The 54,463-nt window shown below is 63.4% G+C and carries 58 protein-coding genes and 1 other RNA gene (1 of these 59 cut by a window edge); 36 read left to right on the top strand and 23 right to left on the bottom strand.

The window, feature by feature from the left end:
* On the bottom strand, nt 1–682 hold the beginning of the coding sequence (locus AC2VNO_RS05990) for a methyl-accepting chemotaxis protein (RefSeq protein WP_486933278.1). 1,022 nt of this gene lie to the left of the window's left edge; 682 of the gene's 1,704 nt are visible here — the first part of the coding sequence; the start codon lies at nt 680–682; its stop codon lies off the left edge, out of view.
* A 240-nt stretch (nt 683–922) separates the two neighbouring features.
* On the opposite strand from AC2VNO_RS05990, the gene AC2VNO_RS05985 reads away from it, so the two are divergent.
* Nucleotides 923–1,093 (top strand): DUF6435 family protein, encoded by a 171-nt coding sequence (locus AC2VNO_RS05985; protein WP_486933277.1) that lies wholly within the window; start codon nt 923–925, stop codon nt 1,091–1,093.
* Nucleotide 1,094: 1 nt separating this feature from the next.
* On the opposite strand, the gene AC2VNO_RS05980 is transcribed toward AC2VNO_RS05985, so the two are convergent.
* From AC2VNO_RS05980 to gatC, 4 genes are all read right to left on the bottom strand, one after another.
* On the bottom strand, nt 1,095–1,646 hold the full coding sequence (locus tag AC2VNO_RS05980) for a cupin domain-containing protein (protein ID WP_486933276.1): 552 nt from the start codon (nt 1,644–1,646) through the stop codon (nt 1,095–1,097).
* Between the two features lie 58 nt (nt 1,647–1,704).
* Nucleotides 1,705–3,159 (bottom strand): Asp-tRNA(Asn)/Glu-tRNA(Gln) amidotransferase subunit GatB, encoded by a 1,455-nt coding sequence (gatB, locus tag AC2VNO_RS05975; protein ID WP_486933275.1) that lies wholly within the window; start codon nt 3,157–3,159, stop codon nt 1,705–1,707.
* Nucleotides 3,159–4,619, bottom strand: coding sequence for an Asp-tRNA(Asn)/Glu-tRNA(Gln) amidotransferase subunit GatA (gene gatA / locus AC2VNO_RS05970; RefSeq protein ID WP_486933274.1), 1,461 nt, complete (start codon nt 4,617–4,619; stop codon nt 3,159–3,161). The genes gatB and gatA overlap by 1 nt, the downstream gene beginning before the upstream one ends.
* Before the next feature lie 84 nt (nt 4,620–4,703).
* On the bottom strand, nt 4,704–4,991 hold the full coding sequence (gene gatC / locus AC2VNO_RS05965; RefSeq protein ID WP_486933273.1) for an Asp-tRNA(Asn)/Glu-tRNA(Gln) amidotransferase subunit GatC: 288 nt from the start codon (nt 4,989–4,991) through the stop codon (nt 4,704–4,706).
* Nucleotides 4,992–5,168: 177 nt separating this feature from the next.
* On the opposite strand from gatC, the gene AC2VNO_RS05960 reads away from it, so the two are divergent.
* From AC2VNO_RS05960 to tldD, 7 genes are all read left to right on the top strand, one after another.
* Nucleotides 5,169–6,206, top strand: a complete 1,038-nt coding sequence (locus AC2VNO_RS05960; protein ID WP_104201758.1) for a rod shape-determining protein — start codon at nt 5,169–5,171, stop codon at nt 6,204–6,206.
* Between the two features lie 128 nt (nt 6,207–6,334).
* Entirely contained in the window at nt 6,335–7,210 is an 876-nt protein-coding gene (gene mreC, locus AC2VNO_RS05955; RefSeq protein WP_486933272.1) for a rod shape-determining protein MreC, read from the top strand.
* Entirely contained in the window at nt 7,210–7,701 is a 492-nt protein-coding gene (mreD, locus tag AC2VNO_RS05950; protein ID WP_486933271.1) for a rod shape-determining protein MreD, read from the top strand. The genes mreC and mreD overlap by 1 nt, the downstream gene beginning before the upstream one ends.
* A 10-nt stretch (nt 7,702–7,711) precedes the next feature.
* On the top strand, nt 7,712–8,308 hold the full coding sequence (locus AC2VNO_RS05945; RefSeq protein ID WP_486933270.1) for a Maf family protein: 597 nt from the start codon (nt 7,712–7,714) through the stop codon (nt 8,306–8,308).
* 53 nt (nt 8,309–8,361) lie between these two features.
* Complete coding sequence (gene rng, locus AC2VNO_RS05940; RefSeq protein WP_486933269.1) at nt 8,362–9,825, top strand: ribonuclease G; 1,464 nt, start codon at nt 8,362–8,364, stop codon at nt 9,823–9,825.
* A 7-nt stretch (nt 9,826–9,832) separates the two neighbouring features.
* A complete protein-coding gene (locus AC2VNO_RS05935) occupies nt 9,833–13,660 on the top strand; it encodes a YhdP family phospholipid transporter (RefSeq protein ID WP_486933268.1) in 3,828 nt (1,275 codons plus the stop codon).
* On the top strand, nt 13,657–15,111 hold the full coding sequence (gene tldD / locus AC2VNO_RS05930) for a metalloprotease TldD (protein WP_486933267.1): 1,455 nt from the start codon (nt 13,657–13,659) through the stop codon (nt 15,109–15,111). The genes AC2VNO_RS05935 and tldD overlap by 4 nt, the downstream gene beginning before the upstream one ends.
* 128 nt (nt 15,112–15,239) lie before the next feature.
* Here tldD and yjgA read toward each other — a convergent pair whose 3' ends face one another.
* A complete protein-coding gene (gene yjgA / locus AC2VNO_RS05925) occupies nt 15,240–15,746 on the bottom strand; it encodes a ribosome biogenesis factor YjgA (protein ID WP_486933266.1) in 507 nt (168 codons plus the stop codon).
* A 146-nt stretch (nt 15,747–15,892) separates the two neighbouring features.
* On the opposite strand from yjgA, the gene pmbA reads away from it, so the two are divergent.
* Entirely contained in the window at nt 15,893–17,233 is a 1,341-nt protein-coding gene (pmbA, locus tag AC2VNO_RS05920) for a metalloprotease PmbA (protein ID WP_486933265.1), read from the top strand.
* Between the two features lie 81 nt (nt 17,234–17,314).
* On the opposite strand, the gene AC2VNO_RS05915 is transcribed toward pmbA, so the two are convergent.
* From AC2VNO_RS05915 to AC2VNO_RS05865, 11 genes are all read right to left on the bottom strand, one after another.
* On the bottom strand, nt 17,315–17,584 hold the full coding sequence (locus AC2VNO_RS05915; protein WP_228578471.1) for an HPr family phosphocarrier protein: 270 nt from the start codon (nt 17,582–17,584) through the stop codon (nt 17,315–17,317).
* 2 nt (nt 17,585–17,586) lie between these two features.
* Nucleotides 17,587–18,507, bottom strand: a complete 921-nt coding sequence (gene rapZ / locus AC2VNO_RS05910) for an RNase adapter RapZ (RefSeq protein WP_486933264.1) — start codon at nt 18,505–18,507, stop codon at nt 17,587–17,589.
* A gap of 45 nt (nt 18,508–18,552) precedes the next feature.
* The gene (ptsN, locus tag AC2VNO_RS05905) at nt 18,553–19,023 is read right to left on the bottom strand and encodes a PTS IIA-like nitrogen regulatory protein PtsN (RefSeq protein WP_486933263.1); all 471 of its coding nucleotides are present in this window, start codon (nt 19,021–19,023) and stop codon (nt 18,553–18,555) included.
* Nucleotides 19,024–19,029: 6 nt separating this feature from the next.
* Complete coding sequence (gene hpf, locus AC2VNO_RS05900; RefSeq protein ID WP_486933262.1) at nt 19,030–19,338, bottom strand: ribosome hibernation-promoting factor, HPF/YfiA family; 309 nt, start codon at nt 19,336–19,338, stop codon at nt 19,030–19,032.
* A gap of 109 nt (nt 19,339–19,447) precedes the next feature.
* Nucleotides 19,448–20,869 carry an RNA polymerase factor sigma-54 gene (locus tag AC2VNO_RS05895; protein WP_486933261.1) on the bottom strand — a complete coding sequence of 474 codons (1,422 nt, stop codon included), beginning with the start codon at nt 20,867–20,869 and terminating at the stop codon, nt 19,448–19,450.
* A 157-nt stretch (nt 20,870–21,026) separates the two neighbouring features.
* The gene (gene lptB, locus AC2VNO_RS05890) at nt 21,027–21,752 is read right to left on the bottom strand and encodes an LPS export ABC transporter ATP-binding protein (RefSeq protein WP_486933428.1); all 726 of its coding nucleotides are present in this window, start codon (nt 21,750–21,752) and stop codon (nt 21,027–21,029) included.
* A 7-nt stretch (nt 21,753–21,759) separates the two neighbouring features.
* Entirely contained in the window at nt 21,760–22,287 is a 528-nt protein-coding gene (lptA, locus tag AC2VNO_RS05885) for a lipopolysaccharide transport periplasmic protein LptA (RefSeq protein ID WP_486933260.1), read from the bottom strand.
* The gene (gene lptC, locus AC2VNO_RS05880) at nt 22,284–22,904 is read right to left on the bottom strand and encodes an LPS export ABC transporter periplasmic protein LptC (protein ID WP_486933259.1); all 621 of its coding nucleotides are present in this window, start codon (nt 22,902–22,904) and stop codon (nt 22,284–22,286) included. Before lptC ends, lptA begins: the two co-directional genes overlap by 4 nt.
* A gap of 11 nt (nt 22,905–22,915) precedes the next feature.
* Nucleotides 22,916–23,473: a KdsC family phosphatase gene (locus AC2VNO_RS05875; protein ID WP_486933258.1), complete on the bottom strand. Its 558-nt coding sequence runs from the start codon at nt 23,471–23,473 to the stop codon at nt 22,916–22,918.
* A 23-nt stretch (nt 23,474–23,496) separates the two neighbouring features.
* A complete protein-coding gene (locus AC2VNO_RS05870) occupies nt 23,497–24,513 on the bottom strand; it encodes a KpsF/GutQ family sugar-phosphate isomerase (protein ID WP_486933257.1) in 1,017 nt (338 codons plus the stop codon).
* A gap of 32 nt (nt 24,514–24,545) precedes the next feature.
* Complete coding sequence (locus tag AC2VNO_RS05865; protein WP_486933256.1) at nt 24,546–25,529, bottom strand: calcium/sodium antiporter; 984 nt, start codon at nt 25,527–25,529, stop codon at nt 24,546–24,548.
* Between the two features lie 106 nt (nt 25,530–25,635).
* Here AC2VNO_RS05865 and AC2VNO_RS05860 point away from each other — a divergent pair, with 106 nt between their 5' ends.
* The 9 genes from AC2VNO_RS05860 to hisD all read left to right on the top strand — a co-directional run bounded on the left by AC2VNO_RS05860 (nt 25,636) and on the right by hisD (nt 32,530).
* Nucleotides 25,636–26,448 carry an ATP-binding cassette domain-containing protein gene (locus tag AC2VNO_RS05860; protein ID WP_486933255.1) on the top strand — a complete coding sequence of 271 codons (813 nt, stop codon included), beginning with the start codon at nt 25,636–25,638 and terminating at the stop codon, nt 26,446–26,448.
* Nucleotides 26,445–27,227, top strand: a complete 783-nt coding sequence (gene mlaE, locus AC2VNO_RS05855) for a lipid asymmetry maintenance ABC transporter permease subunit MlaE (protein ID WP_228578497.1) — start codon at nt 26,445–26,447, stop codon at nt 27,225–27,227. Before AC2VNO_RS05860 ends, mlaE begins: the two co-directional genes overlap by 4 nt.
* Nucleotides 27,228–27,264: 37 nt before the next feature.
* Nucleotides 27,265–27,729, top strand: coding sequence for an outer membrane lipid asymmetry maintenance protein MlaD (gene mlaD, locus AC2VNO_RS05850; protein ID WP_486933254.1), 465 nt, complete (start codon nt 27,265–27,267; stop codon nt 27,727–27,729).
* A 64-nt stretch (nt 27,730–27,793) separates the two neighbouring features.
* On the top strand, nt 27,794–28,456 hold the full coding sequence (locus AC2VNO_RS05845; protein WP_486933253.1) for an MlaC/ttg2D family ABC transporter substrate-binding protein: 663 nt from the start codon (nt 27,794–27,796) through the stop codon (nt 28,454–28,456).
* Nucleotides 28,453–28,791: an STAS domain-containing protein gene (locus AC2VNO_RS05840; protein WP_486933252.1), complete on the top strand. Its 339-nt coding sequence runs from the start codon at nt 28,453–28,455 to the stop codon at nt 28,789–28,791. The genes AC2VNO_RS05845 and AC2VNO_RS05840 overlap by 4 nt, the downstream gene beginning before the upstream one ends.
* A 122-nt stretch (nt 28,792–28,913) precedes the next feature.
* Nucleotides 28,914–29,183: a BolA family protein gene (locus AC2VNO_RS05835; protein WP_486933251.1), complete on the top strand. Its 270-nt coding sequence runs from the start codon at nt 28,914–28,916 to the stop codon at nt 29,181–29,183.
* 12 nt (nt 29,184–29,195) lie between these two features.
* On the top strand, nt 29,196–30,458 hold the full coding sequence (gene murA / locus AC2VNO_RS05830; protein ID WP_228578510.1) for a UDP-N-acetylglucosamine 1-carboxyvinyltransferase: 1,263 nt from the start codon (nt 29,196–29,198) through the stop codon (nt 30,456–30,458).
* A gap of 42 nt (nt 30,459–30,500) precedes the next feature.
* Nucleotides 30,501–31,163, top strand: coding sequence for an ATP phosphoribosyltransferase (gene hisG / locus AC2VNO_RS05825; protein WP_228578513.1), 663 nt, complete (start codon nt 30,501–30,503; stop codon nt 31,161–31,163).
* Nucleotides 31,164–31,207: 44 nt separating this feature from the next.
* Nucleotides 31,208–32,530 (top strand): histidinol dehydrogenase, encoded by a 1,323-nt coding sequence (gene hisD / locus AC2VNO_RS05820; protein ID WP_486933250.1) that lies wholly within the window; start codon nt 31,208–31,210, stop codon nt 32,528–32,530.
* Nucleotides 32,531–32,539: 9 nt separating this feature from the next.
* On the opposite strand, the gene AC2VNO_RS05815 is transcribed toward hisD, so the two are convergent.
* Nucleotides 32,540–33,745, bottom strand: coding sequence for a Do family serine endopeptidase (locus AC2VNO_RS05815; protein WP_486933249.1), 1,206 nt, complete (start codon nt 33,743–33,745; stop codon nt 32,540–32,542).
* A 99-nt stretch (nt 33,746–33,844) separates the two neighbouring features.
* On the opposite strand from AC2VNO_RS05815, the gene AC2VNO_RS05810 reads away from it, so the two are divergent.
* Nucleotides 33,845–34,606: a Nif3-like dinuclear metal center hexameric protein gene (locus tag AC2VNO_RS05810; protein WP_486933248.1), complete on the top strand. Its 762-nt coding sequence runs from the start codon at nt 33,845–33,847 to the stop codon at nt 34,604–34,606.
* Nucleotides 34,607–34,627: 21 nt separating this feature from the next.
* On the opposite strand, the gene AC2VNO_RS05805 is transcribed toward AC2VNO_RS05810, so the two are convergent.
* Nucleotides 34,628–35,080 carry a Z-ring associated ZapG family protein gene (locus tag AC2VNO_RS05805; RefSeq protein ID WP_486933247.1) on the bottom strand — a complete coding sequence of 151 codons (453 nt, stop codon included), beginning with the start codon at nt 35,078–35,080 and terminating at the stop codon, nt 34,628–34,630.
* Between the two features lie 201 nt (nt 35,081–35,281).
* Here AC2VNO_RS05805 and zapE point away from each other — a divergent pair, with 201 nt between their 5' ends.
* The 8 genes from zapE (at nt 35,282) to AC2VNO_RS05765 (ending at nt 41,599) form a co-directional block, all read left to right on the top strand.
* Complete coding sequence (gene zapE, locus AC2VNO_RS05800; protein WP_486933246.1) at nt 35,282–36,466, top strand: cell division protein ZapE; 1,185 nt, start codon at nt 35,282–35,284, stop codon at nt 36,464–36,466.
* 173 nt (nt 36,467–36,639) lie between these two features.
* Nucleotides 36,640–37,068, top strand: coding sequence for a 50S ribosomal protein L13 (gene rplM / locus AC2VNO_RS05795; protein ID WP_103968167.1), 429 nt, complete (start codon nt 36,640–36,642; stop codon nt 37,066–37,068).
* A gap of 13 nt (nt 37,069–37,081) precedes the next feature.
* A complete protein-coding gene (rpsI, locus tag AC2VNO_RS05790; protein WP_228578529.1) occupies nt 37,082–37,471 on the top strand; it encodes a 30S ribosomal protein S9 in 390 nt (129 codons plus the stop codon).
* Between the two features lie 213 nt (nt 37,472–37,684).
* Nucleotides 37,685–38,278: a ubiquinol-cytochrome c reductase iron-sulfur subunit gene (gene petA / locus AC2VNO_RS05785; protein WP_486933245.1), complete on the top strand. Its 594-nt coding sequence runs from the start codon at nt 37,685–37,687 to the stop codon at nt 38,276–38,278.
* Entirely contained in the window at nt 38,278–39,537 is a 1,260-nt protein-coding gene (locus tag AC2VNO_RS05780; protein WP_228578533.1) for a cytochrome b, read from the top strand. Before petA ends, AC2VNO_RS05780 begins: the two co-directional genes overlap by 1 nt.
* Complete coding sequence (locus tag AC2VNO_RS05775) at nt 39,537–40,304, top strand: cytochrome c1 (protein WP_228578537.1); 768 nt, start codon at nt 39,537–39,539, stop codon at nt 40,302–40,304. Before AC2VNO_RS05780 ends, AC2VNO_RS05775 begins: the two co-directional genes overlap by 1 nt.
* Nucleotides 40,305–40,458: 154 nt before the next feature.
* Nucleotides 40,459–41,085: a stringent starvation protein SspA gene (sspA, locus tag AC2VNO_RS05770; protein WP_228578539.1), complete on the top strand. Its 627-nt coding sequence runs from the start codon at nt 40,459–40,461 to the stop codon at nt 41,083–41,085.
* Between the two features lie 49 nt (nt 41,086–41,134).
* Complete coding sequence (locus AC2VNO_RS05765) at nt 41,135–41,599, top strand: ClpXP protease specificity-enhancing factor (protein WP_486933244.1); 465 nt, start codon at nt 41,135–41,137, stop codon at nt 41,597–41,599.
* 87 nt (nt 41,600–41,686) lie between these two features.
* Here AC2VNO_RS05765 and AC2VNO_RS05760 read toward each other — a convergent pair whose 3' ends face one another.
* From AC2VNO_RS05760 to AC2VNO_RS05745, 4 genes are read right to left on the bottom strand one after another with little or no spacing between them, the layout of a single operon-like run.
* The gene (locus AC2VNO_RS05760) at nt 41,687–42,265 is read right to left on the bottom strand and encodes a BON domain-containing protein (protein WP_486933243.1); all 579 of its coding nucleotides are present in this window, start codon (nt 42,263–42,265) and stop codon (nt 41,687–41,689) included.
* A gap of 4 nt (nt 42,266–42,269) precedes the next feature.
* Nucleotides 42,270–42,863: a phosphoheptose isomerase gene (locus tag AC2VNO_RS05755; RefSeq protein WP_228578546.1), complete on the bottom strand. Its 594-nt coding sequence runs from the start codon at nt 42,861–42,863 to the stop codon at nt 42,270–42,272.
* Nucleotides 42,864–42,898: 35 nt separating this feature from the next.
* Nucleotides 42,899–43,267: a YraN family protein gene (locus AC2VNO_RS05750; RefSeq protein ID WP_228578547.1), complete on the bottom strand. Its 369-nt coding sequence runs from the start codon at nt 43,265–43,267 to the stop codon at nt 42,899–42,901.
* Nucleotides 43,251–45,005, bottom strand: a complete 1,755-nt coding sequence (locus AC2VNO_RS05745; protein ID WP_486933242.1) for a penicillin-binding protein activator — start codon at nt 45,003–45,005, stop codon at nt 43,251–43,253. Before AC2VNO_RS05745 ends, AC2VNO_RS05750 begins: the two co-directional genes overlap by 17 nt.
* Nucleotides 45,006–45,108: 103 nt before the next feature.
* Between AC2VNO_RS05745 and rsmI the strand changes: the two genes are divergently transcribed.
* The 9 genes from rsmI to murD form a co-directional block, all read left to right on the top strand.
* Complete coding sequence (gene rsmI / locus AC2VNO_RS05740) at nt 45,109–45,966, top strand: 16S rRNA (cytidine(1402)-2'-O)-methyltransferase (protein WP_486933241.1); 858 nt, start codon at nt 45,109–45,111, stop codon at nt 45,964–45,966.
* 53 nt (nt 45,967–46,019) lie between these two features.
* Nucleotides 46,020–46,382: RNase P RNA component class A (gene rnpB / locus AC2VNO_RS05735), an RNA gene on the top strand.
* A 64-nt stretch (nt 46,383–46,446) separates the two neighbouring features.
* Nucleotides 46,447–47,403, top strand: coding sequence for a 16S rRNA (cytosine(1402)-N(4))-methyltransferase RsmH (gene rsmH / locus AC2VNO_RS05730; protein WP_486933240.1), 957 nt, complete (start codon nt 46,447–46,449; stop codon nt 47,401–47,403).
* An 11-nt stretch (nt 47,404–47,414) separates the two neighbouring features.
* The gene (gene ftsL / locus AC2VNO_RS05725) at nt 47,415–47,741 is read left to right on the top strand and encodes a cell division protein FtsL (RefSeq protein ID WP_486933239.1); all 327 of its coding nucleotides are present in this window, start codon (nt 47,415–47,417) and stop codon (nt 47,739–47,741) included.
* Nucleotides 47,738–49,447, top strand: a complete 1,710-nt coding sequence (locus AC2VNO_RS05720) for a peptidoglycan D,D-transpeptidase FtsI family protein (protein ID WP_486933238.1) — start codon at nt 47,738–47,740, stop codon at nt 49,445–49,447. Before ftsL ends, AC2VNO_RS05720 begins: the two co-directional genes overlap by 4 nt.
* Nucleotides 49,448–49,478: 31 nt before the next feature.
* Complete coding sequence (locus tag AC2VNO_RS05715; RefSeq protein ID WP_486933237.1) at nt 49,479–50,987, top strand: UDP-N-acetylmuramoyl-L-alanyl-D-glutamate--2,6-diaminopimelate ligase; 1,509 nt, start codon at nt 49,479–49,481, stop codon at nt 50,985–50,987.
* Nucleotides 50,984–52,351 (top strand): UDP-N-acetylmuramoyl-tripeptide--D-alanyl-D-alanine ligase, encoded by a 1,368-nt coding sequence (locus AC2VNO_RS05710; RefSeq protein ID WP_486933236.1) that lies wholly within the window; start codon nt 50,984–50,986, stop codon nt 52,349–52,351. Before AC2VNO_RS05715 ends, AC2VNO_RS05710 begins: the two co-directional genes overlap by 4 nt.
* A gap of 9 nt (nt 52,352–52,360) precedes the next feature.
* Entirely contained in the window at nt 52,361–53,443 is a 1,083-nt protein-coding gene (mraY, locus tag AC2VNO_RS05705) for a phospho-N-acetylmuramoyl-pentapeptide-transferase (protein WP_228578568.1), read from the top strand.
* 35 nt (nt 53,444–53,478) lie between these two features.
* Nucleotides 53,479–54,463 (top strand): UDP-N-acetylmuramoyl-L-alanine--D-glutamate ligase (gene murD, locus AC2VNO_RS05700; RefSeq protein WP_486933235.1); only part of this gene is annotated, 985 nt, incomplete at its 3' end.

The raw sequence follows: 54,463 nt of genomic DNA, 5'->3' as shown, positions 1-54,463 counted from the left end.
CGCCGAGTTCACGCAGCAGCTGGCGGGCCAGCAGATAGGCAATCGAACCACCGACCACCAGAGCCGCCAGGCATAGTGCCAGCATCAGCATCTGGAAGCCCGCAGCGGTATCGCGAGCGAGTGCCGTATTGGCGGCACTCTCCGATTCCTGATGGTCGATGAAGTCGTTGATGCGGTCGAGCCAGGCAAAGAAGGCGGGGCCTGCGTCGCTCAGCAGCTGTTCCCGTGCGTTGACGAAATCACCCTGTGCGCGACGCTCCATCACCTGGCCGGCCAGACGCTGCGTGAGCTCCGCCTGACGTTCGATGGACGTCAGTAGCTCACCTTCGCGAGAGGTAACGCTCATCTGAGTCGCTTCGTTCATCTCGTTGGCAGCACGCTGGTAGTCGTCGGCCAATGCCTGGTACTCGCGCTGCAGCGTGGCGAGCGCGGCGGGGGACTCTACCAGGGTCATGTCGCGCAGCAGGATAGCGCGGTCATGCACGCTGCCGCGCCAGTCGATGGCGTGTCGCTGCTTGGCGCCATTGACATCGTTGATGGTCGTGAGGCTGCGGTCGATACGGTTCACCTGAACGATGCCGATGGCGGTAAGCAGTACGATCAAAGCAAGCACGGCGGAAAAGCCGGCGAATAGACGGGTGCGGATACCGAGGCGGGCAAGACTGGCCGAGGATGTTTGCATGATTGTTGTCCTTCGTCATGTGGGCTGCCAATCGGGCGCAGCGGGATACGTAAGGCACTTTATCGTTATGTATAGGTTTTGTACAACGGAATATAATCCGCATCAGCGTTCGATATTTTTCAATGCTAGCCTTTAGGCATAGGTGGTTACGAAGAAAGTTGTGGCATACTGCCAATCGCATGAAGTGCATGTGGAGGTTCTTGTACGCGAGCTTGTACAAGAAAAACGAGGAGGTGTTGTATGTTTGGCTTGTTCAGACGCAATCCGGCCAAGAAATTGCAAAAAGCCTATGAGCGCAAGCTCGAGGAGGCGATGCTGGCCTCGCGCAACGGTGACATGCGTGCCAACGCAACGTTGACGGAGCAGGCCGAGGCCCTGCGCTTGGAAATCGAACGCTTGAAGAAGGATTGATTCAGAAGGTTCGGGCCGGTGTGCAACAGCTCACCAGTCGACACGGCTCGCTGCCGGGGTTGCGGAAACGGTGGGGCACGTTGGTATCGAAGTAGTAAGCCTCGCCCGGGCCGAGCAGGCGGGTTTCAGCGCCGATGGTGATCTCGATTGCTCCTTCGAGTATCACGCCGGCTTCCTCGCCCTGGTGGGCGATCATCTCGCGACCGGTGTCGGTTCCGGGGGGATAGGTTTCTATCATGAAGGCCAAGGCACGGCTGGCACGATTGGCGCCTATCAGTTTGTAGATGACGTCTCCGCTTCCCACGTCGGCCAGCTCGTCAGCCGAATAGAAGACTTGATTGCGGCTCTCCAGATCCATGGTGAAGAAGTCGCCGACGCTGATGGGAATGGCGTCGAGAATCTTTTTCAGTGAGCTAACCGAGGGGCTGACCTTGCCCTGCTCGATCAGTGAAAGACTGGAGTGAGTGACTCCGCAGCGTTTGGCCAGCTCGCGCTGGGAGATGCCGCGAAGGGTGCGAAGGGCACGCAGGCGTGAGCCTACATCGTCCGACATGGCGGTCTCCTGGTGTGAGAATTGCGCTGCCGCCTCGACGGCGACAGCGCGTGACGCCTCAGCACAGAGCGTCGAGCTTCTGCTTGAGTAGCTGATTGACTTGCTGGGGGTTGGCGGTGCCGCGCGAAGCCTTCATCACCTGACCGACGAAATAGCCGATCATCTTGCCGCGCTTGTCCGGCTCGGCATCGCGGTACTGGGCCACTTGGGCGGGGCTCTCCGCAATCACCTGATCGATCATCGCCTCGATGGCGCCGGTGTCGGTGACCTGCTTGAGCCCCTGGGCCTCGATGATGTCGTCGGCGCTTGCGCCCTGGCCGTTCCACAGAGCCTGGAATACCTGCTTGGCGGCCTTGCCGTTGATGGTGTCGTCGATCACTCGTGCCACCAGCTCGCCTAACTGGCGTGCCGCTATGGGGCTGTTGGCGACCGAGAGATTCTCGCGATTCAAGGCGCCCGCCAGCTCACCTTGCACCCAGTTGGCCGCCTGCTTGGCATCCCCGCAGACCTCTTTCACTTCCTCGAAGTAGTCGGCCATTTCGCGAGTGGCGGAGAGGACGCTGGCATCGTAGGCGGAAAGTCCCAGCTCGTTCTCGAAGCGTGCGCGCTTCTCGGCCGGCAGCTCCGGGAGGTTGTCGCGCAGGTGGTCGATGTAGGCCTTGTCGAGCACCACCGGCAGCAGGTCGGGGCAGGGGAAGTAGCGGTAGTCGTTGGCCTCTTCCTTGGTTCGCATGCTGCGCGTTTCGTCGCGGTCGGGGTCGAACAGGCGCGTTTCCTGTACCACCTTGCCGCCATCCTCGAGCAGCTCGATCTGGCGCTCCACTTCATAGGCGATGGCGCGCTCGACGAAGCGGAAGGAGTTGACGTTCTTGATCTCTGCGCGGGTGCCAAGGGCCGCCTGGCCCTGGGGCCGAACCGAGACGTTGACGTCGCAGCGCATCGAGCCCTCGGCCATGTTGCCGTCGGAGATGCCCAGGTAGGTGACGATGGAGTGGATCGCTTTGAGGTAGGCGGCTGCCTCCTTCGCCGAGCGCATGTCGGGCTCCGAGACGATTTCCAGCAGCGGTGTGCCGGCACGGTTGAGGTCCACCCCGGTCATGCCGTGGAAGTCCTCGTGCAGCGACTTGCCGGCGTCCTCTTCCAAATGGGCGTGGTGCACGCGAATCGACTTGGTGGCGCCGTCTTCAAGGGTGATCTCGACCTCGCCGGCGCCGACGATGGGCTGGTACATCTGGCTGGTCTGGTAGCCTTTGGGCAGATCCGGGTAGAAGTAGTTCTTGCGGTCGAACACGGAAACTTCGGGTATCTCGGCATGGATCGCCAGGCCGAACTTCACCGCCATGGCCACTGCCGCTTCGTTGAGCACGGGCAGCACGCCGGGCAGCCCTAGATCCACGCCGCACGCCTGGGTGTTGGGCTCGGCACCGAAAGCGGTGGAGGCACCGGAGAAAATCTTGGAGCGGGTGGCGAGCTGGACGTGCACCTCCAGTCCGATCACGGTTTCCCATTGCATCAGGCGTTCTCCTCGGCGAAGGCGGGGCGTTGGCGGTGCCAGTCGGTGGCCTGCTGGAACTGATGGGCGACATTGAGCAGGCGCGCTTCGGTGAAGTGGCTGCCGAGTATCTGCAAGCCCACGGGGCGCTTGCCTGCCAAGCCGGCCGGTACGCTCATGCCGGGAATGCCCGCCAGGTTGATGGCAATGGTGTAGATGTCCTGCAGGTACATCGACACCGGGTCCTTGTTGGCGCCGAGATCGAAAGCGGGGGTGGGCGAGGCGGGCCCCATCAGCACGTCGACCTCCTCGAAGGCGTCGAGGAAATCCTGGCGGATCAGGCGGCGTACCTGCTGGGCCTTCTTGTAGTAGGCGTCGAAGAAGCCCTCGGAGAGGGTGTGAGTGCCGATCAGGATGCGGCGCTTGACCTCGTCGCCAAAACCCTCGGCGCGACTGCGCTTGTACAGGTCGATGAGGTCGACGGGGCTGGCGCAGCGATGGCCGAAGCGAACGCCGTCGAAGCGTGACAGGTTCGACGATGCCTCTGCCGGAGCGATGACATAGTAGGCCGGTATCGCATAGTGGGTGTGCGGCAGGCTCACCTCACGTACGCTGGCGCCGAGCGACTCGAAGACCTTGATGGCGTCGCGAACGGCGCTTTCCACCTGGGCGTCGAGCCCGTCGCCGAAATATTCCCGCGGCAGGCCGATCTTGAGGCCGGCGAGGGGGGTGCCGAGTTCCTCGGTGTAGTCGGGCACGCCGCGCTGCACGCAGGTGGAGTCGCGCAGGTCGTGACCGGCCATGGCGTTGAGCAGCAGGGCGCAGTCTTCGGCGCTACGCGCCATGGGGCCGGCCTGATCGAGACTCGATGCGTAGGCAATCATGCCATAGCGCGAAACTCTCCCGTAGGTGGGCTTGAGGCCGGTAATGCCGCAGAAGGCGGCGGGCTGACGAATCGAGCCGCCAGTGTCGGTGCCGATGGCGGCCGGTACCAGGCCAGCTGCCACGGCGGCGGCGCTGCCGCCTGACGACCCCCCCGGCACCGCGGCGAGATCCCAGGGATTCTTCACCGGGCCGTAGTGGCTGTTCTCATTGGAGGAGCCCATGGCGAACTCATCCATATTGGTCTTGCCCAGGCTGACGGTGCCGGCGGCAGCGAGCTTCTCCACTACCGTGGCGTCGTAGGGGGAGATGAAGTTGTCGAGCATCCGCGAACCGGCGGTGGTCTTCACGTCACGGGTGCAGAAGATGTCCTTGAGCGCCAGGGGGAGGCCGGTCAGAGCGCCTGCCTTGCCCGCGGCACGGGCGGCGTCGGCAGCGTCGGCGGCGGCCAGGGCCTGCTCGTGGGTCACGCTGATGAAGCTGTTCAGCTCACTGTCGTAACGGTCGATACGGCCCAGCAGATGCTGGGTGAGTTCGCGGCTGGAAAACTCGCCGGCGTCGAGCGAACGGGTCAGTTCGGCAAGGGTCTTGTCATGCATGCGGCATGGCTCCATGAAGGCGTGCCGTTGAAAAGAGAAGTGGATCCTGCGGTACCTGTCGGCGTCAGGATGGGCGGCCTGGGTTCACTCGACGACGCGGGGAACCAGATAGAGACCGCTTTCCACAGCCGGGGCACAGCGCTGAAAGCGGCTGCGCTGGTCGCTCTCGGTCACTTCGTCGGCGCGCAGGCGCTGAGTGACGTCGAGCGGATGGGCCAGCGGCGCAACCCCTTCGGTGTCCAGGGCCTGGAGCATGTCGACCATCTCGAGAATGCGCCCCAGGTCGTCTACATAGCGGGCGGCCTCCTCGTCGGTCAGGCCGAGCCGGGCCAGGTGGGCGGCCCGCTGCACGTCTGCGTGTTCAAGCGCCATGGGCTGAGTGTCCTCGCACGGATGGAGTGTTATGAACAGCAGGAAAATGTACCATATTCGAGGCGAGTCGGGCAGTCTTGTCGCACGCGAGGCGACCCATGTCGCTTGCTGCACGGGGGTGGCGATGATACCGTTTGCATCCGCACTGCTCCCGGTCAGCACTAGGTAACGACTTCCATGTTCAAACGCTTGAGGGGGCTGTTCTCCAGCGATCTTTCCATCGATCTGGGTACGGCCAATACACTGATTTATGTTCGCGGTCGCGGCATCGTGCTCGATGAGCCTTCGGTAGTGGCCATCCGCCAGTCCGGCAACATGCGCAGCGTGGCTGCGGTGGGCGCCGATGCCAAGCGCATGCTGGGCCGTACGCCGGGCAACATCACTGCCATTCGGCCGATGAAGGACGGCGTGATCGCCGACTTCACCGTTACCGAGCAGATGTTGCAGCACTTCATCCGCAAGGTTCACCAGAGCACCTTCCTGACGCCGAGCCCGCGGGTTCTGGTCTGCGTGCCCTGCATGTCGACCCAGGTCGAACGTCGTGCCATCAAGGAGTCCGCTGAAGGCGCCGGCGCCCGTGAGGTATTCCTGATCGAGGAGCCCATGGCCGCTGCCATCGGCGCCGGTCTGCCGGTGGACGATGCCCAGGGCTCGATGGTAGTGGACATCGGTGGCGGTACCACCGAGATCGCCATCATTTCGCTCAACGGCGTGGTCTACTCCGAGTCGATTCGCGTCGGCGGTGATCGCTTCGACGAAGCCATTTCCGCCTACGTGCGCCGCCACTACGGCAGCCTGATCGGTGAGGCTACCGCCGAGCGCATCAAGGAAGAGATCGGCTGTGCCTATCCCGGTGGCGAGCTGCGCGAGATCGACGTGCGCGGACGCAACCTGGCCGAAGGTATCCCGCGCAGCTTCACCCTGAATTCCCATGAGATACTCGACGCGCTGCAGGAGACGCTTTCCTCGATCGTCGCCGCGGTCAAGAGTGCGCTTGAGCAGTCTCCGCCGGAACTCGCCTCGGACATCGCCGAGCGTGGCCTGGTGTTGACCGGCGGTGGAGCCTTGCTGCGCGATCTGGACAAGCTGATCGCCGAGGAAACCGGCCTGCCGGTCATCGTGGCCGAAGATCCGCTGACCTGCGTTGCACGCGGGGGCGGCAAGGCGCTCGAGATGATCGACCGCCATACCTTCGAGCTGCTTTCGAGCGATTGACGTTGCTGCAAGGCCTCTTGCCAGTGCGAAACGACGTATGAACAGGTGCGGCCAGTCGTGCTGCGCCCGGTGCGGGGGGAACGTCTATTAAACCGCTGTTCTCGCACGGTTCAGTGCCAGGCTACCGCATGCTGCTATGTGCGGTGGCCGCTTCTGCATTGATGTTCGTCGATCACCGCTTTACCCGCATGGAAGAGGTGCGCGCTCAGCTCACCACGGTGGTGGCTCCCGTACAATGGCTGGTCGCTCTGCCCAGCGATGTCCTCACCTGGGGGGCGCTGGCGCTTTCCGAGCAGCGCGCACTGGTGGAGGAGAACCGCCGGCTACGCGAGCAGATTCTGCATCTGTCGCATCGCGTACAGCACATGTCGAGCCTCACGGCGGAGAACGTGCGACTGCGTGAACTGCTCGGTGCTGCGGCTCGCCTGGAGGCACCCTACATCACCGCAGAGCTGCTCTCGCTCGATGCCGACCCCTTCACGCACCAGATGGTCATCGACCGTGGGCGGCGTAACGGCGTCTATGTGGGTCAGCCGGTCATGGATGCGTCGGGGCTGGTCGGCCAGGTGACGGCGGTTTCCGCCTACTCCAGCCGGGTGCTGATGGTAGCCGACGCGAGCCATGCACTGCCGGTACAGATCAATCGCAACGGGCTGCGCTTCGTTCTGCAGGGCAGCGGCCAGTACGATGCGCTGCGGGTCATGCACGTGCCGGACACTGCCGATATCCGGGTAGGCGACCTGCTGGTTACCTCGGGGCTGGCCGGTCGCTTCCCGGCGGGATATCCGGTCGCCAGGGTGACCGAGGTGGTCCACGACCCCGGCCAGCCCTTTGCCCGGGTCACGGCGGAGCCCGTCGCACGATTGCAGCGCTCGCGTCACTTCCTGCTGATCTTTCCGCCAGAGCCGGCGCCGGTGCCCGACGACGAAATGTGGGATCTCGAGCTGCCCGATGAGCTCATCCCCGATGGTGCATTGACGGCGGCAACGGAGGAAACGGACTGATGGCGAGCGGATCGCGCACGGCGCTGCCCTGGATATGGCTGACGCTGCTGTTGGCGCTTTGCCTGCAGGTGATGCCGCTGGCCGAGGGCTGGCAGATCTGGCGCCCCGACTGGCTCGGGCTGATGCTGATCTATTGGTGCATGGCCGCGCCTGACCGGGTGGGAGTGTTTCACGGGTTCGTGCTCGGTATTCTCCTCGATCTCATCGAGGGTGCACCGCTGGGTCAGAATGCGCTGACTCTCTCGCTGCTGGCCTTTCTGGCGGCGCTGGTCTATCCCCGCTTCAGAACCTACTCCATGGTGCAGCAGGCGCTGCTGATCCTGGTCCTGCTAGGTCTGGTGCAGCTCGTCGAGCAGTGGCTGCGTACCCTGTTCGGCCCCTTCTCCATGCATCTCGCTTTCCTGCTGCCGTCGCTGATCGGTGCGGTCCTGTGGCCGTGGCTGGCTACCATGTTTCAAGCCGTCGAGCGGCGCTTGGCGAATCATGACTGAAGGAGGCGGCATGAGTGGGCTTTCTTGTGCAGCCACACTGTGTCTGGCATCTGCCTCACCGCGAAGGCGAGAGCTGCTGGCCGGCATCGGCGTTGGCGTAGAGGTGCGGCCGGTCGATATCGACGAGACGCCACGTCTGGGCGAAAGTCCCGAGGCTTACGTTACTCGTCTTGCTCGCGAAAAGGCGACGGCAGGTGCCCGTCTTTCCCCGCTTCCCGTACTGGGTTCGGATACCGCTGTGGTATGCGACGGTCGGATTCTCGGCAAGCCTGCCGACCGGGCCGAAGCGGCTGACATGCTGCGCCTGCTCTCGGCCCGCTGGCATGAAGTATTGACCGCGGTGGCGGTGACCGGGCCTGCTGGCTTGCTCGATGTGTGCGTGGCGACCCGGGTCTGCATGCGCGCTATCGGCGACGAGGAGATGGCAGCCTACTGGGCCACCGGTGAGCCTGCCGACAAGGCGGGCGCCTATGCTATACAGGGCTTGGCGGCCATCTTCGTAGAGCGTATCGAGGGCAGTCATTCCGCCGTGGTCGGTCTGCCGTTGTTCGAGACGGCGCAGCTTTTGTCGCGGCAGGGCGTGCCGCTTTGGAATGGTGCAGTCTAGTCGCGTCACTATGTCATAATGCGGCGAAGACTGAATTGGACAAGGATTTCCGCATGAGCGGCGAAGTACTGATCAATCTGACGCCGATGGAAACCCGCGTGGCGGTGGTGGAAAACGGCGTGCTGCAGGAGGCGCTGATCGAGCGTACTCGCCGGCGCGGTATTGTCGGCAACATTTACAAGGGGCGCGTGGTGCGGGTTCTTCCCGGCATGCAGGCGGCCTTCGTCGATATCGGGCTCGATCGGGCCGCCTTCATTCATGCCCACGAAGTGATGCCCCCCGGCACTCCACCCGAGGAGCAGGCCTCCATCGGACAACTGCTCCACGAAGGCCAGGCCCTGGTCGTCCAGGTGACCAAGGACCCTATCGGCTCCAAGGGCGCGCGCCTGACCACTCACCTGTCGGTTCCTTCACGGTATCTGGTCTACATGCCCGATTCGCCCCATCACGGCGTTTCCCAGCGCATCGAGGACGAGCGTGAGCGCGAGCGTCTGCGTGAGCTTCTCGAGGTGTGCCAGAGCGAGCAGGAGATCGAAGTCACGGGCGGTTTCATCGTGCGCACGGCGGCGGAGAACGTCGGTAAGGAAGAGCTCTTCGCTGACATGCATTTCCTGCTGCGACTGTGGCGCAAGGTCAGCGAACGCAAAGTGACCGCACCGGCACCCAGCGTGATCTATGATGACCTGCCATTGTTCATCCGCACCCTGCGGGATCTGATGCGTGACGAAATCGAGAAGGTGCGTATCGATTCACGGGAGAACTACGTCAAGCTTCTCGAGTTTGCCGAAGAGTTCATGCCCGATTCCTCCGCCCGGATCGAATACTATCCCGGGGAGCGACCGATCTTCGATCTCTACAGCGTCGAAGATGAAATTCAAAAAGCCCTTGGGCGCAAGGTGCAATTGAAGTCGGGCGGCTACCTCGTCATCGATCCCACCGAGGCGATGACCACCATCGACGTCAATACCGGCGGCTACGTCGGCCATCGCAATCTCGAAGAGACCATCTTCAAGACCAACCTCGAGGCGGCCAATGCGATCGCCCGCCAGCTGCGCCTGCGCAACCTCGGCGGCATCATCATCATCGATTTCATCGACATGGAAGACACCGAGCACCAACGTCAGGTGCTGCGGGTGCTGGAGAAGGCGCTGGAGCGTGATCACGCCAAGACCAAGTGCACCGGTGTCACCGAACTCGGGCTCGTCCAGCTGACCCGCAAGCGGACTCGTGAAAGCCTGGAACAGACGCTGTGCGAGGCTTGCCCAACCTGCGGTGGCCGCGGGACGCTGAAAACTGCCGAAACCGTTTGCTATGAGATCTTCCGTGAAATCCTGCGTGAAGCGCGAGCCTACAACGCCGAGTCCTATATGGTGTTGGCATCTCAACCGGTAGTGGATCGTCTGCTCGACGAGGAATCGGCAGCCGTCGCCGACCTCGAGGCCTTCATCGGCAAGACGATCCGTTTCCAGGTGGAGGGGCACTATTCCCAGGAGCAGTACGACATCGTGCTGTTGTGAGCGGTCGATGCATCCACTATCTCGGATAGCGCGCTGGACTCTCACCTTGCTGGCCGTGCTGCTGGCGCTGATTGCCGTTTTGCTGGTGACGTTGCGGCTGGCACTTACCCAGGCCGACCAGTTGGCGCCCCGCGTCGAGCGTTTGCTCGAAGCGCGATCAGGCGCAGCGGTGCAGCTGCAAGAGCTCAACGCCAGCCTGGCCCGCCTCGACCCGGTCATGGAGGGCGGTGGGCTCTCATTGAGCACGCTCCCGGGGGAAGCCGGCCTGCCACTGCTCGAGGTCGAGCATGCCCGCCTGCGGCTGGACACGGCCGCCAGCCTGCGGGCCGGAATCCCCGTCGTGCAGGACGCGCGTCTTCGCGGACTGACGCTTCACCTTTATCAAGATGAGCAGGGTGGCTGGCACTGGCCGGATCCGGCCAGGATTCCACCAGAGCTTTTCGACGGTGACTTCGATCTGGAACGCCTCGATCAATGGGTCGGGCTACTGCTGAGTCAGCGCGCCTGGGTGGAGGACGTGCGAGTGGTGCTGCACGGGCGTGAGCGCCGCGTGGACATGTTGGCGCCCCGCCTGCTGCTCACCGGCGACGAGCGACGTGCACATCTCGAAGGCGAGGTACATCTCGAGGGCCAGGAGGAGGCTTCGCTACAGGCCGTGCTGGAGGTGTTTCCCGGACCTACCGGGTTTCGCGACTTCAGCGCCGCGCTGCAAGCCAACATGAAGCTCGATACCCTGATCGATCTGGTCGAGGTGTTCACGCCCGATGATCCTTTGCGCCTCGAAGATGCCAGCGGCAACGTTACGGTCTGGGGGCGCTGGCATCGCGGCGAGCTGGCCGATGCACGTTTGGATCTCGATGTTCCACGGTTGGCGCTGCGTCGCGACGACGAGCCGATCGTACTCGAACCGCTGCGCGCCCGCGGCCAGTGGCTACGCAACGACGAGGGCTGGGAAGCCTGGCTGCAGGGCGATGCTTCGGCCGCCGACTGGGCGGAGCCACGGGAGCTCGAGCGCGAGCAACAGCCGGCACTGCCCCATTTCTGGCATCTGCGCCACGACAGCGAAGGCTGGTGGTTGACCACCAGTCAGTTCGAGCTGGCTTCGCTTGCCGCCTGGCAGGAGCGTGTGCTTCTTCCCGAGGGGCTGGTGCGAACCATCGATGCGCTGGAGCCGCGTGGACTGATTTCGGGGCTTGGCGTCGGCCGGCGAAACGGCCACTGGCTGGCCCAGGCCGCCCTGCATCAAGTCGAGGTGGAGCCCTGGGATGAAGTGCCGGGCGGTGGTCCCCTTGATGCCTGGGTCGAGGCGCGCGATCTTTCGGGACGCGTGGAATTCGTTGGTGTCGGTGACCCGGCTCTCAAAGTGCCGCAACTCTACGAGTCTCCCATGGCGCTTTCTCATGCCAGCGGTGAGGTGCGCTGGGCCTATGAGGGGCCACGCACCTTCGTCAGTGGCCGCGATCTGAAGGCAGGCTGGCAAGGCGCCGAAGTGGAGGGTGGCTTCGGTCTGGCCCTGGGGGGTGGCGTGCATGGCGGTCTGGGCTTGGACCTGCGCTTCCGCCATGTGGATGCCCTGGACCGGCCGCTGATGGACTGGCTACCTGCCAGGGTTCTGGGGGAGGAGCTCGATGCCTGGTTGGCCGCCGGTGTGGCCGGCCGCGTACCCTTCGGCGAACTCAAGCTGCATTTGCCTCTCAAGAGCGGTGGAAGTGGCGTCGAGCCCCGGTTACGGCTGGACCTCGAGATCGAGGATGGCCGCTTGCCCTTCGATCCCCAGTGGCCGGTGATCGAGTCGGTCGAGGGTCGGTTGACGGCAGGGATCGGCACGCTCGATGCGGACGTTCGACATGCCGAAAGCCTCGGCGTCATGGGTAGCAATGGGCGGATCACCATCGGCGACGACGTGCTGCATGTGACCGGTGAGCTGGCTTCGGACGCCGATGGCATACGTCGCTACCTCCGCGCCATCCCCGTCGATGGTATGGAGCAGGTCGATGACTGGCGCGGTGAGGGGCGTGCCGTTGGCCAGATCGAGCTGATCACCCGGCTCGGGGAGGAGGGGTTCCAGCTAGACCTCGAAACCGAAGTGGACATGCAGCGCATTGTCTACCTGCCGCTTGAGGTGCCGCTGACCGATGTCCAAGGGCCGCTTGCCTGGCGTCAGCGGGACGACGACGGGGGGCTCGAGGGCCGTTTGCAAGGCCGGCTGTTCGGCGGGCCGGTCAATGCCGATATCGACACGCTGGCAGGTTACGTCGAACTCGATGGCGCCGTTGACGTCGCCAGGTTGCTGCAGCGGTTCGACGCCGGCGCGCTTGGCACTCGGTTGTCGGGGCGCTTGCCGTGGCGCGGGCGGTTTGCGCTGAGCGACGCAGGCAATACGTTTCGCTTCGACAGCAATCTGCAAGGGCTCGGCATCGATCTGCCCGAGCCGCTGGGCAAGGCCGCCGACGAGTCTCGTCCTCTCTGGGTCGTGGCCGATATCGATCAGCAAAGAGTGGAAGCCGAGATGGGCGGCGAGTCGCTTCTGCGCTGGCGTGGGCTGCCGTGGTCGGATCTGGGGCAGGGGCAGGTCTGGCTTGGTCGCCTGCCACAGTCGCCATCCTGGCCCGAACAGGAGGGCTGGTCAGTCACCCTCTACCAGTCACGCCTCGACCCGGTCGAATGGGGCGAGGCCCTTGCGCCCATGCTCGAGGGGGGGGATGGTGCTGGCGGTGACGGAGCATCGCCACTACGTCGCCTGCAAGTGGAGGCGGCCTGTCTCGTGGGTCCCAGAGGCTGCCTGGGTATCATGACGGCACTGGCGACTCCCCTGGCCGACGGAGGGTGGCGTGTCGGACTTCAGGGCGATCTGCTGGAAGGCCAGCTGGAGTATCGGCCCGCCCTGGCGGAACCGCTGGACATCGCCCTGGACCGGCTGACGCTCGATGGCCTGCTTCCTGCCGAAACGGAAGGCACCGGCAATTTGCTCGAGGAGCTCGATGTGCCGCCGGACCCGACGCCACTGCCCGACTGGGCCAGTGAAGTGCCGAACGGCAGGCTGCGTCTGGCTGAGATTCTCTATCAAGGGCGGGTGATCGGGCCGTTGACGGCGCACTGGCAGGGAGGGCCGCAGCGACTCGCCCTGTCGCCGTTGGGTTTGACCCTGGGGCAGGTCACCGCCAGGGGTGAGATCGTCTGGGAAGCTGCCGGCCCCGGTGACAGCCTGACGCGATCGCGACTGGATCTGGACGGGCGCGACCTGGGGACGGCCCTCGAGCGGCTCGGCCAGCCTGTCTCGATTCGCAGTAACGGCGTTCATGTGCGCAGCCAGCTGGCCTGGCCTGGACCGCCCTGGCAGTTCGCCCTGGCGCGTTCGCGCGGCAGCATAGAGGCAGAGCTGCATGACGGCCGCTTCGTCCAACTGGAATCGCCCACGGCGAGAGTGGTGGGGTTGCTCAACGTCGACAACCTGGTACGACGTCTGCGCATGGATTTTTCCGATGTCACCGGACAGGGCACGGCCTTCGATCATGTCATCGGGGCTGCTACCCTGTATGGAGGCGTCCTGGAAACCACGGGGCCGGTCAGGATCGACGGCCCGGCGACCTCCTTCACCCTGGAGGGTACCGTCAATCTCTCGCGCCAGGAACTGGACCAGCGATTGGGCGTCACAGTTCCTGTCAGCAGCAGCCTGCCGCTCGCCGCGGTACTCGCCGGCGCGCCGGTGGTAGGTGGTGCGCTATTCATCGCCGATCGGCTCTTCGGCAGCGCCATCGACCGGGTCACCCGAATTCACTATCGCGTGCGAGGTCCCTGGACCTCGCCGGATATCACATTGGAAACCGCAGAATGACGATAGCCACAACCACCTTGCTCGATACCGCCGCCGAGATTCTACTGCATCCCGGCGGACTGGATATCGATGCGCTCGATGCCGGTCTTGGCCATGTACTGGCGCCGGGTGTCGACTATGCCGATCTCTACTTTCAGCGCAGCTGGCATGAGAGTTGGGTTCTCGAGGACGGTGAAGTCAAGGAAGCCGGATACAACATCGACGGTGGTGTCGGAGTGCGCGCCATGGCGGGCGAAAAAACCGGCTTCGCCTATTCCAATCAGATCACTGCCGATGCGTTGGCGGATACCGGTCGCACGGCCTCCGGAATCGTGCGCAGCGGGGCGAGCTTGACGGCGTCCCGGAGTACGGTGAGTCAGAGCGCGCTGCGCTACGCTTCGGTCGATCCGCTGTCGGGTCTCTCGGCCGAGGAGAAGATTGCGCTATTGAAGCAGGCCGACCGTGTGGCACGCGCCGCCGATCCTGCGGTCACCCAGGTCAGCGCCTCTCTGACCGGCGTTCATGAGGTCGTGCTGGTGCGCGCCAGCGACGGTACGTTGGCAGCCGACATCCGGCCGCTGGTGCGTTTCAACGTCAGTGTCATTGCTGCCAAGGACGGTCGGCGTGAGCGGGGTAGTGCCGGTGGCGGCGGTCGCTACGCCATGTCCCGACTGCGTGACGACAATGTCGCCGAGCGCTTTGCCAAGGAAGCCGTGCGTCAGGCTCTGGTCAACCTCGAGGCAGTCGATGCCCCTGCCGGCCAGCTGCCGGTGGTGTTGGGCCCGGGCTGGCCTGGCATCCTGCTGCATGAAGCCGTCGGCCATGGCCTGGAGGGCGACTTCAACCGTAAGGGCAGTTCAGCCTTTGCCGGGCGACTGGGCCAGCGTGTGGCCGCCCGCGGCGTCACGGTGGTGGACGATGCCACCCTGGCCGATTTGCGTGGCTCCCTCAGCGTTGACGATGAGGGCACACCGGGACAGTACACCCCGCTGATCGAAGACGGCATTCTCACCGGCTACATGCAGGACAAGCTGAATGCCCGTTTGATGGGAATGCAGCCCACCGGCAACGCCCGTCGCGAGTCGTTCGCTCACATGCCGATGCCGCGCATGACCAATACCTACATGCTGGCAGGTCAGGACGATCCGGCCGACATCATATCCAGCGTCAAGCGCGGCATCTATGCGGTCAGCTTCGGCGGTGGTCAGGTGGACATCACCTCGGGCAAGTTCGTTTTCTCGGCCAGCGAGGCGTACCTGATCGAGGACGGCAGGATCACCGCACCGGTCAAGGGGGCGACGCTCATCGGCAACGGGCCTGAAGCGATGGGACGGGTGTCGATGGTCGGTCATGATCTGGAGCTCGACACCGGGATCGGCGTCTGTGGCAAGGAGGGGCAGGGCGTGCCGGTGGGAGTGGGGCAGCCGACGCTGAAGTTGGATGAGCTTACTGTCGGCGGCACTGCTTCGTGAACGAGCGTCGCTGCGCTTGCCCACGCTGGGTTGGCGCACGGCTCGCCTTGCTCGCACTCAAACTCGCCGAGCGCCGCCCAGTCTGGCCTGCGCTCGGCTGAACCTGGATTGGGACACACTAGGCGTGCTTACAAGCCCGCCGTATCGCGAATCAGTTTGAAGAGTTTGCGCGCATTGGCCGGGGGCTTGCCGCGCTCGCGTTCGCTCTTGGCATTTCGGACAAGCTGACGCAGCGCCTGACGGTCGGCCTCCGGGTGCTCCTCGATGAAGGCTTCGACGGCGTCATCGCCCTCCTCGATGAGGCGATCCCGCCACTTTTCGAGCCGATGAAAGGCCAGATCGCGGTGACGATTTTCCTGTTCGATCTTGTCGAAGACTGCCTGGATGGCATCCAGATCCTCGCGGCGCATCAGCTTGCCCACATACTGCATGTGGCGCCGACGCCCTTCATGGGAGCGGATACGACCGGTCTCCTCGACGGCAGCGAGCATGTCTTCCGAGAGCGGAAAGCGGGCGCGCTCGGACGGGGTCATGGCAATGATCTGTTCGCCCAGCATCTGCAGGGCGTGCATTTCCCGCTTGAGCTGGGATTTGCTGGGTCTTTCGTCGAAGTCGGTGGGAATATCCTGGGTCATGCCGCATCCAAGTAGTGAGAGGGTCAGCGCTGTCTTGCCAACGCAAGATGCAGGGTTTCGAATGACGGTAGTATACCAGCCCGTCGAGCGACGGCGGGAACAGACACGTATGAAGACCGGCTTGGCCGGCGAATGAGGAGATGAGCATGAGCAAGGCTTTTGATGCCGCCGCCCAGCAGGAGCTGCTCGAGTCGCGTGCCGGGCAGGCGCTGGCGCTGGCGAAACACCTGGGAGCCGATGCCTGCGAGGTGGGCGCCAGCGTCGACCAGGGCGTCGGGATCAGCGTGCGTGAGGGGGAGGTGGAGTCCGTCGAGCTCTCGCGCGATCAGGGTATCGCCGTTACCGTCTATCTGCGTGGCCACAAGGGTAGCGCCTCCTCCACCGATGCCAGTGATGCGTCGATCCGCGAGGTCGTGGAAAAAGCCATGGCAATCGCGCTCTATACCGGGGAGGATCCAGCGGCAGGCTTGGCCGACCCTGAATTGATGGCTACCGAACTGCCCGACCTCGACGTACATCACCCGTGGCCGCTCACCACCGAGCAGGCCATCGAGCTGGCGCTGGCCTGCGAAGCGGCAGGGCGCGCCGAGGCGGGCATACGGCAATCGGAGGGCGCTTCGCTCTCCAGCGGCGAAGGGGTCAGGGTCTATGCCAATAGCCACGGTTTTCTTGGCAGTCAGCGCGGCAGCCGCCACTCGCTCTCTTGCATGCTGATCGCCGAGGATGCGGCTGGCATGCAGCGCGATTACGACTATACCAGTGCGCGTAACCCAGAGGAGTTGCGTGATCCCGAGGCCGTGGGCAAGAAGGCGGCCGAGCGTACGCTCGAGCGCCTTGGCGCGCGTCGGCCCGCCACCGGGCGCCTGCCGGTGATGTTCGATGCCACCGTCGCCAGCGGTCTCGTCGGCCATCTCATGAGTGCCATTGCCGGTGGTTCGCTCTATCGGCAGGCTTCGTTCCTTTGTGACCGCCTGGGGGAGACGCTGTTTCCCGACTGGTTCACGCTCGGCGAGCGGCCCATGGAGCGTGGCGCCATGGCAAGTTCTCCCTTCGACAACGATGGCGTGCAAACCCGCGACAATGTCTTCATCGAGGATGGTCGTCTGGCCAGCTACATGCTCTCTGCCTACAGTGCTCGCCGCCTCGGCTTGCAGACCACCGGCAATGCCGGCGGGGCTCGCAACCTGCGCATCAGCGCGCCGCTGGAGTCTCGAGAGGCGCTGCTCTCACGCATGGGTAGCGGGGTGCTGGTCACCGAGCTGATGGGGCAAGGGGTGAATGGTGTGACCGGAGACTACTCACGCGGCGCGGCGGGCTTCTGGGTCGAGAATGGTGAGATCAAGTACCCGGTGGAGGAATTCACCATCGCCGGCAACCTCGAGGCGATGTTCAGGGGCCTGCTGGCGGTAGGAAGCGACATCGACACCCGTGGCAGCATCCATACCGGCAGCTGGTTGATCGATGAGATGACCGTCGCCGGCAGTTGAAGCGCAGCTTGGCTTGTTGTTCAGGAAGGCGTAATGCGAGGCGGGCTTCGGCGATGCATGGCCGAGCGCAGACATTGCGCCCTAAGTATCTTCATCGAAGCGGGCCTCGAATAGCGCCTCGATGGCTTCGAGCACCGCTTCCGCATCGATCCCCTCGGCGCTGATCTCCAGTTCGGTGCCGCAAGGGGCACCCAGCATCAGCAGGGCCATGATATTGCCGGCATCGGCCTGCTGGGCGCCTCGACTCACGAGCACGTGCGCATCGAAGGGCTGGCAGCGCTGTACCAGCTTGGTGGCAGCGCGCGCATGCAGTCCGCGCTTGTTGGTCAGAGTCAGCTTGCGGCTGGGCACGCTCAGGCTTCCTTGCTTTCGGACGGCTCTGCGGTCGGCTCCTGCGAGGCAGCGACCGGTGTGTGAATGCCCAGCTCCCGATGACGTAGACGCACATCCGGCTGTTGCTTGGCGAGATGCTTGGCGAGCCGCTCGGCCAGATATACCGAGCGGTGCTGGCCCCCGGTGCAGCCGATGGCGACGGTAAGGTAGCTGCGATGGGTGTCGCGATAGGCCGGCAGCCAGCGCTCTACCCAGGCAACGATGTCATCCAGCATCTGCCCGACCAGCGGGTACTGTTCGAGGAATTCCACGATGCTCGGCTCCCGTCCGGTGGCCGAGCGCAGGCGTGGATCCCAGTAGGGGTTGGGCAGACAGCGGGCGTCGAAGACGATGTCGGCGTCGAGTGGCACGCCGCCCTTGAAGCCGAACGACTCCACCGTCAATGTCAGCTGATCGGCGTGATGACTGGCCACCTGTTCGGTGATTCGGCCACGCAGGTCGTGTACCGATAGCCGCGACGTGTCGATAATCAGATCGGCGAGGTTGCGAATGTCGCTCAGCGTGGCGTCTTCCGTCTCAATGGCCTCGTTCAGCGTCATGTCCCTGTGGCGGGTCAAGGGATGGCGGCGGCGAGTGGCGGAATAGCGTTCGATCAGGATCCGGGCATCGGTAGTCAGATAGACGATCTGACAGTCGACCTTGTTGGCGCGAAGCTCTTCCAACAGCCTGGGAAAGCGCTCCAGGGCGTGAGGGAGATTGCGTGCATCGATGCTGACGGCGATCGAGGATTGAACCGTGGGCGAGTTTCGCAGTTCGTCGACCAGCGAACCTAGCAGCATGGCTGGCAGGTTGTCGATGGCATAGTAGCCAATGTCTTCGAGTGCTTGCAGTGCGATCGATTTACCGGAGCCCGATCGGCCACTGATGATCACAAGCTGCATGTATTTCTCCTGATCAGGGGCTGGCCGAACGGCAACGCGGGCGGGTCAGGCCGAAGACTGTCGTCGAATGGCGTTTATGAGGCGCTCGTGGAGTTCGCGCTGGCTCTCGCACCGCCGCAACAGCGTGCGGGTTTCGGTGTCGTTCATCACGCTGGCCACCTGGCTCAGCAATGAGAGGTGAGTGTCGTCGGCTTCCTCGGGGACCAGCAGGACGAAGACGAGATCGACCGGTTCTCCGTCAATGGCATCGAAGTCGATGGGCTCGGCCAGCTTGAGGAAGGCGGCAACCGGACTGTGGCAATGGGGGCTTCGGGCATGCGGTATGGCCACGCCGTTGCCGATCCCGGTGCTGCCCAGCCGCTCACGGCCGATCAGTCTGCCGAAAACCTCCTGGCTATCGAGGCTCGGGGTGTTTTGCGCAATGAAGGTGCTGAAGAACTCCAGCACCCTCTTCTTGCTGCCCCCTGGAACGTCGAACAGCGCACGCTCCGGAGGCAGTATGTTTTCAAGTGTCATGACGACTCAGCGAATGCCGGCGCCTTGGGCGCGGGCCTGGGCCTTTTCCTTGTGCTTGACCAGCTGGCGGTCGAGCTTGTCGGTCAGGGCATCAATGGCGGCGTACATGTCGGTATCGGAGGCTTCGGCATGCAGATCGGCGCCGGCGGCGTGCAGCGTACAGGCGGCCTGCTGACGCTCTTTCTCGATCGAGAGAGTAACTTGTACGTTGGTGATATTGTCGTAGTGCCGTTGGACGCGGCTCAGCTTCTCGCTCACGTAGTCACGCAGTGCATCGGTCAGTTCAACATGATGGCCGGTAATGTTGACTTGCATGACAAGCTCCTTCGTCCTTCGAATGGTGATTTGATTGTAACCCTTTTTGGCACCGTGCAAACCCCCTCCGATCAATGCTCTTGTCCGGCGTCAACGCGCCACGTCGTCATCAGCGAAAACGCTTGCGCTCACTTGAAGAGGGGATCCCCAAGGCTTCACGATACTTGGCCACGGTACGGCGTGCCACCTGAATACCGTCTTCGGCCAACAGATCTACCAGTCGACTGTCGGATAGCGGTTTTCGTGGTGTCTCGTCGGCGATCAATTTTCGAATGCGGGCCCGGATGGCGGTACTGGAATGGGCGTCGCCCTCACCATTGCCGCCGACGTGGCTGGAGAAGAAGAACTTCAGTTCGAACACGCCGCGCGGGGTGTGGATGAACTTCTGGGTGGTCACCCGCGATATGGTCGATTCATGCATCTCCACGGTCTGGGCGATATCCGCCAGGACCAGCGGTTTCATGGCTTCTTCGCCCTGTTCGAGAAAATCGATCTGGCGTGCCATTATCTCGCGCCCGACGCGCAGCAGGGTGTCGTTGCGACTGGCCAGGCTCTTCATCAGCCAGCGGGCTTCCTGCAGGTGATCCTTGAGAAACTGGTTGTCCTGACTCTTGTCGGCCCGGCGTACCAGCGCGGCGTAGTCGGGCTGTATGCGGAGCCGCGGCAGGGCTTCGGCATTGAGTTCCACCCGCCAGCCGGATTCGTCATGGTAGGCGACCAGGTCCGGAGTGATGTAGTTGCTGCCGACTTCGGCGAAGGCACTGCCCGGGCGAGGGTCGAGCGAGCGCACCAGGGCGATGGCCTCGTCGAGAGCGTCGTCATCCAGGCCCAGGCGCCGCTTCAGCAGGCGCCGGTCATCGGCGGCAAGCGCTTCGAGGAACTGGCGCACCAGGCGCCGAGCCTGGGGCAGCAGGGGGGTGTGGTCGGGCAGGGTGGCGAGTTGCAGCATCAGGCACTCGCGCAGATCACGGGCGAAAATGCCGGTGGGTTCGAATTGCTGCAGACGTAGCAGCACCTGCTCGACTTCGCGAGTGGGCAGCCCCTCAAGACCCTGGCGGCGCAAGCCATCACGGATTTCCTCCAGCGGCTGTGCCAGATAGCCCGTGCCGTCCACGGCATCGATCAGGCTCTCGGCGATCTGGCGCTGGCGCTCGCTCAGGTCGATCATGGCCAGCTGCCAGATCAGATGCCCGGCCAGTGTCTGCCCGGAGGCCTGGCGCTCGAAATCGGGCCCTTCGCCGGTACCGCTGCCGGAGCTCGCACCGTGGTCAGGGTAGGTATCCTCCCAATCGCTGTCGGTGGACAGCTCACTGGGGATTTCATCGGCCCAGTCGTCGCTCTGGGGTTCGCTGACGGCTTGCTCGCCGAAGCCCTCGTCGAGCTCCAGCATGGGGTTGGATTCAAGTGCTTGCTGGATCTCCTGACGCAGGTCCAGCGTAGAGAGCTGCAGCAGCGCAATGGCCTGCTGCAGTTGGGGTGTCATGGTCAGCTGAGTGCCGACGCGGAGTTGCAATGATGCTTTCATGGCCATGAGGATAAGGGCTCATTTGCCGGAAAGACTCTACCCTAGACTGGCGTGCGGCGAGTTGCAATAGCGATGATTGCAATAAGCATGCCATTTATTGCAATCATGTCTGACGAGAATGTGTTAATAGTGCTTTCATGCTTGCATGTAACAGAGAGTTGCGTTATAGGCGGAAATCTTCACCGAGGTAGACTTCGCGCACGCGACGGTTGGCCAGAATGGCTTCGGCGTTACCTTCGGCGATGATCTGGCCATCTCCCACGATGTAGGCGGAGTCGCAGATATCCAGCGTTTCGCGCACGTTGTGATCGGTGATCAGGACGCCGATGTCGCGTGCCTTGAGCTGGCGAATGATGCCCTTGATCTCGCCGACCGAAATGGGGTCGACGCCGGCGAAGGGTTCATCGAGCAGGATGAAGGCCGGCTCGGTCGCCAGGGCTCGGGCTATCTCCACGCGCCTTCTCTCACCGCCGGACAGGCTCATCCCGAGGTTGTCGCGAATATGGGTGACGTGAAAGTCTTCGAGCAGCTGTTCTAGGCGCTGCTGACGGCCCCGGCGATCCAGATCCTTGCGGGTTTCGAGGATGGCCATGATGTTGTCGGCCACCGACAGCTTGCGAAAGATCGAGGCCTCCTGGGGGAGGTAGCCGATCCCGGCCCGAGCGCGTTCGTGCATGGCGCTGCGCGACAGGTCGAGCTTGTCGATACAGACATTACCCGCATCCGCTCTCACCAGCCCCACGATCATGTAGAACGAGGTGGTCTTGCCGGCGCCGTTGGGGCCGAGCAGCCCCACGATGGAGCCCTGCTCGATGGAGAGGCTGATGTCATGTACCACGCGGCGACGCTTGTAGCTCTTGGCCAGGTGCCGAGCATGCAGAGTCTTCATCGCCATCTCAGCGCTCCGGCTGCAGGGTCATGCGGATACGCTGGCGTCCCTCGACACCTTCGCTCTCGGCGCGGGCCTGGACCACGCGACGGTCGAGGAAGTACTCCAGATAGCCACCGTCGAAGGTATCGCCAGCCTGGTGCAGTTCGGCGCGGTCGATCAGTTCGACGCGTCGCTCGGCCACGTGATAGATGATCGTGCGCCCCCAGCCGCGTACCACTGGCTGCTCCGGGTCCGGCTGCTGTTCGATATAGGCACGTTCGCCGTGAGCCGTGGCACGGGAAAGCTCGCCGGCCGCATTGCGCCGGAGCTCGACGCGGTCGCCGGTAAGACGCATGGTGCCCTGGCGGATGTCGACCTCGCCGGTATAGATCGCCGTGCCGGCGATATCGTCGAGATCGAGCCGATCGGCTTCTATCTGGATAGGCTGATCGGCGTCGCGCTGTTGGGCCATGCTCGCGGCAGGGCTCAATGCCAGGCCGATCAATGCCAGGCTGAGCAGCATGCGGGGCGTCGGAAGCTTGCATCGCTTCATGGCGTGAGTTCCTCCAGGGTGACGGGGTCGGCCTGTCCCGGCTGAGCGCCTTCCGGGGGGTGGTAGCCGCGCACATTGTCTGTCAATCGCGCCCGGTTGTCATGGATCCAGGCGTCGAAACGTTCGCCGCGCATATGCTGTGGCGGCTGCTGCAGCAGGGCGGGTGTGTCGCTCCAGGCATGACCGACATTGGCGTCGAAATGCAGCACCTCGGTGTCGAGCTGCCAGCGCTCCTCCGGAGCGAACAGGCGGGCGTCGCCGGTCAGCGTAAGGGGGTTGCCGCCCGGGCCGAGTCGGCCTTCCCGGCCGCTGGCGACCCAGAGACGGCCTTCTCGATCGATCAGATGAGCCACCGGCGTCACGGCGCGGGTCACGTCGTCGTGCGGCGTATGCACCAGCCTGGGACTCTCCAGGCGCTGATGGGCCTGGCCATCGATATCGAAGCGAGTCAGCCGGGCCTGTTCCAGGAAATAGTCAGGTTCTCCGGCGTCGTCGGTGGGTACCGGGCCGGGCGTAGGCACCTGCCATGGGTCAAGCCAGGCGATCAGGCTGCCCAGCGCCAACAGCAACAGCAGCAGCCAGAGGCGAAACGAGGGGCGCGGCAGGCGACGTAGCATCGACGCCGGTCTCAACGCTTGCCGTGGAGGTAGGTGTCGATCAGGGCGTCGCGATGCCCTTGCGCTTCCAGCAGCAGGTCGCAAATCTCGCGTACCGCGCCATGGCCGCCGCTGCGCTCGGTGACGTGGTCGGCGAGGGCGCGGATGTAGGACGGTGCGCCGGGTACGGTAATGCCGATGCCGGCACGCTGAATGGGCGCCAGATCGGGAAGATCGTCGCCACAATAGGCGACCTGTTCGAGTTCGATTCCCTTGCGAGCGCAGAGCTCGCGCAGCACGACGAGCTTGTCCTCACAGCCCTGGAAGACATGGTCGATGCCCAGAGCGGCTGCGCGATGACTGACCATGGGCGATTCACGCCCGGTGATGAAGGCCACCTGCAGGCCGGCGCGGCGCAGGAGTTTCAGGCCCAGGCCGTCCTGAGTGTGAAACGCCTTGATCTCGATACCGTCGGCCTGGAAGTAAAGACGGCCGTCGGTAAGTACGCCATCGACGTCCAGTGCCAGCAGGCGGATCTTGCGCAGCCGGTCGAGAAGGCGTGGATCGAGGGTGGTGATGGCCAGGGCCATGAGCTCTCCTTGTCAGAGTGAAGTCAGATCACGCCGCTTCGCAGCAGGTCGTGCATGTGCAGTGCGCCAACCGGGTGGCCTTCGTCATCGACCACGGCGAGCGCCGTGATTCGGTTGTCTTCCATCATGCGGACCGCCTCGGCAGCCAGCACCCCGGGCGCAATTCGCTTGCCGGGACGGGTCATGACGTCATCCACCGTCAATCGGCTCAAATCTTGATACTGGTCGAGAGTGCGACGCAGGTCACCATCGGTATAGACACCGATCAGGCAGTCTTGCTCGTCGACGACGCAGGTAAATCCGAGACCCTGGCGTGTGATTTCGAGCAGAGCGTCGCGCAGGGGGCTGCCGAGCGGCACGCGGGGCAGTCGCTCGCCCTGGTGCATCAGGTCGCAAACACGTAGCAGCAGTCGTTTGCCGAGGCTGCCACCCGGATGCGACAAGGCGAAGTCCTCGGCGGTGAAACCACGCGCTTCGAGCAGTGCCACCGCCAGCGCATCGCCCAGCGCCAGGGCTGCCGTGGTCGAGGCGGTGGGTGCTAGGTCCAGCGGGCAGGCTTCTCGTTCGACGCCGGCATCGAGATGGGCATCGGCGTGGCGAGCCAGCGTCGAGCCGGGGCGGCCGGTCATGCTGATCAGCGGTGTGCCGATGCGCTTGAGCAGCGGCAGCAGGGCGGTGACCTCCGCCGTTTCGCCGGAGTTGGACAGCGCCAGAACCACGTCCCCCGGAGTGATCATCCCCAGGTCGCCGTGACTTGCTTCGCCGGGATGCACGAAGAATGCCGGGGTGCCGGTGCTGGCCAGGGTGGCGGCGATCTTGCCGGCGATATGGCCCGATTTGCCCATGCCGGTCACCACCACGCGCCCCTTGCAGGCGAGCATCAGCTCGCAGGCATGATCGAAGTGGCTGTCGAGGCGCCCGGCCAGGCTGGCGACGGCCTGCTCCTCGATCAGCAGGGTGCGCCGAGCGCTGGCACGCAGGCTGGACTCCCCTTCGGACGGGGCGGCGGGTGAAGGTGGCGTAGTGGCATCGATGGTCATGTCGGTGATTGTTGTCCTTTGTGGGGAATCACTCAAGTGGCACCGCTGGCAGCGGCGGCCAGCCACGTCAGGTAGACCAGGTAGACGCCCAGGAAGAGTGCGCCGGGTAGTCGCCCGAGTTGGCCGTGCCGGAACCACAACAACACCATGCCCATTCCCAGCGTCAGCAGCAGCATGATGGGAAAGTCGCGGCTGGCGGCGGCAGGGTCGATCGGGCCCGGTGCCAACAAGCCGGGGATCGGCAGCACGGCGAGCAGGTTGAACAGGTTCGAGCCAATCACGTTACCCACGGCCAGGTCGTGATGCCGCTTGATGGCACTGGCGATACAGGCTGCGAGTTCCGGCAGGCTGGTGCCTATCGCAACCACGGTGAGGCCGATGATCAGCTCGCTGATGCCCAGGCCGCGGGCCAGCTCGCTGGCACCCCATACCAGCGAGCGCGAGCTGAGTGCGAGCAGCACCAGGGTGAAGGCCAGCCACACCAGGGCGCGTTTCAGCGTCATATCGGGAATGGCATCGTCGGCAGGGGCGTCGGGTGTGTCGGCACGCAGTAGCCACCACAGACTGAAAACCAGTAGCAGGGCCAGGAACAGGGCGTCGAAGCGGCCCAGTATGCCGTTTGCCAGTGCGTAGCCGGCCAGGCCCGTGGCGCCAAGCAGTAGCGGTAGTTCTCGGCGCACCAGCGAGAAGCGGATCGGAATCGGCCTGACCAGCGCCGTCAGGCCAAGTACCAGGCCGATATTGGCAATATTGGAGCCCAGTGCATTGCCCGTGGCCAGGTTGGGCAAGCCATCCAGCGCGGCAAAGACGGCCACCACCATCTCGGGTGCCGAGGTGCCGAGCGCCACCACGGTCATCCCCACCAGCATGGCGCTCATTCCGGTGCGGCTTGCCGTGGCGGCAGCGGCATTGACGAAGCGGTCGGCGCTCCACACGAGCACGGCAAGGCCCAGAGCGATCGCTATCACAGGGAGCAGCATGGTGAAGGGTCTCGCCATGAAAATGAAGTGGCACATTAGACGTCTTCGGTGGCCTGGGCGCAAGCGCCTGGGCGGCCCGGGCTGGCGCCGGGAGGCATGGTTAGGATACGATGTTCGATAATTTTTTCTTGGACCTTGCAGCATGAGCGATTCCCCCCTCGTCGAGGTGAAGGGTCTGCACTTTTCGCGCGGTGAAAAGTCCATATTCGCAGGCGTAGAGCTGCAGATACCTCGCGGCAAGATCACCGCCATCATGGGGCCCAGCGGGACCGGCAAGACGACGCTGCTGAAGCTGATCGGCGGTCAGCTGACGCCCGACGTCGGGCGGGTGCTGATCGATGGCCACGATGTGCACGCGCTGTCGCGCAAGGCGCTGTTCACGCTTCGCCGCCGCATGGGCATGCTGTTCCAGAGTGGCGCACTGTTTTCCGATCTCAGCGTGTTCGAGAACGTGGCATTCCCGCTACGGGTTCACACCGAGCTGCCGGATGCGATGGTTCGCGACCTGACACTGATGAAGCTCCAGGCCGTCGGCCTGCGCGGAGCGCGTGAGCTGATGCCGGCAGAGCTCTCGGGCGGTATGGCCCGTCGCGTGGCACTGGCACGTGCCATTGCGCTGGACCCTGATCTGGTACTGTATGACGAACCGTTCGTGGGGCAGGATCCTATCTCCAAGGGGGTGCTGGTTCAGCTGATCAAGAAGCTCAATCAGGCGCTCGGGCTGACCTCCATCGTGGTTTCCCATGACATTCAGGAGACGCTCTCCATTGCCGACTATGTCTATGTCATCGCCGATGGCCAGGTAATGGCGCACGGCACCCCGGAGGGTCTCGATGTCGACGACGATCCTCGCGTAAGTCAGTTCGTGCACGGTGAACCTGACGGTCCCGTCCCCTTTCACTACCCTGCGCCCGAGTATTTCGACGATATCCTCAATCAGGAGGGTCTGCAGTGATCCAGCGCGTTCTGAGTCTCGGTCGCCGCGGCTGCGACGTGCTCGAGGCGCTGGGTCGCTCGACCCTGTTCCTCGCGCAGTCGGCCTTCGGCGTGCCTTCTCGCGAGGGTTGGTATTTGTGGCTGCGGCAAATGCACTTCGTCGGAGTGCTGTCGCTCGCCATCGTCATGGTATCGGGGCTGTTCATCGGCATGGTGCTGGCGCTTCAGGGCTATACGATTCTGGTCGATTTCGGCGCCGAGCAGGCGCTGGGCCAGATGGTGGCGCTGTCGCTGCTGCGAGAACTGTCGCCGGTGGTGGCGGCACTGCTGTTCGCCGGACGTGCCGGCTCGGCACTGACCGCCGAAATAGGCTTGATGAAGGCCACCGAGCAGCTCACCAGCATGGAGATGATCGGCGTCGACCCGCTGCGTCGGATAGTGGCGCCCAGGCTGTGGGCCGGCTTCGTGGCACTACCGCTGTTGACCATCGGTTTCAGCGTGGTCGGAATCTACGGCGGTTACCTGGTGGGCGTCGAGTGGCTAGGGGTGTTCGAAGGTTCGTACTGGGGCAACATGCAGTCCAGCGTCGCTTTCATTGGCGATGTGGGCAACGGCATGATCAAGAGCATGGTGTTCGCCCTGGTGGTGACATGGATCGCGGTGTTCCAGGGCTATGATCTGATACCGACCTCGGAGGGTATCTCACGTGCCACGACGCGTACGGTAGTCTACTCGTCACTGGCGGTGCTGGGCCTCGATTTCGTTCTCACTGCGGTCATGTTCGGAGGGTTTTCATGATGTTTGAACGGCGTCTATCGCGCGATGGAGAAGCAGGATGAAGCGCAGCAAGACAATGGAGCTGGGGGTCGGTCTGTTCATGCTGGCCGGGGTCCTGGGGATGCTGTTTCTGGGGCTGCGGGTCAGCGGTCTGACGTTCAGCATGCCGGGCGATACCTTTCGGCTCGAAGCCAATTTCGCCAACATCGGCAGCCTCAAGCCGCGGGCTCGAGTCACCATGTCCGGTGTGACGGTGGGGCGAGTCACCGCCATCGAGCTGGACCCCGAGTGGTACGACGCTCGCGTGATCCTCGAGCTCGATGCCGAGCTCGAGGGTCGCCTGGCGCGCGATACCACCGCAGCCATTCTGACGGCAGGGTTGCTGGGTGAGCAGTACATCGGACTTACCGTCGGCGGCGATCCGGACATGCTCGCCGATGGAGATACTATTCGTGACACTCAATCTGCACTCGTGCTGGAAGAACTCATCCAGCAGTTCGTGTCCAATATGGTCAGCGATTGAGGAAAGCCAAGCTCAGCGGCAGTATTCCCTCAAGCCACCCTTCATTCTCATTCGAGGTCGATCCATGAGTCAGATGACACTTCCCCTCGCCCTGTTTCGTCGTGCTTTTCTGGGTCTTTGCCTGATGCTGGCCAGCCTGGCGGCGGCAGCTGCCCCGGAACGCGGTCCCGAGCAGGTCATCCGCGACAGCGTCGACGAGCTGATGGGGCAGATCGAGGGTCGCAAGGACTACTACGCCAACAACCCGGATGAGCTCAAGGCGCTGGTGGATTCCAACCTCGACGACATTGCCGACTTTCGCTATATCGGCGCCAGCGTGATGGGGCGTTACTTCCAGAACGCCACGCCTCAGCAGCGCTCGCGCTTTGCCAATGTCTTTCGTCAGACGTTGATCGATACCTATACCAAGGGGCTGGTGACCTTCGACTATCGCGAGCTCAGAGTCCTGGACACCCAGCGCCCGCCGCGCCACGAGGACCAGGCCGCAGTGGCCATGGAAGTGGTGGCGATGGATGGTACCGTCTACCCGGTGAGCTACACGCTGCGCCTGAGCGACGATCAATGGAAGGTGGTCAATGTGATCGTCAACGGTATCAATCTGGGCCTGACCTTCCGCAACCAGTTCGACCAGGCCATGCGTGACCACGGTCGCGATTACGATGCGGTGATCGCCGGCTGGGCGCCGGAAATCGCCGTCGAGGAGCTGGAGCAGGGTGGAGATGCATGACCCTCTTGCTCCAGCGTGGCGGCATCGAACTCGAGGCCGGCCCGTCAGGGCTGGTCGTGAAGGGTGCAGTCGATTTCGACATTGCAGCGCCGCTGGCCGAGGCGGGTACGAAGTGGATCGTCGAGCAGCCGGCCGATAGTAGCATCATGCTCGACCTGAGCGGCGTTGAGCGTGTCAGCAGTGCCGCGGTGAGCATAATGCTCGAATGGACGCGTCAGGCGCGCAAGGCCGGCGTCGAGATAGGCGAGGTCAGGCTTTCCGCACCGCTGGCCCGGCTGACCCAGGTTGCAGGTCTCGATACGCTCCTGCCGCTCGTCGGCGAGGGCTTGGGCTGAGTCGCCGCATCCCTCCGGCATCGCCAATCGCGATGCTTTTCTTTACCATGTAGGGATTCTTGTTCCCGGCTGCGCCTCGAGAGGCGAGCCGCTCCACTCGTGCCACAGGAGTTCCCCTTTTCATGCAACCCAGTGACGTCAAGGCACTGCTCGAGGCACGCCTCGAGAATTGCGAGTTCCACATCCAGGGCGAAGGCTGCAACTTTCAGGTCATTGCCGTGGGAGAGGTCTTCGAGGGTCTCTCTGCGGTCAAGCGTCAACAGCTGATCTACGGAGCACTTACCGATGAGATCGCCAGCGGCGCCGTACATGCCGTGAGCATCAAGACCTACACGCCAGCGCAGTGGGTCGGCGCGCCGGAGAATGTGTCTTCACCACGCCACGGCGCCTGACGGTCGAAATTCATGGACAAGTTGATCATTACCGGTAACGGGCCCGTCGATGGCGAAGTCTGGGCCAGCGGTGCCAAGAACGCGGCGCTGCCTATCCTGTGTGCCACATTGCTGGCTGATGAGCCGGTGACAATCGGCAATCTACCGCATCTTCAGGACATCACCACCACGCTCGAGCTGTTAGGGCGCATGGGGGTCGAGCCGGTCATGGGTGAGAAGATGAGCATCCAGCTCGACGGCTCCCAGGTGCGCGATTGCCATGCTCCCTACGAGCTGGTGAAGAAGATGCGCGCCTCGATCCTGGTGCTGGGGCCGCTGCTGGCGCATTTTGGCCATGCCGACGTCTCGCTTCCCGGAGGTTGTGCCATCGGCTCCCGGCCGGTGGATCTCCACATTCGCGGCCTCGAAGCCATGGGGGCGGAGATCCGCGTCGAGGGCGGCTATATTCGTGCCCGTGTCGATGGGCGGCTCAAGGGAGCCACCATCTTCTTCGATACCGTCACCGTGACCGGCACCGAGAATCTGCTGATGGCCGCCACCCTGGCCGAAGGTACCACGGTCCTCGAGAATGCGGCGCGCGAGCCCGAGGTGGTCGATCTTGCCGAATGTCTGATCAAGATGGGCGCCAAGATTCGCGGTCACGGCAGCAACAACATCATTATCGAAGGCGTCGAACGACTTCACGCGGCCTACCATGACGTCATGCCCGACCGCATCGAGACCGGTACCTTCCTGGTTGCCGCTGCGCTTTCCCGGGGGCGAGTGAAGGTGCGCAACACGCGTGCCGACATTCTCGAGTCGGTACTGGCCAAGCTGGAAGAGGTCGGCGCCAAGATCGTCGTCGGCGATGGCTGGATCGAGCTCGACATGGAGGGCCGGCGTCCGCGGCCGGTCAACATTCGCACCGCACCCTACCCGGGTTTTCCGACCGATATGCAGGCCCAGTTCGTGGCGCTCAATGCCGTCGCGGACGGTACCTCTCGGGTGGTCGAAACGATCTTCGAGAACCGCTTCATGCACGTTCAGGAATTGAACCGCATGGGAGCCAAGATCGCGCTCGAGGGCAATACGGCGGTCATTACCGGCGTCGAGCATCTTTCCGGGGCCCCGGTGATGGCGACCGACCTGCGCGCCTCGGCGTCTCTGGTGATCGCGGCGATGATGGCGGAAGGGGAGACCCTGGTAGACCGGATCTACCATATCGACCGTGGCTACGAGTGCATCGAAGAGAAGCTGCAGCTGCTGGGCGCTCGGATCCGCCGCATTCCCGGCTGAAGTGGAGCGAGGCACCGTCCGGCTTTGACCATAGGCGAGACCATGAGCAAGCAACTGATTCTGGCCCTGTCGAAGGGCCGTATTCTCGACGAGACCCTGCCGCTGCTGGCGGCTGCCGGTATCGTGCCGGTCGAGGATCTGGGCAAGAGCCGCAAGCTGCTGTTCGATACCAACCTCGATGATGTAAAGCTGGTGATCATACGCGCCACCGACGTGCCCACCTACGTGCAGATGGGGGCCGCCGATCTCGGTGTGGCGGGCAAGGACGTGCTGCTCGAGCATGGCGCCGAAGGGCTTTACGAGCCGCTCGACCTTGAGATCGCCAAGTGCAAATTGATGACTGCCGGCCTCGATGGCGCCGTGGCGGCACGGGCTCGGCGCCGGGTGGCGACCAAGTTCGTCAACGTGGCGCGTCGCTACTACGCCGAGCAGGGCATCCAGGCCGAGGTCATCAAGCTCTACGGCGCGATGGAACTGGCGCCGCTGATGAATCTGGCCGATGAAATCGTCGACATCGTCGACACGGGCAATACGCTGCGTGCCAACGGCATGTCACCGCGTGAACTCATCGCCTCGATCAGTACCCGTCTGGTGGTCAACAAGGCGGCGATGACCATGAAGCACGAGCGCCTCAAGCCGCTGATCGCTCGGCTCGCCCAAGCCGTGGAGCAGCGCCGTTCGGCAGTGGAGCTCCCTGCGACCTGAGCGGCGCCATGCAGGATCACTTTTACTTGGAGGCGAATGCGAACATGAGCGGAACCCTGGCTGAATCCGTCGATATAGCTCGACTTTCCACTCGTGACGGCGATTTCGAGACTCGTCTCGAGGCGTTGCTGGCCTGGGAAGGTGTTTCCGATGCCAGCGTTCAGGAGCGCGTGACCGAGATCATCGCCGCCGTCAAGGCGCGAGGGGATGCGGCGCTGATCGATTACACCCGTCGCTTCGATCGCCTGTCGGTTGGCTCCATGGCCGAACTTACGCTGGGCGCCGACAGGCTCGAACAGGCCTATCGCGGACTGCCGGATGCGCAGCGCGACGCCTTGGCCCAGGCCGCCGAGCGCATTCGCGTGTATCACGAGCGTCAGAAACCGAGCTCCTGGTCTTACACCGAAGCCGACGGTAGCGTGCTGGGCCAGCAGGTGACGCCACTCGATCGTGCCGGTATCTACGTGCCTGGGGGCAAGGCAGCCTATCCCTCGTCGGTATTGATGAACGCCATTCCGGCTCACGTGGCAGGGGTGCGTGAGATCGTCATGGTGGTTCCCACCCCCGATGGCGTTCTCAATGAACTGGTGCTGGCGGCGGCACACCTGGCCGGTGTCGATCATGTGTTTACCCTGGGCGGTGCCCAGGCGGTGGCAGCGCTTGCCTACGGCACCGAGAGCGTACCGCGGGTCGACAAGATCGTCGGTCCGGGCAACATCTACGTCGCCACCGCCAAGCGAGCCGTGTTCGGTCAGGTGGGTATCGACATGATCGCCGGCCCGTCGGAGATTCTGGTCGTCTCCGACGGCGGCACCGATCCCGACTGGCTGGCCATGGACCTGTTCTCCCAGGCCGAGCACGACGAGGATGCCCAGAGCCTGTTGGTCAGCTGGGACGAGAATCACCTCGAAGCGGTCGCGGCTGCCATCGCACGCCTGCTGCCGACCCTGGAGCGCGCGGACATCGTGCGTGCGTCGTTGGCGCGTCGCGGGGCGCTGATTCATTGTCGCGATCGCGAGGAAGCCGTGCGGCTGATCAATCGAATCGCCCCGGAGCACCTGGAACTCTCCATGTCCGACCCCGAAGCGATGCTGCCTGAGGTGCGTCATGCAGGCGCCATTTTCATGGGCCGCTATACGGCCGAGGCGCTGGGTGACTACTGCGCCGGCCCCAACCACGTGCTGCCGACATCCGGAACGGCACGCTTCTCCTCGCCGCTGGGCGTCTACGACTTTCAGAAGCGTTCGTCGATCATCCACTGCTCGGAAGCGGGGGCCTCGACGCTGGGCAGGGTGGCCTCGGTGCTGGCTCGGGGCGAGTCGCTGACCGCTCATGCCCGTTCCGCCGAGTACCGTATCAAGGAGTAGCGTTGCCCCTCAGCGCTCGGGCCGCCGGCTGGGCGGCAGCGGGCGTTCGCCCACGTCCAGGTCGACGGTGAAGGTCTCGCCGCTGCGCACTACCGTCAGCGGCAGCGTTGCGCCTGGCTGGATGGCGGCAATGTCGCTCATGGCGGCGCGTGCATCGAGAATCGGGCGTCCGTCGACTTCGAGCAGGACGTCGCCAGGGCGCAGGCCGGCCAGAGCCGCGGGGCCCTCTGGGACGACGCCGGAGATCACCACTCCTCGAGGAGCGTTCAAGCCGAAGGAGGCGGCCAGGTCCTGCGTCATTTCTTGAGCCTCGATGCCGAGCCAGCCGCGAATGACGCGCCCCTGTGTCACCAGGTCTTCGAGGATGGTGCTCGCCAGTCGCGTCGGGATGGCGAAGCCAACCCCTTGGGAGCCCCCCGAGCGAGAGAAGATGGCAGTGTTGATACCCACCAGCGCGCCTTCGGCATTGATCAGTGCCCCACCCGAATTGCCTGGATTGATCGCTGCATCGGTCTGAATGAAGTCCTCATAGGCGCTGAGCCCCAGATGACTGCGACCGGTGGCGCTGATGATGCCCATGGTGACGGTCTGGCCCACGCCGAACGGGTTGCCGATGGCCATGGCGATGTCGCCCACAGCCACGTCGCCGGTGTCGGAAACCTCTATGACCGGAAGGTTGTCGAGGTCGATGCGCAGTACCGCCAGATCGCTCTCGGGGTCAGTCCCGATCACTTCCGCCAGCGTCTCTCTGCCGTCACGCAGCGCCACTTGAATCTCGTCTGCGCCATCGATGACGTGATGATTGGTCAGGACGTAGCCATCCTCACTGACGATGACCCCTGAGCCCAGGCTCGACAGCAGGCGCTGCTGAGTGGGGAGGTCATCGGCGAAGAACTGGCGGAAGAAGGGGTCCGACATCAGTGGATGTTCTTCGCGAGGCACAACTCGTGAAGAGTAGATGTTGACCACCGCCGGTGCCGCCTTTTCGACTGCCTCGGAATAGCTGACCGGCCCTTGCTGACGTGACAAGGGGGTCGCCTGTTGCAGCTCGGGGGCAGGGCGGGGGGCGGTCTGCACCACGGCCGGCGGGTCCTGCTGGGCGGGCTCGGTCGCCGTAGGTCCCTGAAGCAGTTGGGGAAAGGTATTGAGAAGAACGATAGCCAGTAGCACGCCGATGACGACGGGCAAGGCATAGGCAATGAGAGAACGTCGCATGCGGCGTTTCCTGGTCGGCGGGCAGTCGATGGTATCCCGCTCAGTCGTTACAATGGTCTGATTGTAACATCGACTTCAAAGCGCTGTCCGGGAGGCACAATGATTTTGCGCAACGATCTGGTGCGGGCCTGCGACACTCTGCTCGACTCCGCCGCTTTCAAGGATTACACCGTCAACGGGCTCCAGGTGGCTGGACGAGACGAGGTGCGGCGGGTGATGAGCGGCGTTACCGCCTGCCAGGCGCTGCTCGACGAGGCGGTGGCTTGGGGTGCGGATCTGCTGCTGGTGCATCATGGCTACTTCTGGAAGAACGAACCGATACCGATCACCGGCATCAAGCACCAACGCATTCGCACTCTGCTGCTCAACGATATCAACCTGCTGGCCTACCATCTGCCACTCGATGCCCATGCGGAGCTGGGCAACAACGCCGAACTTGGTCGGCGGCTCGGCTTTCGCGTCGAAGGCTGTGCCGACGGAGAGCTCGGACAGGGGCTGGTGTGGCTCGGGAGTGTGCCTCAGGCGACGACGGTCACGGCGCTGGCGCGCCAGGTCGGGGAGCGCCTCGGGCGTGACCCGTTGCTGATCGAGGCGCCTGGCAAGCCCAGTGTCCAGCGTGTGGCATGGTGCACCGGTGGCGCGCAGGACATGATCACCCAAGCCTGGGAAGCCGGTGCCGATGTCTTCATTTCCGGCGAAATATCCGAGCGCACCACGCATCTCGCGCGTGAGCTCGGGATTCACTACCTGGCGGCAGGGCACCATGCCACCGAGCGCTATGGCGTGCAGGCACTGGGTGGCTGGCTCGAGCGGGAGTTCAACCTGGAGCATCGCTTCGTCGACATCGACAATCCGGCTTGAGGGCCTTTCGCTAGCGATCGATCAGTAGCGAGGTGGCTGCGGCAACTCGCTCTTTTCCTCGCGTGGCTTGAGGCCGAAATCCTCTGACAGGGTGCCGCCGGAACCATCGGCGTAGTCTCGCGGCGCCGGTATCTGCTCGCTCTCCTCGCCGGTCAGGGCCGGCTGGTCGGCCGCCTTCAGCGGCGGGGCGTTGTTGGGCTTGCTCTCCAGCGTGCTGGCATCCTCGGTCAGGCGGTGCTCCAGAGTGCGCATTTCGCGCTGAATGTTGCTGACCATCATGCCCACCTGAGTGAAGTGCTCGTCCAGGCCTTCCCGTAGCACACCGAGTTCGCGATCGCGTTCGGCCACCTGGCGACGCAGATCATGCAGCTGGGTCGACGACGTGGCGAGCATGCGGTAGCCAATGACGCCGATACCCAGGCCGGCCAGCAGGCTGACGATAGCCACAATCCAGTTCACATTGCCGTAATCCACAGATTTCTCCTGATGCTGGTACATGCCGTCGCCAAGGCGCACGAGTCTTGTCTGGCTGGCCCATTATAGAAGCCTTGGCAGTTGGCGGGTCAACGGTCTCCGCCGCGGCAGCAAGCGAGCATTTTTCTGCGCTCGCTGCCAGGGGGGCGTATAATGCGGTGCCTGAATCGACACGTGCCAAGACCAGTAAGGAACCCGTCCATGTGTGCGACCGTGCCCTCAGAGGAAACCCGATCGACGGCAGCCAGCACGCCGCTGGCACGTTATCGGGCCGACCTCGAGCGCGAAGACTTTCACTACGACCCGGCTCAGGAACAGGCCGTAGGGCATCTTCAGCGGCTTTACGATCAGCTTGTGGCCTCGCCCAGAACCGAACCCCTGTCGGTGACTACCGGCCGTGGGCTCAAGTCCAAGGTGGCCGGGCTGTTCGGCAAGCGCGACAAGGCGCCGGCCCAGCCGGCGGTCCCGGCCATCCAGGGGCTCTATTTCTGGGGCGGGGTGGGGCGTGGCAAGACCTATCTCGTCGATACCTTCCATGCCTCCCTGCCGTTTCCCGACAAGATGCGCACCCATTTTCATCGCTTCATGCAGCGGGTGCACAATGAGCTGGAGCACTACAAGGGCGAGAAGAACCCCCTGACGCTGATCGCCGGCAAATTCGCAGCGGAAGCCAGAGTGATCTGCTTCGACGAGTTCTTCGTCAAGGACATTACCGATGCCATGATCCTGGCCAATCTGCTCGAAGCGCTCTTCGAACGCGGTGTGGTGCTGGTCGCGACCTCGAATATCCTCCCCGATGAGCTCTACAAGGATGGCCTGCAGCGCGCTCGTTTCCTGCCAGCCATCGAGTTGATCAAGCGGCACTGTAAGGTCGTCAACGTGGACTCGGGAGTCGACTACCGCCTGCGTGCCCTGCAACGCGCCGAAATCTTTCATGCGCCGCTCGACGATGCGGCCGAGCGGGAGTTGGCGCGCAGCTTCCGTGAAATTTCCGGCCATGCCGGCGAGTCCGATGTATCGCTCGAGATCAATCATCGCGTGCTGCATGCAAGGCGTCTGCATGACGACGTGGTGTGGTTCGAATTCCGTGAGCTGTGTGACGGGCCGCGGAGTCAGAACGACTACATCGAACTGGCCCGTGAATTCCATACCGTGCTGGTATCCAACGTGACCCGGATGGGGGCGGCGACGGACGACCAGGCGCGGCGATTCATCAACATGGTGGATGAATTCTACGATCGCGGCGTCAAGCTGTTGATGTCCGCGGAGGTGCCTGCCGAGTCGCTCTATGCCGACGGTCGGCTACAGTTCGAGTTTCAGCGCACGCTGTCGCGGCTGCAGGAGATGCAGTCGCATGAGTATCTCGGCCTGCCGCACAAGCCCTGAGCCGGCAGTATCGATAGTGCTTTAATCCGAGTGCGCGATTCATGTAGAATACGCGCTCCTCGACCGTTGTCATTTCAGTTGAAGGTGGCAACCAAGAAAAATAGGGATGATCCTGGCAGCGCTACGCGTGCGCAGGGTCCAATACACTTGATTGATTTTGTGGTGATTTCTCCATGAAAACCTTTACTGCTAAGCCGCAGTCCGTGCAGCGCGACTGGTATGTCGTCGATGCGGCGGACAAGACGCTCGGCCGTCTGGCAACCGAAATTGCTCGCCGCCTGCGCGGCAAGCACAAGCCTGAGTTCACCCCTCACGTCGATACCGGCGACTATATCGTCGTCGTCAATGCCGAGAAGGTGAAGGTCACTGGCAACAAGGCCAAGGCCAAGACCTACTACCGTCATACCGGTTATCCGGGCGGTCTTCGCTCCATGAACTTCGAGAAGATGATTGCGCATGCTCCTGAGCGCGTGATCGAGTCTGCCGTCAAGGGCATGCTGCCGAAGGGCCCGTTGGGTCGCGCCATGTACACCAAACTCAAGGTCTACGCCGGCGCCGAACATCCGCACGCCGCCCAGCAGCCGCAAGAACTGAACATCTGAGGGGATCATCACCATGGCACAGCAGTATTACGGTACCGGGCGCCGCAAGACATCTACAGCCCGTGTTTTCCTCAAGCCGGGCTCCGGCAAGATCACGGTCAACAATCGTGAGCTGGACCAGTATTTCGGTCGCGTCACCGGTCGCATGGTGGTTCGTCAGCCCCTCGAGCTGACCGAAACGACTGGCCAGTTCGACGTCTATGTCACCGTCAAGGGTGGCGGCGGTTCCGCTCAGGCGGGCGCTATTCGTCACGGCATTACCCGGGCGCTGATGGACTATAACGAGGATTTCCGTCCCGCCCTTCGCGCTGCCGGTTATGTGACTCGTGATGCGCGCCAGGTGGAGCGTAAGAAGGTCGGTCTGCGCAAGGCGCGCCGTCGTCCTCAGTTCTCCAAGCGTTGATTACTGCCGGTTTCTGGCAAAAAACCCGGGCTTTTGCCCGGGTTTTTTATTTTCCATTTCAATAAATTGCGCCAGAACTTACACCTTGGTCAGGACCGCTTCGCCTTGTGCGAAGCGGCGCGATTCCTTAATATATGTCGGATTTTTGGTATCCGTGGTAGCGGATTCGTTCCGCACGGTATCAACGGGTAAGCTGATGGGAGAAACCAGAAGATGGCAGACAACGGCGTGAACAAAGGGCGGCGCCGACTGCTCCTGGGGGCCACAACCGTCGTAGGGGCGGTGGGTGCCGTGGGGGTGGCGGTTCCCTTTGTGGCTTCCTGGCAGCCGAGTGCCAGGGCAAGGGCGGCGGGCGCGCCAGTGAGTGCGGATGTCTCGAAGCTGGACGAGGGGCAGCGCATGACCGTGGAGTGGCGTGGACGTCCGATCTGGATCGTCAGGCGTACTCCCGACATGATCGAGCGCACCGAGAATTTCGATCCTGCCCGCCTGGCCGATCCCGATTCCCAGGAGCCGCAGCAACCCGATTACATTACTGGGCCGTTGCGTTCCGTCCGGCCTGAGTATTCGGTGCTGATCGGAATCTGTACTCATCTGGGCTGCTCGCCGCTCTTCCGCCCCGATCCTGAAGACGTGGATATGGCGGCCTGGCCGGGCGGCTACTTCTGTCCCTGCCATGGTTCGTACTTCGACCTCTCCGGCCGGGTGTTCCGTAACGTGCCGGCACCGACCAATCTCGAGGTTCCGCCGTACCGCTTTGAATCCGACGATGTCATCATCGTTGGCGAAGACGAGGAGGCTGCGTGATGGGTAATCCGAATCGGGTCAAAGCGGAAAGCGGCTTCATGCGCTGGGTGGACGACCGCTTCCCCGCCACGCAGATGTGGCAAGAGCACCTGAGCCAATACTATGCGCCCAGGAACTTCAACTTCTGGTATTTCTTCGGTTCTCTGGCGCTTCTGGTGCTGGTCAATCAGATTCTTACCGGCGTCTGGCTCACCATGAGCTACAACCCGTCAGGTGAGGGCGCTTTTGCCTCCGTCGAGTACATCATGCGTGATGTCGAGTACGGCTGGCTGATTCGTTACATGCACTCCACCGGGGCTTCGGCCTTCTTCGTGGTGATCTATCTGCACATGTTCCGCGCTCTGCTCTATGGGTCCTACAAGGCCCCCCGAGAGCTGGTGTGGATCTTCGGCATGGCCATCTATCTTCTGCTCATGGCGGAAGCCTTCATGGGCTATCTGCTGCCCTGGGGTCAAATGTCCTACTGGGGTGCACAGGTCATCATCTCGCTGTTCTCGGCAATCCCTGTCATCGGGCCCGACCTGGCCCAGTGGATTCGCGGTGACTACCTGATTTCAGGCATCACGCTGAACCGCTTCTTCGCCCTGCACGTGGTGGCCTTGCCCATCGTGATTCTGGGCCTGGTGGTGCTGCATCTGATCGCCCTGCACGAAGTAGGTTCCAACAATCCCGACGGCATCGATATCAAAGCCAAGAAGGATGAGACCGGCAAGCCGCTCGACGGTATCCCGTTCCACCCCTACTACACCGTCAAGGACGTATTTGGCGTAGCGGTCTTCCTGTTCGTGTTCGCGGCGGTGATCTTCTACTTCCCCGAGGGCGGCGGTTACTTCCTCGAGCGGCCCAACTTCGAGCCGGCCAACCCGATGGTGACACCGGACCATATCGCACCGGTATGGTACTTCACGCCTTTCTACGCCATCCTGCGTGCCATCACTTTCGATTTCCTCGGCCTGCAAGCGCAGTTCCTGGGCGTCGTGTTCATGGGGGCGGCTATCGCGGTGCTGTTCGTCCTGCCATGGCTCGACCGCAGCCCGGTGAACTCCATGCGTTACAAGGGCTGGATGTCCAAGGTGGCGCTTGCGCTCTTCGCCATCAGCTTCGTGATCCTGGGGATTCTGGGCGCGCTGCCGGCCACGCCGATCCGCACCGTCGTGGCGCAGCTTTGCACGGTGATCTACTTTGCCTTCTTCCTGCTGATGCCGTTCTACACCAGGATGGAGAAGACCAAACCCGTTCCGGAGAGGGTGACTGGCTAATGAAAAAGCAATTGTTCGCACTGCTCTTCGCGCTGGTGCCCTTGGCGGCGATGGCCGCGCCGGCTCCGGACGTGCCCTATTCGATGACGCCGGATCTGCGCGATGAAGCATCGCTGCAGCGGGGGATGCAGCTCTATGTCAACTATTGCATGGGCTGCCATTCCCTGGAGCACCAGCGATTCGCACGTGCCGCCGAGGATTTCGGAATGCCGCAGGACCTGGTCGAGGAGAACCTGATCTTCTCCTCTAGCCAGGCCTTCAACGACCAGATGCGTATTGCCATGGAGCGTGGCGATGCCGCCAACTGGTTCGGGGCTCCGGCTCCCGACCTGACGCTGCACGGGCGTCTGCGTGGCGCCGACTGGATCTACTCCTACCTGCTGACCTTCTATCGGGACCCCAGCCGTCCCAATGGGGTCAACAACGAGGTTTTCGACATGGTGGCGATGCCCAACGTGCTCGAGCCGCTGCAGGGCGTTCAGGAGAAGGTGTGCGCCGAGACGGACCGTCCCGTCGATGGGGCCGAACTCGACCCGCTGACCGGCAAGTATCAGTCTTGCGACGTACTTCAGGTCACTCGCCCGGGCAGCATGGAGCCGGCTGAGTTCGAGGAAGCGGTCTATGACCTGACCAACTTCCTGGCCTACGTGGGTGAGCCTTCCAAGCTGCAAGCTCAGGTGCTTGGCCCTAAGGTGTTGATCTTCATCTTCATCTTCGGTGTGCTGGCGTACCTGCTCAAGCGTGAGTACTGGCGCGACATTCACTGATTCGATTGAATCGGTAGATTGTGCCGCAGGGGGCGTATGGTCATGAGCCATGCGCCCCTTGTGTATTTTCCAATGATCCAGAGCGCATGCCGTACCCACCAGCAGGCGGGTGGCGTGCTATCATGCTGGCTCGAATTGATGCGAGGATTGTTACATGGGTGTAGTGGCCAAGCGGTCGTCGATGATCTTCTATTCGGGAAGCGATGATCACCTCAGTCATCGTGTGCGCATCGTACTTGCTGAAAAAGGCGTGGCGGTCGATATCGTCGAGGTCAATGGCGATCAGCGCCCCGAAGAGCTCGCCGACATGAACCCCTACAACAGCGTTCCGACCCTGGTCGATCGCGATCTGGTGCTCTACGAATCGAAGGTCATGATGGAGTATCTGGATGAGCGTTTTCCTCATCCGCCGCTATTGCCGGTGTATCCTGTCGCCCGTGCCCAGAGCCGGCTGTGGATGCATCGAATCGAGCGAGAATGGTGTCCCCTGGTCGACCAGATCGTGAGCGGTAGCAAGAAGGATGTGGAAAAGGCGCGCAAGGAACTGCGCGAAAGCCTCGTCGGAATCTCGCCCATCTTCGAGGACATGCCCTTTTTCATGAGCGAGGAGTTCTCGCTGGTCGACTGCTGTATCGCCCCGATACTCTGGCGCCTCCCGGTGCTGGGCATCGAACTGCCGGACAAGCAGGTCAAGCCGCTCGTGACTTATATGGAGCGACTTTTCGAGCGCGATTCCTTCGTATCGTCCTTGAGCGAGAACGAGCGCGAAATGCGCACCTGAACCTGGCGTCGGGCTGTCCGACGCCGTCGCAATGGAGGAGGGCAGAACCATGTTGTCGAGCCGTCCCTATCTTGCCCGGGGGCTCTATGAATGGCTCCTGGACAATCAGCACACACCTTACATCGTGGTGGATGCCGAGCTGCCCGGAGTGAGCGTGCCGCGCCAGTTCGTGCAGAATGGCCAGATCGTACTGAATGTGGGTCCCACGGCCGTGCGGGACCTGCAGATAGAAAACGATGCCATCTACTTCCATGCCCGTTTCGGGGGGCAGCCGATGCAGGTGGTGGTACCGATGCCGGCCCTGGTGGCCATCTACGCCAAGGAGAACGGCGTGGGTATGGTGTTCGGGCATGAGCCAAGCATGCCGCTACCGCAGGAAGAAGGGGCTGTGCCCGAGGGCAAGCCCGAGCTCAGCAGTGTCGACACGGAACAGGATGCGTCGGCAAAGCCCGGTAGCGACAAGGGCAAGGGTGCGAAGCCGCGCAAGCGACCCTCGCTTCGGGTGATCAAGTAGTCAGGTTCCCCTCGGCGGCGATGCTTGAAAAAGAACGGCAGGTCTTTGACCTGCCGTTCTTTTTGGCGACTTCGTAATGCGCGACGATCAGTCGAGGTAGTCGAAGACTTTCACGATTCGCTGTATGCCGCCGACGTCGCTGACGGCATTGACGATGCGATCCGCTTCGGCTCGCCTTACGATCCCCATGATGTACACGGTCGCGTTCTCGGTCACGAAACGTAGCCGGCTGGTGTCGATGTTCTGGTCGGCAGCCAGCGTGGTGCGGATGCGCGTATTGATCCAGGTATCGGAGAGGCGTTGGCTTGCCGGAAGATTGGCGGCAACCGACAGTTCGTTATGCACGTCGCGTACGTTACGCACCTCCATCGCCACCTCGGTGGCCGTACGCTTGAGCTCCTCGCTGGGCACCTGGCCGGTGAGCAGGACGATGCCGTTGTAACTGTCGACGTTGATGCGTGCATCGCCGAGTCGCGCATCGGTGCGCCTCAGATTGTGCCCGATCTTGGTCTCGATGCTTTCATCTTCCACTTGGGCGCCGAGCGTGCGCTTGCCGTAGTTTTCATCGATAGTGCCCGGATTGGCCACACCGGTAACGGTGGTACAGCCTCCCAGGGTCAGGGCGAGAGTGGCCAGAATGGCGGCGATCAGTCTTGTCGAGGTCATGGGATTACTCGCTGGTACCGAACAGTTGTTCATCGATGAGATCGCACAGGCAATGTATCACCAGCAGGTGAACTTCCTGGATGCGAGCGGTGGAGGTGGCAGGAACGCGTATCTCGCAGTCGTCTTGACCCAGCAGCGAAGCCATGTCGCCACCGTCGCGCCCGGTCAGGGCCACGACGGCCATGTCGCGGTCGTGGGCCGCCTGGATCGCCTGGATGACGTTGCCTGAATTGCCGCTGGTGGAGATGGCCAGGAGAATGTCGCCCGGCTGTCCCAAGGCTCTGATCTGCTTTGAAAAAACCTCGTTGTAGCTATAGTCGTTGGCGATCGAAGTCAGCGTGGACGTATCGGTGGTCAGCGCCAGGGCCGGCAAGCTCGGGCGCTCGCGCTCGAAGCGATTGAGCAGCTCTGACGAGAAATGCTGGCTGTCGCCGGCGCTGCCGCCGTTGCCACAGGCGAGTATCTTGCCTTCGTTGACCAGGCATTGAACCATCATCTGGCTGGCGACTTCGATGAACGGCGGAAGCACCTCGCTGGCGTAGGTCTTGGTGTCGATGCTGGCGTTGAAGTGACCGAGTATGCGTTGTTGAAAATCCATTCCTGAGTCCTGTCGCGGGACATTGGGTGGGCCGGTCAGAACGCCTCGAAGGCGCTCTGAACCCATTCGAAATCAAGCACGGGCGGGGTGCCGGTAACGGCCAGCACGTCGAAGCGGCAGGGACATGATAGCCGGTTGCGTGCGAGATAAAAACGTGCAGCATGGACCAGTCTGCGCTGCTTCGTCCCGGTCACCGTTTCCAGGGGGTGACCGTGACGCGTGTCGGCGCGATGGCGCACTTCCACGAATACCAGCGTCTCGCCGTCTCCCATCACCAGATCGAGCTCACCGCCCTTGAACTGCTGGTTGCTGGCAATGAGCTTGAGCCCTCTGGTCGTCAACCACTCGGCGGCCAGCCGTTCGATACGTGCGCCGCGGGCGCGGGCATCAGCGGAGCTGGCCATTGTCGAGCAGGTCGAAGGTGAGGATGGGGCGGGGCACGCCGCGCTCGAAGCGCGCCCACGGCAGCCGGCGCTCGATGCGCCCATCACGGCCGGGGACCAGCAGTCCGGTGGCGCCGAAGAGTTCGCTCTCGGGCAGCACCTGGAACTGTGGCAGCCGGCGTGCCAATTCGTAGGCGTCGACCCCCATCGCCATGAGTCGGAAGGTAGAAGGGTCGGAGTCCGCCTGAAGCTCACGGAAGCTGTCAAGGTAGGGCAGGGCTTCTACGCCGCCCACTGCAGCATCCGGAATCTGCCAGGGAATGTCGAGGAAGTAGACGTCATCCAGGTCGTGATCCAGAAGTGGCTGTGGGCGTCCTTCGAAGAGATGCGAGGTGGCATAGATCGGCAGGTTGGCCGCGTCGAAGTAGTCGAGGGTCGGCGGTACCTGGCGGGCGTAGCTGGGCAAGGCCAGCAGGAACAGCATGTCCGGGCGGCCGCCGCTGAGAACGCGGCGGGTGCTCTCGGTGGCCGAGCCATTGGGGTCATAGGCCACGGCGTTGGTGATGATGCCGTCGCGGCTGCGCCACTCCTCCTCGAAGGCGCGGCCGACCCTTGTGCCCCATTCATTGTTGGGTACCAGCAGCGCACTGCGGCGATGCCCATCCTCATGGGCACGCCTTGCCACTTGGCGCGCTTCGTCCTCGGCCGACAGACCGTACTGGAACAGACCGTTGGCGTTGTTGCCGGGACCCGCACCGTAGTTGAGCGCCAGCGTCGGCAGGGGCACGCTGTCGCGCGCCTCGAGTTCGCTCACCTGGTCCTTGTCGAGCGGACCGATGACGACTTGCGCTCCAAGATTGCGTGCCTCCTGATACAGCGCATCGAGATTACCGCTGCTGGCATCGATAAACGAGAGTCTCACTCCGCCGTTGCGCTCGGCGCTGTGGCGTTGATGGATGCGGATGCCGGCACGAATCGATTCTGCGGCGCTGGCCAAGGGGCCGCTGTCGGGCAGGAAGATGGCAATGTGGCGTATTTCCTGGCCGCGCAGGTCGCGCAGGGCGAGCAGTTCGGCAGGCACGTTGCGGGCAGCGGGGTGCTGGGCATTGCGCTCACGCCATGTCTCCAGGGCTGCGAGCGCTCGCTCGATATCGCCATCGCTTTCGCGCACCAGGCTGACGAGTCCTAGCCAGCCCAGGGTAAGTTCGTCGGCACCCTCGCGCAGGCTTGCCAGCTCGCTGGCGTCGAGTCGCGAGAGTGAGCTCCAAATGGGGTCGTTGAGCGCGTCCTGCTCGGTGCGCGCCTGAACGTACATCAGCATGGCGGCAGCGGCACGATGCTCATCCACCTGTCCCAGGGCGCGGCCCTTGCGCTCACGCAGGATCAAGCCGGCGTCGCGTGGGAGATCGATCTCCTCGATGAGCTGGCCGGCTTGGATAACGGCCCAGGGCTCTCCCAGCTCTTCACCGAGTTCGGAAAGCAGCATCGCCCACTGCAGCCGGTACTCATCGGAAAGCCGGGCGTCGTCGATCTCGCTGGCGATCTCTAATGCCTGTGTGCGTTGCCCTTGGCGTGCTAGGATATCGGCCGCCTCGAGCCTGCTGACGGCTGCCTGTTCCGGTGCTTGCTGTTCGGCTTGTTCCAGCAGAGATCTCGGGTCGTCGTCGGGTACACGCTCGACGATGCCGGGCGGTGCACAGCCGGCAACCAGAAGGGCGAGGAGCACGGTGGCCAGCAGGCCGCGGGGGAAATTCAGCATCTTTCCATCCTTGTCTACAGGGTTAAAGGCGGTGCAGACCTTCCTCTGAGCCTGGCAATCAATCACGTTGGGCCAAGCCCGACAGTTTCCCTGAGGAGCCGCCATGTCCAACAGTCATCCAGGTACATTGTACGTGGTCGCCACGCCGATTGGGAATCTGGAAGACTTGAGTCCCAGGGCGGCCAGGGTATTGGGTGAGGTGGCAGTGGTAGCGGCCGAGGATACACGCCATACCTCGCGCCTTTTGCGTCACCTGGGATTGTCGGTTCCCATGCTGTCGCTTCATGAGCACAACGAGGCGGCGAGAGTCGAGCAGCTCGACCAGCGCCTGCTGCGGGGCGAGAGCGTGGCATTGGTCAGCGATGCCGGAACGCCCTTGATCAGCGATCCTGGCTTCGTGCTGGTGCGTGAGCTGCGCGCGCGGCAGCGGCGTATCGTTCCGCTGCCCGGGCCCTGCGCTTTGGTGACGGCGCTGAGCGCAGCGGGACTGCCGACCGACCGGTTTCTGTTTCAGGGCTTTCTTCCGGCCAAGGCCGGGGCGCGGCGACAGCGCCTGGAAGCGCTCGAGCTACGTGAGGAGACGCTGGTGTTCTATGAGTCGCCGCATCGCATACGCGACACCCTGCAGGAGATAGCCGCGTCCCTCGGGGAGCGGCGGGTCGTGCTGGCGAGGGAGCTGACCAAGACATTCGAAACCTTCCTCGATGGCACGGCCGGATTCTTGCTGGAGCTCATGGCAGCCGACCCGGACCAGGCTCGCGGGGAGTTCGTGATCATTGTGGAGGGTGCCGCCGTGCGAGGCAGTGTCGACGCCGCCAGTCTCGAGGCAAATGCCTTGCTCGAGGCGCTGCTGGACGAAGGGGTGGGGGTGAAGCAGGCGGCGGCTGTGGCGGCACGCCTGATGGGCGGGGCGAAGAAGACGTGGTATGCCCAGGCCCAAACGCTCAAGGAGACGCGTTGATACGGCGCGGAAAGACATTGAGAGGCCTCGGGCACGCTGGTATTCTTGCGCTCGGAGTTGGCCAGACAGTCGCCGCCGGAACGACCTTGGTCGGTCAGGGGGAGGAAAGTCCGGGCTCCATAGGGCAGGGTGCCAGGTAACGCCTGGGCGGCGCGAGCCGACGGAAAGTGCAGCAGAGAGCAGACCGCCTACGTCTCCTGCGGGAGGCCGGTAAGGGTGAAAGGGTGCGGTAAGAGCGCACCGCGCGCCTGGCAACAGTGCGTGGCATGGTAAACCCCACTCGGAGCAAGACCAAATAGGAACCCCATGGCGTGGCCCGCGTCGGGTTCGGGTAGGTTGCTGGAGGGCCGTGGTGACGCGGCTCCTAGATGAATGACTGTCCTCGACAGAACCCGGCTTATCGGCCGACTCCCCTAATCAAACCTTTCGCGTCTGGTCGAACGGATGCGTCCATGAAAGTTCGAGAGATCAGGAAAGCGCATGCCGCCATCCGCAGCAGAACCGAGCCGACATGGCTTTCGTCATGCCAGCGTGCTACTGGATGGTGCCGTGGATGCTCTCGTTCACGCACCCAGTGGCCATTACCTTGACGGCACCTTCGGCCGCGGTGGGCATTCCCGTGCCATCCTCCAGCGATTGGATGCGCAGGGCAGCCTGCTTGCCATCGATCGGGACCCGCAGGCCATCGCCGAGGCGAGGTCACTGACCGATCCGCGTTTCACCATCGAGCAGGGCGAATTCGCCAATCTTGGTCAGATCGCGCGTCGCCACGGACTGCACGGTCAGTTGGCTGGGATTCTGCTCGATGTGGGCGTTTCCTCACCGCAGTTGGATGACCCGGAACGAGGCTTCAGCTTTTTGCGAGATGGCCCGCTCGACATGCGCATGGATCCCACTCAGGGTGAGAGTGCGGCCGACTGGCTCGCTCGTGCCCGTGAAGGCGATATCGCTCAGGTCTTCAAGACCTATGGTGAAGAGCGCTATGCCAAGCGCCTGGCCCGTGCGGTGGTGGCGCGACGTTCGGAAAGACCCTTTCTGCGCACCGCCGATCTGGCCGAGGTGCTCAAGGTGGCTCATCCGGCTTGGGAAAAAGGCAGGCATCCGGCCACGCGGGCCTTTCAGGCGCTGCGCATCCATGTGAACGGTGAGCTCGAACAGCTGGATGCGGCGCTTGTCGAGGCGCTGGAAGCGCTGGCGCCGGGCGGACACCTGTTGGTAATCAGCTTTCACTCCCTTGAGGATCGTCGCGTAAAGCGCTTCATACGTGAGCACGTGCGTGGCGATACCGATCTTCCGCGAGGCGTTCCCGTGCGTGAGGAGCAGCTGGCCAAGCGCTTGGAGATGCTGGGCAAGGCGCAGCGGCCTTCGGCGTCTGAAGTCGAAGCCAATCCCCGTGCACGCAGCGCTGTCATGCGCGCTGCGCGCAAGTTGACCTGAGAGCCGACGTCATGCAAGGACGCCTGTCGCCCCGGATGTTGCGAGCCGCCTGGTCGCCCGAAAGACGCCCCAGCTGGCGTCTGCTGCTGGTCATCGGCCTGGTCGTGGCATGCCTGATCAGCGCCATGGTGGTGGTGGGTACCAGCCACCAGACACGTACCCAGTATGTGCGCCTCCAGCAGCTCGAACGAGAGAGAGACCAGCTGCAGACCGAATGGGGTCAGCTGTTGCTGGAGGAGAGCGCCTGGTCGTCCCCGGCACGTATCGAGCGCCTGGCCGTCGAGCGGCTCGAGATGCGCCTGCCCCATGTCAATGAAGTCGAGGTCATCCGGCCATGAGTACGGATGTTCGCAGTGGTGTGTCCCCCCGTCGCCGTCCGCCTAGCGCCCCCATGGGCGGGCTACGCTACTACATCGTGCTGGGCGCCGTGTTCCTGGGGCTGTTGTTGCTGGCCGGACGTATCGTGACCCTGCATGTCTTCGACCGACCGTTTCTCCAGGGGCAGGGGGATGCCAGGATTCTGCGCACAGAATCGCTCACGGCTCACCGCGGCATGATCACCGACCGCAACGGAGAGCCGCTGGCCATTTCCACGCCGGTGGTGACGCTCTGGGCCAACCCCCAGGAGATTCCCCAAGACCGCATCCAGAGGCTGATGCTGTCGCAGGCGCTGGGGATGGAGCTGGACGATCTGGATGCCCGGCTGGAACGCTTTTCCCAGCGGGAGTTCATGTACCTGCGCCGTCAGCTCACGCCGGTTGCCGCCCAGCGGGTGCTCGACCTGCGCGTTCCCGGGGTTTATCCGCAGCATGAATACAAGCGCTACTATCCTGCGGGCGAAGTGGTGGCCCAGTTACTGGGCGTGACCAACGTCGACGACATGGGGCAGGAGGGGGTCGAGCTCGCTTACCAGCCCTATCTGGCCGGCACCCCCGGACAGCGGCGGGTCATCAAGGACCGCCGCGGCCGTCTGGTACGTGACCTGGAGGTTCTGCGTGAGGCCCAGCCCGGCGGCGAGCTGACGCTGGCCATCGATCAGCGCCTGCAGTACATGGCCTATCGCGAGCTCAAGGCGGCGGTTGCCGAGCACGATGCCGATGGTGGTGTCGTCGTGATGATGGATGCCCGCACCGGAGAAGTGCTGGCGATGGCCAACCAGCCTTCCTATAACCCCAACAACCGTGCCGGTCTGGACCCGCGTGGGCTTCGCAACCAGGCGCTGGTCGACGTCTTCGAGCCCGGCTCGGTGGTCAAGCCGCTGGCCATGGCGGCAATCATGGAGAGCGGTCGCTTCGACAGCGATGTGGTGGTCGACACCTCGCCGGGCTGGATGCGCATCGACCGTTTCACCATTCGCGATATCCGCAATTACGGGCGTCTGGACCTGGCGGGGATTCTCGAAAAGTCATCTAACATCGGCATGTCGAGGCTGGTGCTGGAGCTCGACGATCCGCTGGTGCCCGACCTGTACCGGCGGCTTGGGTTCGGGCAGAGCACCGATACCGGCTTTCCCGGTGAGGCGGTAGGCCACATGCCAGCCCCGGTGCGCTGGTCGCGCAGCCAATGGGCAGCGCTCTCCTACGGCTACGGGCTCTCGGTTTCCGCCCTTCAGCTGGCCAGTGCCTACACGGCATTGGCCAATGGCGGTGTGCGCATGCCACCCTCGCTGCTCAAGCTGGACGAAGCGCCGGCGGGTGAGCCTGCCATCGATCCCCAGGTGGCTCACGAGCTGCTGCGCATCATGGAGCAGTCGGTGCAGCCGACTACCGGAGGGCGGCGTGCCGCCGTACCGGGCTACCGTGTTGCAGGCAAGACCGGTACAGTACGCAAGACTTCGGTAGGGGGCTATGAAGAGAATGCCTATCGCAGCCTCTTCGCTGGCATTGCACCGGTTTCCGACCCGCGCATTGTCACCATCGTCATGATCGACCACCCCCGTGCCGGCGATTTCTTCGGCGGTGCCGTGGCGGCTCCGGTGTTCTCCCGCGTTACCGGCAGCGCCCTGCGCTTGCTCGATGTGCCACCGGACCAGCGAACCCGATGAATCCTGCCTACCCAACGACAGAGGTGCGTCGATGCAGGTGAGTGCTTGTCGTCTCAAGGCTGCCCTGGGCCGCTGCTGGCCCAATCTTCCCCTGCGTGACATGCCTAGCCAGACGCCTTGCCGTCTGGTGCTCGACAGTCGCCGGATCGAGCCTGGCGACGTCTTCGTGGCCGTACCCGGCGTGACCAGCGATGGGCGCGACTATGTCGCCGGCGCGCTTCAGGCGGGCGCCGTTCAGGTGCTGTATCACCTGGAGCCAGGCGAGTCGATTCCAGGCCATGTGCCGACGCAATCGGTGCTGGGCCTGCCGTATCTGCGCCAGCGCCTGGGCGAGCTGGGGGCCTTGCTGTACGACGTGCCCGAGACGCTCGAGCTGATTGGCGTCACCGGCACCAACGGCAAGAGCTCCGTCACGCATTATCTTGCCGAGCTGAGCGCGGCTCTTGGCCGGGAAGCCGGCCTTGTCGGTACCCTCGGAACGGGGCGGCCAGGGCGCCTTGAAGACTCCGGCCTTACCACCCCTGGGCCGCTGTCGTTGCAGGCAGCGCTAGGCGATATGGCGGCGGCCGGTATCGACCGGGTCGCCATGGAGGTCTCTTCACACGCCCTCGAGCAGGGGCGTCTCGATGGCTGCAGGGTGACGGCAGCGGTTTTCACCAATCTCAGTCGTGATCACCTGGATTACCATGGCAGCATGGCAGCTTATGCCGCTGCCAAGGCTCGCCTGTTTCGCCGTCCCGAGCTGTCGCTGGCCGTCGTCAATGCCAATGACGCCTTGGCACGTCTGATGTTGGCCGGGCTGGCGCAGGGAGTACGCGTTCTGGCCGTGGGCGACGACCCGGCGGCGACGCTGCGTGTCATCGATTGGAAGCCAGGACCCAGTGGCCAGCTGGCCCTGATAGCGACTCCCGAGGGTGAGCACAGTCTCGAGCTGTCACTGATGGGCCGATTCAACCTCGACAATGTGCTGCTGGCGATTGCCACCCTCTATGGGCTCGGGGCGGACCTCGAGTCGCTGTTCGCCGCGGCCTCTCGACTGACCCCCGTGCCCGGCCGCATGCAACGCCTTGGCCGAGCCGGTACCCCGAGCGTGATCGTCGATTATGCGCATACCCCCGGCGCGCTCGAGAATGCGCTTGTCGCACTGCGCGACCACCTGCCCGGACAGGGCCGCTTGTGGTGCCTGTTCGGCTGCGGTGGTGACCGTGACAGTGGCAAGCGACCGCTGATGGGAGACGCTGCGGAACACCATGCCGACCGGCTGGTGATAACCGATGACAACCCTCGCAGCGAGGATCCTGCCGAAATTCGCCAGCAGATAGCGGTCGGCGTCTCGGCCGAAGCCAGGCAGCGCTGCGAGATCGTCGCTGGGCGCAGCGAGGCCATTGCCCAGACGATCGCGCAGGCCAGCGCCGAAGACGTGGTGCTGATCGCTGGTAAGGGCCATGAGACCTACCAGGAGATTGCCGGCGTGCGCCATCCTTTCAGTGACGTTGCTGAAGCCGACTCTGCGCTGTCCCGCTATGAGGTGCAGCAGTGAACGGCGCCGGCTTGCAGTCGTTCGGCGAGGTGGCCGCTGCGCTTGGCGTAACCGCGCCTGAGCGGGATCTGGCGCTGTCCGACATCGTCAGCGATACCCGGCGGCTGACGCCGGCCAGCCTCTTCGTGGCGCTGCGCGGCGAGCGTTTCGATGCTCACGACTTCATTGCCGAGGCACGGGAAAAAGGCGCTGCAGCAGCGCTGGTCGAACGGCCCGTCGGTGACCCGCTGCCGCAGCTGGTCGTACCCGATACGCGTCTGGCATTGGGTCTGCTAGGTCGTGCCCGGCGGCGTGCCTGGGGCGGTCCGCTGGTGGCCGTGACAGGCAACAGCGGCAAAACCAGCGTCAAGGAACTGCTGGCTCAACTCCTGGGACTGCATGGCAGGACCCTGGCGACACAGGGCAATCTCAATAACGATATCGGCGCTCCGCTGACCCTGCTCGGGCTAACCGATGAACACCGCTACGCTGTGGTTGAGCTAGGGGCGAATCATCTCGGTGAAATCGCCTGGACCACGAGCCTGGCCGGGCCGCAGGTGGCCATCATTACCAACGTCACCGGGGCACATGTCGGTGAGTTCGGCGGCATGGGGCAGATCGCTCAGGCCAAGGCCGAGATTCTCCTCGGTCTCGGGAGTGACGGCGTGGCGGTACTCAATCGCGACGACACCTATTTCCCCCTCTGGGCTCAGCTGGCCTCGCCGCGGGAAGTACTGGACTTCGGTTTCAGTGAATGCAGCCGCGTACGGGCCGTGGAGCTGGCTTGCGACGTCCTGGGGCGCTATGCTTTCACGCTTGTCGTGGATGGTCGCCAAATTGGTCGGGTGCAACTCGCGTTGCTGGGGCGTCACAGCGTCGCCAATGCGCTTGCCGCTGCCGCGGGAGCGCTTGCTCTGGGGCTCGAAGGCGAACAGGTAGTGGCAGGGCTGGCAGCGAGTCTGCCGATGCCGGGACGACTCAATCCGGTGTCCGGCATCAGGGAAACCCTTTTGCTCGACGACAGCTACAATGCCAATCCGGGAGCGGTCAAGGCAGCACTCCAGCTGCTGACCGAGCTGCCCGGCCCCAGGTGGTGCCTGCTTGGTGCCATGGGAGAACTGGGGAAGGAGTCGGACCGACTGCATGCAGACGTCGGCCGCTACGCACGGGAACAGGGGATCGACGTGTTGATGACCTGCGGCGAGCCGGCACAGGCCGCAAGCCAGGCTTTCGGCAACGGCGGGTATCATTTCAATGATCATGAGGCGCTGACGCGCCATGTCCTGCACCATCTGCCCGCATGTGCCAGTGTCCTGATCAAGGGATCGCGCAGCGCTGGCATGGAACGGGTCGTGGCGGCGCTACGAGCTGACGCATCAAGGTGAATGCAACACATGCTGCTTTTTCTGGCTAATTTTCTGGCGCAGTTCCAGAGTGCTTTCAACGTATTCAATTATCTGACCCTGCGCATGATCCTGGGCACCATGACGGCTTTGCTGCTGTGTTTATGGTTGGGCCCGTGGATGATTCGGCGCCTGGTCGAACGCCAGATCGGTCAGGCGGTACGCGATGACGGGCCGCAATCGCACCTCTCCAAGGCAGGCACCCCCACCATGGGCGGTGCCATGATCCTCATGGCCATTGCCGTCAGTACGCTGCTGTGGGCAGACCTGGCCAACCGCTTCGTGTGGATCGTGCTGGTGGTCACGCTGGGCTTCGGTGCCATCGGCTGGGTCGACGACTACCGCAAGGTGGTCGAGAAGAACCCTCGCGGCCTTCCTGCGCGCTGGAAGTATTTCTGGCAATCGGTGATCGGTTTGGCCACGGCCGTGGCGCTCTACCTGACCGCCACCAGCGCGGTGGAAACCAGCTTGATCGTGCCGCTGTTCAAGGACATCGTCATCCCTCTGGGCGTTTTCTATATCGTCCTGACCTATCTGGTGATCGTGGGCAGCTCCAATGCCGTGAATCTCACCGACGGCCTCGATGGCTTGGCCATCATGCCTACCGTCATGGTGGCCATGGGTCTGGCGATTTTCGCCTACGCCAGCGGTAACGCGGTATTTGCCAACTATCTGCAGATCCCCAGTATCGCCGGAGCCGGCGAGCTGGCCGTTTTCTGTGCCACCATCGCCGGAGCCGGCCTCGGTTTTCTGTGGTTCAACACCTACCCGGCCCAGGTATTCATGGGCGATGTCGGTGCCCTGGCCCTGGGCGCGGCGCTGGGCGTGGTGGCGGTGATCGTGCGCCAGGAGATCGTACTGTTCATCATGGGTGGCATCTTCGTGCTCGAGACCATCTCGGTGATTCTCCAGGTAGGTTCCTACAAGCTGACCGGACGACGTATCTTCCGCATGGCGCCGCTGCATCATCACTACGAGCTCAAGGGCTGGCCGGAACCGCGAGTGATCGTGCGTTTCTGGATCATTACCGTCGTGCTGGTGCTGGTCGGTCTCGCCACGCTGAAGGTTCGCTGAACCTGGATAGGCCCATCTCCGGGCGGGAGGCTGGAATGTCCAAGGTGCCAAAGGGAATGACGCTGGTGGTGGGACTCGGTGTGTCCGGCCGCGCCATCTGCCGTCACCTGACTCGGCATGACGTGCCGTTCATGGTCGCCGATACCCGCGAGGTGCCCCCGGGGCTGGGCGATTTCGAGCGTGCGCACCCCGGCGTGGCGCTTCACTGCGGGCCGCTCGCCGCGCTCGACATGAGCGACGCGGAGGAGATCGTTGTAAGCCCCGGGATCGACTTGAACACGCCGGGGCTGGCCGAACAGAAGGGGCGCAGTCGGGCTACGGGTGAGCCGCTGGTCGTGGGAGAAATGGCGCTGTTCGTGCGGGCGGCGCGTGCCCCCATTGCCGCCATTACCGGCTCGAACGCCAAGTCCACCGTGACCACGCTGCTGGGTGAGATGGCTCACGAGGCGGGTCGGCAGGTGGCGGTGGGTGGCAACCTGGGCACGCCGGCTCTCGATCTGCTGGCCGAGGTGCCCGAGGCGGAGCTGTATGTACTCGAGCTCTCCAGCTTTCAGCTCGAAACCACGCCTTGGCTTGGGGCTGAAACCGCTGCCTTTCTCAACCTTTCCGAAGATCATCTGGATCGTCATGGCGACATGCCAGGTTATCGCGCCGCCAAGCTGGGGATCTTCCGTGGCGCCCGGCATGCCGTGGTCAACGCCGAAGACTCCATGACCTGGCCGCTGGTACCTATGGCCGCGATGGATCTCTTCACTACCCGGCCGCCATCGGCTGAAGAGTGGGGCATCGCGCGGCAGAATGGTAGCGACTGGCTGATGCACGGCGCCACACCTCTGCTCGCGGTTGGCGAGATGGGCCTGACCGGCAGACACAACCAGGCCAATGCCCTGGCGGCATTGGCCATGGGCACTCATTTGGGTTTCCCCCTCGCCGCCATGTGTCAGGTATTGCGACGCTTCAAGGGGCTTGCGCATCGCAGCGAGCTGGTCGCCGATTGCAACGGCGTGCGTTGGATCAATG

It is taken from the genome of Halomonas sp. TH-94 (assembly GCF_057473365.1).
The sequence above is the reverse complement of the archived record's forward strand: the minus strand, read 5'-3'. Positions and strand labels throughout refer to the sequence as shown.

What these genes read in the sequence shown, in the direction of transcription:
- hpf (WP_486933262.1), bottom strand. Translation starts at nt 19,338, where the DNA reads ATGCAAGTCAACATTACCGGCCATCATGTTGAACTGACCGATGCACTG.
- rpsI (WP_228578529.1), top strand. Translation starts at nt 37,082, where the DNA reads ATGGCACAGCAGTATTACGGTACCGGGCGCCGCAAGACATCTACAGCC.
- AC2VNO_RS05745 (WP_486933242.1), bottom strand. Translation starts at nt 45,005, where the DNA reads ATGCTGAATTTCCCCCGCGGCCTGCTGGCCACCGTGCTCCTCGCCCTT.
- AC2VNO_RS05755 (WP_228578546.1), bottom strand. Translation starts at nt 42,863, where the DNA reads ATGGATTTTCAACAACGCATACTCGGTCACTTCAACGCCAGCATCGAC.
- zapE (WP_486933246.1), top strand. Translation starts at nt 35,282, where the DNA reads ATGTGTGCGACCGTGCCCTCAGAGGAAACCCGATCGACGGCAGCCAGC.
- AC2VNO_RS05845 (WP_486933253.1), top strand. Translation starts at nt 27,794, where the DNA reads ATGAGTCAGATGACACTTCCCCTCGCCCTGTTTCGTCGTGCTTTTCTG.
- murA (WP_228578510.1), top strand. Translation starts at nt 29,196, where the DNA reads ATGGACAAGTTGATCATTACCGGTAACGGGCCCGTCGATGGCGAAGTC.
- AC2VNO_RS05935 (WP_486933268.1), top strand. Translation starts at nt 9,833, where the DNA reads ATGCATCCACTATCTCGGATAGCGCGCTGGACTCTCACCTTGCTGGCC.
- ftsL (WP_486933239.1), top strand. Translation starts at nt 47,415, where the DNA reads ATGCAAGGACGCCTGTCGCCCCGGATGTTGCGAGCCGCCTGGTCGCCC.
- gatC (WP_486933273.1), bottom strand. Translation starts at nt 4,991, where the DNA reads ATGGCGCTTGAACACGCAGACGTGCAGCGGGCCGCCCACCTGGCCCGG.
- AC2VNO_RS05870 (WP_486933257.1), bottom strand. Translation starts at nt 24,513, where the DNA reads ATGACCATCGATGCCACTACGCCACCTTCACCCGCCGCCCCGTCCGAA.
- AC2VNO_RS05840 (WP_486933252.1), top strand. Translation starts at nt 28,453, where the DNA reads ATGACCCTCTTGCTCCAGCGTGGCGGCATCGAACTCGAGGCCGGCCCG.
- mlaD (WP_486933254.1), top strand. Translation starts at nt 27,265, where the DNA reads ATGAAGCGCAGCAAGACAATGGAGCTGGGGGTCGGTCTGTTCATGCTG.
- AC2VNO_RS05835 (WP_486933251.1), top strand. Translation starts at nt 28,914, where the DNA reads ATGCAACCCAGTGACGTCAAGGCACTGCTCGAGGCACGCCTCGAGAAT.
- AC2VNO_RS05895 (WP_486933261.1), bottom strand. Translation starts at nt 20,869, where the DNA reads ATGGCCATGAAAGCATCATTGCAACTCCGCGTCGGCACTCAGCTGACC.
- hisD (WP_486933250.1), top strand. Translation starts at nt 31,208, where the DNA reads ATGAGCGGAACCCTGGCTGAATCCGTCGATATAGCTCGACTTTCCACT.
- AC2VNO_RS05875 (WP_486933258.1), bottom strand. Translation starts at nt 23,473, where the DNA reads ATGGCCCTGGCCATCACCACCCTCGATCCACGCCTTCTCGACCGGCTG.
- yjgA (WP_486933266.1), bottom strand. Translation starts at nt 15,746, where the DNA reads ATGACCCAGGATATTCCCACCGACTTCGACGAAAGACCCAGCAAATCC.
- AC2VNO_RS05750 (WP_228578547.1), bottom strand. Translation starts at nt 43,267, where the DNA reads ATGGCCAGCTCCGCTGATGCCCGCGCCCGCGGCGCACGTATCGAACGG.
- lptC (WP_486933259.1), bottom strand. Translation starts at nt 22,904, where the DNA reads ATGCTACGTCGCCTGCCGCGCCCCTCGTTTCGCCTCTGGCTGCTGCTG.
- rng (WP_486933269.1), top strand. Translation starts at nt 8,362, where the DNA reads ATGAGCGGCGAAGTACTGATCAATCTGACGCCGATGGAAACCCGCGTG.
- lptA (WP_486933260.1), bottom strand. Translation starts at nt 22,287, where the DNA reads ATGAAGCGATGCAAGCTTCCGACGCCCCGCATGCTGCTCAGCCTGGCA.
- hisG (WP_228578513.1), top strand. Translation starts at nt 30,501, where the DNA reads ATGAGCAAGCAACTGATTCTGGCCCTGTCGAAGGGCCGTATTCTCGAC.
- tldD (WP_486933267.1), top strand. Translation starts at nt 13,657, where the DNA reads ATGACGATAGCCACAACCACCTTGCTCGATACCGCCGCCGAGATTCTA.
- rsmI (WP_486933241.1), top strand. Translation starts at nt 45,109, where the DNA reads ATGTCCAACAGTCATCCAGGTACATTGTACGTGGTCGCCACGCCGATT.
- AC2VNO_RS05715 (WP_486933237.1), top strand. Translation starts at nt 49,479, where the DNA reads ATGCAGGTGAGTGCTTGTCGTCTCAAGGCTGCCCTGGGCCGCTGCTGG.
- AC2VNO_RS05980 (WP_486933276.1), bottom strand. Translation starts at nt 1,646, where the DNA reads ATGTCGGACGATGTAGGCTCACGCCTGCGTGCCCTTCGCACCCTTCGC.
- mraY (WP_228578568.1), top strand. Translation starts at nt 52,361, where the DNA reads ATGCTGCTTTTTCTGGCTAATTTTCTGGCGCAGTTCCAGAGTGCTTTC.
- AC2VNO_RS05720 (WP_486933238.1), top strand. Translation starts at nt 47,738, where the DNA reads ATGAGTACGGATGTTCGCAGTGGTGTGTCCCCCCGTCGCCGTCCGCCT.
- rapZ (WP_486933264.1), bottom strand. Translation starts at nt 18,507, where the DNA reads ATGCAGCTTGTGATCATCAGTGGCCGATCGGGCTCCGGTAAATCGATC.
- pmbA (WP_486933265.1), top strand. Translation starts at nt 15,893, where the DNA reads ATGAGCAAGGCTTTTGATGCCGCCGCCCAGCAGGAGCTGCTCGAGTCG.
- AC2VNO_RS05860 (WP_486933255.1), top strand. Translation starts at nt 25,636, where the DNA reads ATGAGCGATTCCCCCCTCGTCGAGGTGAAGGGTCTGCACTTTTCGCGC.
- AC2VNO_RS05810 (WP_486933248.1), top strand. Translation starts at nt 33,845, where the DNA reads ATGATTTTGCGCAACGATCTGGTGCGGGCCTGCGACACTCTGCTCGAC.
- AC2VNO_RS05775 (WP_228578537.1), top strand. Translation starts at nt 39,537, where the DNA reads ATGAAAAAGCAATTGTTCGCACTGCTCTTCGCGCTGGTGCCCTTGGCG.
- rplM (WP_103968167.1), top strand. Translation starts at nt 36,640, where the DNA reads ATGAAAACCTTTACTGCTAAGCCGCAGTCCGTGCAGCGCGACTGGTAT.
- AC2VNO_RS05815 (WP_486933249.1), bottom strand. Translation starts at nt 33,745, where the DNA reads ATGCGACGTTCTCTCATTGCCTATGCCTTGCCCGTCGTCATCGGCGTG.
- gatA (WP_486933274.1), bottom strand. Translation starts at nt 4,619, where the DNA reads ATGCATGACAAGACCCTTGCCGAACTGACCCGTTCGCTCGACGCCGGC.
- AC2VNO_RS05765 (WP_486933244.1), top strand. Translation starts at nt 41,135, where the DNA reads ATGTTGTCGAGCCGTCCCTATCTTGCCCGGGGGCTCTATGAATGGCTC.
- ptsN (WP_486933263.1), bottom strand. Translation starts at nt 19,023, where the DNA reads ATGACACTTGAAAACATACTGCCTCCGGAGCGTGCGCTGTTCGACGTT.
- AC2VNO_RS05780 (WP_228578533.1), top strand. Translation starts at nt 38,278, where the DNA reads ATGGGTAATCCGAATCGGGTCAAAGCGGAAAGCGGCTTCATGCGCTGG.
- gatB (WP_486933275.1), bottom strand. Translation starts at nt 3,159, where the DNA reads ATGCAATGGGAAACCGTGATCGGACTGGAGGTGCACGTCCAGCTCGCC.
- petA (WP_486933245.1), top strand. Translation starts at nt 37,685, where the DNA reads ATGGCAGACAACGGCGTGAACAAAGGGCGGCGCCGACTGCTCCTGGGG.
- AC2VNO_RS05945 (WP_486933270.1), top strand. Translation starts at nt 7,712, where the DNA reads ATGAGTGGGCTTTCTTGTGCAGCCACACTGTGTCTGGCATCTGCCTCA.
- AC2VNO_RS05960 (WP_104201758.1), top strand. Translation starts at nt 5,169, where the DNA reads ATGTTCAAACGCTTGAGGGGGCTGTTCTCCAGCGATCTTTCCATCGAT.
- sspA (WP_228578539.1), top strand. Translation starts at nt 40,459, where the DNA reads ATGGGTGTAGTGGCCAAGCGGTCGTCGATGATCTTCTATTCGGGAAGC.
- AC2VNO_RS05865 (WP_486933256.1), bottom strand. Translation starts at nt 25,529, where the DNA reads ATGTGCCACTTCATTTTCATGGCGAGACCCTTCACCATGCTGCTCCCT.
- rsmH (WP_486933240.1), top strand. Translation starts at nt 46,447, where the DNA reads ATGCCGCCATCCGCAGCAGAACCGAGCCGACATGGCTTTCGTCATGCC.
- mreC (WP_486933272.1), top strand. Translation starts at nt 6,335, where the DNA reads ATGCTGCTATGTGCGGTGGCCGCTTCTGCATTGATGTTCGTCGATCAC.
- lptB (WP_486933428.1), bottom strand. Translation starts at nt 21,752, where the DNA reads ATGAAGACTCTGCATGCTCGGCACCTGGCCAAGAGCTACAAGCGTCGC.
- AC2VNO_RS05985 (WP_486933277.1), top strand. Translation starts at nt 923, where the DNA reads ATGTTTGGCTTGTTCAGACGCAATCCGGCCAAGAAATTGCAAAAAGCC.
- AC2VNO_RS05760 (WP_486933243.1), bottom strand. Translation starts at nt 42,265, where the DNA reads ATGACCTCGACAAGACTGATCGCCGCCATTCTGGCCACTCTCGCCCTG.
- mreD (WP_486933271.1), top strand. Translation starts at nt 7,210, where the DNA reads ATGGCGAGCGGATCGCGCACGGCGCTGCCCTGGATATGGCTGACGCTG.